The sequence below is a fragment of the Treponema sp. Marseille-Q4523 genome (genome assembly GCF_016901105.1).
Classification (GTDB): domain Bacteria; phylum Spirochaetota; class Spirochaetia; order Treponematales; family Treponemataceae; genus Treponema_D.
Window position 1 is genome coordinate 1 of sequence record NZ_JAFEVM010000020.1, and the last position, 57,370, is coordinate 57,370.

The following is a 57,370-nucleotide window of genomic DNA, read 5'->3' on the forward strand; positions in this document are numbered from 1 at the left end:
ATCTCGTTGCCGAGGTTCCTCTGTATTCAAGATTTCCTCACGTTCTAGGGCAACCTGCTGTCTGCTCCCTTATCCCGTCGGATAAGACTACCACTTCTGCCGGTAATTAAAAACATAGCATCTCGTTGTCAGCGTGACGAATATCAATTATAATAAAGACAATGAAATCTTACATACGTGTAAACCGCTGAAAGAGTACACGCTGTTCATAGACGCCGTACGGAGACATACGAAACTTGACAGTGAAAACGGCTTCCAGAATGCGATCAAAGAGTGTATACAAAACGACGTCTTACGGGAATACTTACAGCGGAAAAGTCGGGAGGTGATGAATATGTTAATTGCCGAATACGATTACGATGTGGACATCGCCGTGCAGCGAGAAGAAGAAAGAGAAATCGCATTGCAGGAAGGTATTGTGCAGGATGAAGCGAAAGGTTTTTCGCTGGGCATCGCACAGGGAAAGCTCGAGGGCATTTCCGAAGGCTCATACAAAGCAAAGCTCGAAACGGCGAAGATATTAAAACAATTCGGCGATTCCGTACAAAAGATAGTGCAAGCTACCGGCCTCACCGAAGCGGAAGTGGAACGGCTGTAAGGCAAGACGGCAATCGCTGCCCCGCCTTTCCGAAGCGAAAGTCGAACGGTCATAGCATCCCCCGCCGAAACGGTTTCAGATCCTGCCTTTCTTTTTCATCACCGAATCTTTGTCTTTTTCACGGATTTCGACGCGGCGGATTTTACCGCTGATCGTCTTCGGCAATTCTTTAACGAATTCGACGATGCGCGGGTGCTTGTAGCTCGCCGTCTGATGCTTTACATAATCCTGCAGTTCAAGTTCAAGCGCTTTGCACGGCTCGAAGCCGGCATTGAGTACGATCGTCGCTTTGACGAGCTGCCCCCGCCGCTTGTCTTCGACACCCGTCACCGCGCATTCGAGCACGGACGGGTGCTTCATCAACACGCTTTCGACTTCGAACGGACTGATGCGGTAGCCTGAACTTTTAATAATATCGTCGTTGCGTCCGATAAACCACAGATAGCCGTCGCTGTCGTAATAGGCGGTATCGCCGGTATGATAGAGCCCGCTGTCGAAGGCCGCCGCCGTCAGAGAAAAATCGCGGTAATAGCCGGAAAACAAACCGAAGGGGCGCTCTTTGTCGACGTGAATGACGATTTCTCCCGCTTCTCCCGCTTCGCACTTCGTACCGTTCGGCGCGATGATATCGACATCGTAGCCCGGCGCAGGCTTTCCCATAGAACCGGGCTTCGGTTCCATGCCGGGAAAATTGCCGATGATGACGGTCGCTTCCGTCTGCCCGTACGCTTCGAACATTTTAATGCCCGTCTGCTCGTAGAATTTATTATATACTTCCGCGTTGAGCGCTTCACCCGCAGTCACGCAATATCGCAGATTCGACAGATCGTATTTTTTCAAATCCTGCCGGATAAGATAGCGGTACACGGTCGGCGGCGCACAAAAGGTCGTCACTTTATAGTGTGAAATCTTTTGCAGCATCCTGTCCGGTTTAAAGCTCGTCATATCGTACGAAAAGACCGCCGAGCCTGCAAGCCACTGACCGTAAAGTTTTCCCCACACCGCTTTCGCCCAGCCTGTTTCGGCTATCGTCAAATGCAAACCGTTGTCGACGACATTTTGCCAATACTTCGCCGTCACGATATGGCCGAGGGGATATACGAAATTATGCTGCACCATCTTCGGATAGCCGGACGTACCCGACGTAAAATACAGCAGCATGATATCTTCGTTGCACGTCGCTTTGTCGCCCGTCGGCCGATCAAAATGCGCATCGTATTTTTCGATCTCTTTGTGAAAGTTCACCCAGACGCCGCGCTCCTTTCCGACCGTCACGAGCGTCTTTACCGACGGAGAAGCGGCGAGCGATTTTTCGATCTCTTCCTGCACTTTCGGCTCGTCGAATGAAATGATCATCTTCACTTCGGCGGCTTTGTTGCGGTATTCGATATCTTTTTCGAGCAGCTGATCCGTCGCCGGGATGCCGATCGCACCGATCCGGTGCAGCGCGATGATAAACCACCAAAACTCATACCGGCGGCGCAAAATGAGCATGACGGAATCGCCCTTTCCGATTCCGTGCGCCGTGAGAAAATTTGCCGTGCGTTTCGACATCTCCGAAATATCGGCAAACGTAAATATATGCTCTTCGTCGCAATCGTCGCACCACACAAGCGCCCTCTTTTCCGGATCGTCCGCCGCATAGCGGTCTACGACGTCGTATGCAAAATTAAAATTGTCGGGAATTTTAATTTTAAAATTCTTTTTCAAATCTTCATAGGACAGATAGTCCCTGTCGTTTTCAACAAATTCTTTATACAACACCATGTAACAATTCCTCTTCAACTCAACCCGCACAGTATAATCGATACCCGTAAATAATACTAGGTTTAATTTCGAGTTTTCTAAAACTCGAAATTTTCCAACTGTTTCGTTCACCAACTGAACGGCGAGTTTCGAAAGTGAATAAAATCATGCGGAGGCGAGGTTCCGGCTGCGTGCCGTTTCGAGCGTTAGGCTTGCGGAAGCCTACCCTAAAAGCTCGACCGCGGCTAAGCGGACGGGTTCTCGCCGAAAGCATAGCTTTATTTAGAAATACTTTCGAAACTCGACTTTCGACCTACTAGTCGATATATTGTCCGATATTCGACAGTGCAAGAATTTTTTCGGCGTTTTTTTGCAAAATCGATTCCGCCTCCGCATCTTCGATCCCCTTTACTTTCGCGATATCGTGTACGACGCGCTTTATCAAAAGCGGCGACGAATCCTCGCCTCCGAGCCACACTTCTCCTGTCGGATTATCCGTTTCGGAAAGCAAAAACTCAAGAGGCGTCCGATCGAGCAGCGCTTTGATACGATCGGAATAACGTACTTCGCAGCCGAATGTCTGCATATACCCGCGCGATAAAAAAACATCGTACGGCGAGTCATGTCCGTCGTACCAATGGATGACGGGCTTTGCGTGCGGAAAGTCCGCGAGAATGTCTGCGATACGCGATTCGGCACCCTTCGTATGCACGACGCAATATTTTTCCGTACGTTCGCAATGATCGAGTATGCAGCGAAACACGCGCTCCTGCGTTTCGTGCGGTATCTTTTTTTCCCAATAAAAATCGAGCCCGATTTCTCCGACGACCGGCGATGCACACAGGTACGGTTCAAGCAGTGCGGCAAGTTCGCCCTCGCTTTCCGGCAAACCCGCGCAATACGACGGATGAATGCCGAAGGTAGGAATTATTAAATTTTCCCCGTGCAAAGCGAAGGAACGAGCTTCCGAAAGCGTTTCGTCCCACGTCGCCCTGTCCACGGAGGATGCGACCGTGAGGATTGCGTTTTCTCGAATGCACTTGAGCGCCGCATCGCGCTCATCTCCGCGCCGGTACGCATGCAAATGCGTGTGAAAATCGACAAGCATAGGCCCGGCTTATACACCGCCGCGTTCGAGCAAATGCTGAACGCATATCTTTATCCCGATTCCGATCAGTATGCAGCCGCCGGCAAGCCGAGCTTTATCGTTGAGCGCATCTCCCGTTTTTTTGCCGATGTATACTGCAGGAAAACAGATGAGCGCCGTCGTTACGCCGATCGTCACCGCAGAGAGCGTGATGTTCGCATTCACGGCGGCAAGACTTATACCGACGGCAAGCGCGTCGATGCTTGTCGCGATCCCCTGCACCAAAAGCAGGGACGGCGATAAACGCCGGCGGCACGAAGCGTTCCGTCGAATATCTTTTTTGTCCGCCGCGTTCGTAAAATTATTAATTTTTTGTACGGCTTTCTGCAGCACCGTATCGCCTTGTTCGGCCGCATCAGGCGAAGCGGCGAAAGCCGCTTCGCAGTCCGTGTTTTTACGTTCTGCTGCACGCAGTTCCCGCAGCGCTTCGAAAATCATTTTGCCGCCGAGAGCGCAAAGTAGTACAAGTACGACCCAGTGATCGATCGCTTCGATGTATGTGTAAAAAAAACTGCCGCCGAAAAATCCTATCAGCGGCATAAGCGCTTGAAATGTACCGAAAGTCAGCGATACGGCGAGCGCATAGCGCACGGGCACGCTTCCGAGCGTCATGCCGTTTGTCACACTTACGGCGAACGCGTCCATCGAAAGTGCGACGCCGCGCAGCAACAATTCGACAAAGCTCATGAAATGGAAAAGAACAACGACGCGTACAAGTTCAGCGTTCCCAAGAGCATAAGGACGTTGCCGGCGGCATGCATATATTTGATCTTGCGTAAGAGAAAAAAGGCGCAGCCCGAACTGTACAAAAGCCCCGAAACGATGAGATACGCGAAACTTCGCAGGGCATGTTCGAGGTAGAAGCGCCGCATGAGGAAGAGTCCCGCCCAGCCGATGACAAAATAGAATACGGTGTTGACGATTTTCAATTCGCTGCCCCACACCGCATAGAGCACGATGCCGACGACTGCGGTTGTCCACACGAGGCCGAAGAGCACCCAGCCTCCGACGCCGCGCGCGAAAATCAGTATGAACGACGTATATGCGCTTCCGAGTACGAGAAAGACGAAACAATGAGCGAGCCGATCGAACACTTCTTTTGCGCTTTCCGGCACGAGTGCGTGATGCAGCGTCGACATGATATACATGACGATCATCAGTCCCGTACTGCATACGAATGTGGAAACATACAACACACGGAGCGCGTCGTTCGCATGGGTTATCGCGCGGTCGGCAAGGACGGCGGTCGCCGCGACCGACACGAGAACACCGAGTCCCTGTACGATCGCGCTGAAAATCTCTTCGCCGAGCGAAAGCTGCCGTTCCTTTCCACGAAGTTCGATGCGGCGCTCTTCCTTCGCTATCCTGCGTTCGGCTCGACGCTTCGCGCGTTCGCTTTTCGCGTAATCGTCGGCAGCGTATTTTGCACGCAAGCGTTCGGGATCCTTTGCGTATTTGATATTTATTTCGCGGATATCCGAATCGTAATTCGCTTTTATCTGTCTGATACGCTCTTTCTTTTTTGCGTTGATCGATTTTAGCGTCGAACGGCGTACGGCGCGCAACGCAGCATTGTCTTCCCGTGTCATGGCGCCATTATAGCAGAGGACGCAGCGGTACGCAATGACGATGAACCGACGGTCACGCCGAAACGAAAGCGTACCCGATCCCTGCGTCAGCGGCCGGAAGGACGCCGAAGGCGTTTGGCGGCGGGCTTTGCCCGCCGCCAAATGAAGCGAAAGCGGAATCCTGGAGGACGCGACCTGCCGGACGGCAGGGGACGACCAAATTAATAATTATTAAAACAAGTCACGCCCGTTACGGCAATACACGACGGTGATATATCGGCGAACGGCGCGGTCCAGTTTCGTTTGTATTTGTTCTCATTTGCGTTGCGCGATATACCCTTTCGGTATATAATATACTGTTATGCAAAACGATAAGCCGCTCATCGTTCAAAGCGATAAAACTCTCCTGCTCGACGTTCACGCGCCGAAAGCCGACGAATGCCGGAACGATTTGATTCCGTTCGCGGAGCTTGAGCGTTCGCCCGAATATTTGCATACGTATCGTTTGACGCCGCTGTCGCTGTGGAATGCGGCGAGTGCGGGTTTTACGGCGGACGATATCGCAGCGGTTTTGAAAAGGTACAGCCGCTTCGACGTACCGCAGGCGGTCATCGCGTGGATGCGCGAAACGGCGGAGCGTTTCGGAAAGTTGAGGCTCGTCGCTTGTCCTTCTTCGAACGCGGAAGAATATCTCAAGCTCGAAACGGATTCAGAGCGCATCTACCGCGAACTGTGCGCGAACCGCGGGCTGGCAAAATATTTATTAATCGATGAAGACGGCAGCCGATGCTTCCGTGTCCGCCTCACCGACCGAGGCACGGTAAAGCAGGAATTGATAAAGACGGGCTGGCCGGTAAAAGACGAAGTGCCGCTTGCAGACGGAGAAGCGCTCGACATCCGCCTGCAGAAAACGACGGCAAACGGCTCTCCGCTTGTCGTCCGCGAATACCAGCTTGAAGCGGCGAAAGCACTCGTCGGGGACAAAGGCCCCGGCACGGGATTCGGCACGATCGTGCTTCCGTGCGGCGCCGGCAAAACGATCGTCGGTATGCAGATCATGGACATGCTCAAAACGAGCACGCTCATCGTTACGACGAATATCACGGCCGTCCATCAGTGGATCGCGGAACTCGTCGATAAAACGAATCTCACTGCGGACGATATCGCCGAATACACGGGCGAAGAAAAATCGATCAAGCCGGTGACCGTCGCGACGTATCAGATATTGACGTGGCGGCCTGAAAAAGACGGACCGTATCCGCATTTTTCGCTCTTTCGAAAACGAGCGTGGGGATTGATACTCTACGACGAAGTGCACATGCTGCCCGCTCCCGTTTTTCGCGTCGTTGCGGAATTGCAGGCGGTGCGCCGCGTGGGGCTGACGGCGACGCTCGTGCGGGAAGACGGCTGCGAAAGCTACGTGTTCAGCCTCGTCGGACCGAAGCGTTACGACGTTCCGTGGAAAGAACTCGAACAGTCCGGCTGGATCGCCTCTGCGGAGTGCATCGAAGTGCGTCTCGATTTGGATGCCGATGAAGAGATCCGATACGCCGTCGCAAACGCGCGCACGAAGCATCGAATCGCAAGCGAAAATCCGATAAAGGATCGGGTCGTACGGGAAATCGTCGATCGTTTTTCGAAGGATAAAATCCTCGTCATAGGCCAATACATCGACCAGCTCGAAAAGCTCGCACGTATGCTGCGCGCTCCTATCATCACCGGAAAGACGCCCGTATCCGAACGCGATGCGATCTACGGCGAGTTCCGCAGCGGCAAACTGCACGTACTCGTCGTCTCGAAAGTCGCAAACTTCGCGATCGATCTGCCGGACGCATCGCTCGCGATCCAAGTGTCGGGTACTTTCGGAAGCCGTCAGGAAGAAGCACAGCGGCTCGGGCGCATACTCAGACCGAAAGAGCGCACGGCGCGTTTTTTTACGCTCATCACGCGGAACACGGTCGAAGAGGACTTCGGCGCGAACCGGCAGAAATTTCTCGCGGAGCAGGGATATTCCTACCGCATCGTCAGGTATCGCAACGAAAGCGATTTCGATGAAATCACGGAAGACGATCTATGCTGAACGAATCCGATAAAAAACGGCGCACGGCTTTATGGCAAGCATCTCTCGCGATGCTCCCCGACAGCCGCTTTTTCGATATGCTGCGCGCCTATCTCGGAAAAATAAAAACGCCGTACAACAAACAAAATCTCATCGAACAATTGTCTTCTTTTTTTTGCAGGGAGCAAAACAGAAAAAATCTCCTCACTCTGCTCGATGACTTCGACGAAAAAATCATCACCGCCATCGTCCTCGTTCCCGAAGCGACGGAGGAAAAACTTATATGCTTTTTTTTAGGAGAATATACTTCTTCGGAAATTGCCGCGCGGCTTTCGAACCTTACCGACAGATTAATAATTTATAAAAATGAATCGAACAAAGACGATCCTCAGCGCCTGTACGTAAATCCGCTGCTTGAAGATTTGCTTGCTCCCCGTATCGATATCGCACGCATCATCCCCGAAGCGCAGTACGCATCCCGCACGGAAGGCGGAAGTTTTTCGATCTCGCCCGAATTTATCGCCGCCGTCATTTCTTATATCGCCGAAAGGCCGGATCTTTGCAAAGCGGACGGTTCTTTAAAAAAGATCGACGCGGCGCGCTTGGAAACCGTGTTCGCCTGCGGAACCGCCCCCGTTCAAACACTCATCACCGCATTATTAAATTTGTCGCTCGTCAAACGGAACGAAAGCGGCATCACCGTCGATTATGCACGATCGCTTTCCTTCGCGGAACTTTCTCCGAAAAAGCAATACGCTTACCTTGCGGCTGCATCAAGCGCTTCGCTCGATCGGGAGGGACTGCGCTCGTACGCCGAACTCGTCCTCGACATTGCGGCTTCCGTTCCCGATTCAGGTCTTACGAAACGCGTCCTTCTCAGATGTATGTCGCTGCTCGGAAGTTCCGTTCGGGAACAGCGCCGTTTTCGTGCGCTCATCGACCGTTCGCACGGCAAAGGCGCCGACGAAAGCGATGTGCGTCCGCCCTTGGAGCGCATCGTCGATGCGGCGGAAACGTTCGGCCTCTTTACCGTCGCCGGCAAGACGAAAGAAGGCGATGCTATTTACCGCGTCGAAAAAACGCTTTGGGACGAAGAGAAAGCGGATACGAGCGCACGCTTCGTTTCGATCAATTCGGGCTTTACGGTTACGCTTTTACCGGGACTCCCGCTCAAAGCGCTTTTGCCGCTGTCGATTTTTTTACGCGTCGTCAATTTCGATACGACGGTCGAATTCGAAATCGATAAAGCGTCGGCGATCCGAGCCTTCGATTTCGGCTACACTGCCGAAACGATCCGCTCGCTCCTCGAAAAATATGCCGTGCACGGCATTCCGCAAAATCTCCGCGTCAGTATCGAAGACTGGCAGCAGCTCTATTCGTCGGCGGTTTTGTATAAGGGCTACGTTTTAAAACTCGATGAAAAAAATTCGAAACTCATCGAAAAAAATCCGAAAGCGGCGCGCTTTATTCAAACAAAATTGGCGGAGGGGGTATACCTCTTGAATATTCGCAGCGACGAAGATGCCGCGGCTTTCGGCAAAGAAGCGGGTTTCGATTGCATCGGAAAAATAAAAACCGATGTCGCCGACCGCACGCCGCCGTCGTTTCCGCCGATCGGAAGCGGTGAAGACCGATTCAAAGACGTACGGAAAAAGAATGCCTGCCGCCCCGAAAAAAAACAGCGCGACAAACTGCTTACCGATCTGCACCGCGCGCTCGCATCGCTCGATCTTTCCAAAGCGCAAAAAGAAAATCTTTCAGCCCGAATAAACAATAAAATCATTTTGTCGACGGAACAGCTCGGCAAAGATACCGTGCGTACCGAAAGTGCCGAAGCCGGCGGCATGGATTTTCTCGGCAAAGTACGTCTCGTCGAAAGCGCGATCGCATCCGGCGACATGATCGAAGTGCGTATGCCGAAAGCTGACGGTTCGGCAAAACTCGAAACGATTTTGTGTACGCCGCTTTCGCTTGCAAAAGCGAGCGGAGATGCGGAAGTAACCGTGCATATCGAAGCGACGAAAAAAACGGCGACGCTTTCCGTCGGCAGAGCCGCCAATATAAAACTTATTAAGACTTCGATATTTTGATAATGCGAGGTATTTGCCGTGTTTGATCGATCTCGATTGCATACTCTATTGCAAGCATACAAAAAGAATTTTGTCGCCGAACACTGGAACGGCGAAAAGTACAAGTGGGAAGCCGTAAAACGGTTTCAGGATAAGTGGGATATAAATGCTCAAGACTTTCCTGAAATGCTGAATCGTTCTTTAAGTAAGACGTCCAATTTGCTTGCTTCTGCAAACAACTTTCCGAGAAATATGATTGTCGGTTTCGCGAAATCCGTACCGGAAAAAGTCAGATCGATGTTTATCGACCTGTTCGATGAAAACAAAGACACATTTGAGAGAATGACTGCATTTAAAATGCAGTCGGAAAATTTGCTTGAGGAATACGGAAACGGAGCCAAGCACCATTATCAATATGAAAATGCGATCAGTACCTATTTGTGGCTCCGCTATCCGAACAAGTACTATATCTACAAATCCAACGAAGTGAAGACAGTTGCCCGGGAACTTGAAGCCGATCATCTATTTAAAAACGGTGCCCATGCCGATAATATCCGCAATTTTCTGCACTTGTATGATGAGATCAATGCGGTGCTGAAAGAGGATACCGAACTTGTGAATCTGTTCCGTTCGCAACTGACGGATACGTGCTATCCCGATCCGGAATTGAAAACGCTGACAGTAGATGTCGGCTTCTATATCGCCAGAAACTGTTCACAAAAAGATCTTGCCGCCAGAGTTGAGCCCGACAAGGAAGACTGCAGATATTGGTGGCTGAATGCCAATCCGAGAATATGGAGTTTCGCCGATATGGCTGTCGGTGAAGTTCAATTCTATACTCTCTACAATGAAAACGGCAACAAGCGCCGTATTTTCCAGAATTTTCTTGATGCAAAAGCCGGCGATATGATCATCGGCTATGAATCAAATCCTGTAAAGCAGATTGTAGCCATCGGTCGTGTCTGTACCGCACAGGACGGTAAAAAGATCTACTTTGAAAAAATCGAAAACCTGATTTCGCCGATCGATTATACCACGTTGAAAGGATGTCCGGAACTCGAGGATATGGAATATTTCCAGAATCCGCAAGGCAGCTTATTTAAACTAACCGAAGCTGAGTATGACTTCATTATCGATATGATTCGTGAAGAAAATCCCGTAGAAGCGACGGTCGTTGCCGACACATATACAAAGAATGATTTTCTCGATGAAGTGTATCTGCCGGAAAAACGTTATAAAAACCTCATCGGCGTTCTGCAGCAGAAGAAGAACATCATCCTGCAGGGTGCTCCCGGAGTGGGAAAAACCTTTACCGCGAGACGCTTGGCTTGGTCTATGATGGGGAAAAAAGACGACAACAGAATCGAATTCGTGCAGTTCCATCAAAACTATTCTTACGAAGATTTTATGATGGGCTATAAACCGGTTCAGGACGGCTTCGAAATGAAGTACGGTATATTCTATCGTTTTTGCCAAAAAGCCGCAAACCGACCGAACGAGGATTATTTTTTCATCATCGATGAAATCAACCGTGGCAATATGAGTAAAATCTTCGGTGAATTGCTGATGCTCATTGAAAAGGATTACAGAGGAACTAAGGCAACGCTGGCCTATAACGGGCTTTCGTTCTCCGTTCCGAAAAACCTGTATATGATCGGCATGATGAACACCGCCGATCGCAGTCTTGCCATGATCGACTATGCGCTCCGCCGCCGTTTCAGCTTTTTCGAAATGGATCCGTGCTTCGATTCAGCCGGCTTTATTCAATATCAACATAAGCTGAACAATGAAACGTTTGATACACTGGTATCCCATGTTAAGAATTTGAACCGTGAAATATCCCTTGATAAGTCGCTGGGCAAAGGCTTCTGCATCGGTCACAGCTATTTCTGCGGTATAGACGTATGTACGGAAGAACGGCTTCGTTCCATCGTCGACTACGATATCCTGCCGACACTGAGCGAATATTGGTTTGACGATGCCGACAAGTTCAGTCGCTGGGAGAATATTTTGCAGGATGTATTCAATGACAAAGGATAAAAGTATCTTCATAAAAAACATATATTATATGCTTTCATACGCGTTCACCGTGCTGAATCAAGGCGGTTATGAAGATGTCGCTGCCGAAAAATTCGAAAACATACATAACCTTTTTGCCGCGATCCTTGCCAAAGGGATCGGTCGGCAGCTGAAGCAGGGGCTGTATCGGGAATACATCAATTGCAAAGAAGACTTAACCGCAGTTCGGGGCAAAATCGATATGTCGGCTACGATTCGGAATCGACCGTGCAGAAAACGCGTGTTGACTTGTGAATACGATGAACTGTCGGAAAACAATCTCCTGAATCAAATCTTGAAAACAACGGTAATACTTTTGCTCCGGCATGCAAATGTAGATCAAGAGTACAAAAGCGATTTGAAAAAGCAGATGCTGTTCTTCTCAAAGGTGAATACGACGGATCCGTTTTCTATCCGTTGGTCGACCATTCGTTTTCAGAGAAACAACGGTACATACCATATGCTCATCGGCATTTGTCAACTTATTGTCGAAGGAATGCTTTTATCTACAGACGATGGAGACTACCGGCTGGCGACCTTTATCGACGAGCAGCGCATGAATCGCTTATACGAAAAATTCATACTTGCATACTATGCGAAAGAATGCCCGCAGATATCGGCAACGGCTTCTCAAATCCCGTGGTGCTTGGATGACGGAGCGGGTACGATGCTTCCGCTTATGCAAAGCGATGTTACACTGACGAAGGGCAACGATGTCCTTATCATCGACGCAAAGTATTATACGCATACGACACAGATGCAATACGATGTTCATACGCTGCACTCCGGCAATCTATACCAGATTTTCACCTATGTAAAAAACAAAGATGCGAACTTCGGAAATGCGCCTCATAAGGTATCGGGTATGCTGCTGTACGCAGCTACCGTTGAGGACATCCGGCCGGACAAAGTCTATCAGATGAGCGGAAACAGGATCAGCGTTAAAACGTTGGACTTGAACTGTGAGTTTTCACAGATCGCTTTGCGGTTGAATGCCATAGTCGATACACATTTCGGAAATTAACAAACGCTACGACAGATTTGATCAGCATACTTCGATGTACAGCATCGAGGTATTAAGCTTCCGCACGAATGAAATGCGACCGCCTCATTCCCTCTCTGCGGCGCGGTAATCCCAATTGTGTTTCGGATAGCGGCCTTTCATCTCTTTGCAGATTTCGGGCCACGCGCCGCTCCAAAAACCTGCAAGGTCGTCGGTGATTTGGAGCGGGCGTCTCGCGGGAGAAAGCAATTTGAAAAGCACCGGCACGCCCATAACGCAGGGCGTTTCAAAGCAGCCGAAAATCCGCTGAACGATTATTTCGATCGTCGGCCGAACGGTGCCGTCTGCAGCTGCGACGTATAAAAGCGTACAGGATTTTCCGTTCGGAAGAGCGATCGTCCGCGGCACATTTTTATCGACTTTCGCTCCGTCAAGATAATAATAAAGCGCATCGTATACCGCGTTTTCGCGGAGCACAGTACCGGTCAAAAAAGGCGGGAGCCATTCGCGTACGGTTTTTATTAAATTTTCTTCGGACGACTTTGCGATCGTATGCATACCGTCAGCGCTCGCCGCATCTCCGCCTTCGGCCGTGCGGAAGGCTCTCGTATGCGCTTCATAAAAGCGGGCACGCTCTAAAAACGCTTTCGCTCTTTCACCGAGCGGAAGCCGTACGATGCCGTTCTTTTCGACTGCGCGGCACACGGCACAGGCAAAATCTTCATCCTGCGCAGCGATACGCCTCTCCGACAATACGATTTTTCCGAAACAGGTGTACTCGGTTTTACGAAGCGAATGAGTTCCTTCCGTAAACTCCGTTTCCGTGTACGTTTCGCTCCGCCCCGAAAGCCACGCTTCCGCTTCTTCCGCAGAAAGCGCTTCCCATCGATAGATGCGCCCCTCCTTTTCTCCCGCGTCCACGACGGGCGCAACGATCCACTCGGGAAATACGCGAAAAGCGTCGCGCTCCTTTTTGGGAAGAGAAGCGACACGGCCGGACGGGAATCGATACGTACCGTCCCCTTCGAGGCGGGCGATACGGTCGGGAAATCCCGCAAGCAGCAAAACGGCAGCGGCGCGAACGCAATCGACGGTCGCGCCGGAGTTCCCGCACAGATCGGGAAAACGGGATGCGCATTTTGCAAGCCGTTTTATAAGATCGGAAGAAAATCGTTTTTGCAAGGCGGACGGAGAATCGGCATAAGGAGAATACGCGAGCACGCATTGGAGCGCCGATTCGGCACAGGACGAAAGACCGCCGCGCTCTTTTTTTGACAAACCGTTTTCTTTCTCTGTGCTTTCGCCGGCGTTTTCGACGCGGAGTGCCGAAAGCGCGACACAGGCAAGACGCGGATGCAGACCGAGTGTGAGAGCGGCTTTACCGCGCGAAGTGATGCGCACGGAATTTTCCGCATCCGCCCGATTTTCCTCTCTCAGACAGCCGAGCGTAATTAATAATTTTTGTGCGCTCTTCCAAGCGCCGGCACTCGGAGGTGTGAGCCATGAAAGCGCATCTCGCCTGTAAACGCCGCGTTCGGCACATTCAAGCACGAGCTCGGTTAAATCGGTACGGGCTATTTCGGGCGCCGTTTCCGCGGCGCGCACCTCGTTTTCGCGCCACAAACGCACGCATCGGCCGCGCCGCATACGCCCCGCTCTACCCTTCCGCTGCTCCGCCGAAAAAACGCTTTCGATTTCGGTGACGAGCATCTCCATACCGGCAGAAGCATTCATGCGATTGATTCTTGCCAACCCCGAATCGATGACGACGCTCACGCCGGGAACGGAAAGAGACGTCTCCGCGATCGAAGACGATAAAATGACGCGGCGCCGAGAAAAGTCGTCCGGAGGAGAAAGTACTTTTTTTTGTTCGTCGAAATCGATCGAACTGTGTAAAATCAAAATGTCCGCATCGGCGCTTTCACGCTCCAGTTCCGCCGCGGTTTTTCGAATGTCGGCTATGCCCGGAAGGAATACGAGGATGCTTCCCCTATCCCGTCTTCGCAATTCCCGCATCACCGCATCCGACGGAAGTACGACGCCTGCGTATTCGACGTCGACCGGAAATTGACGACCGGGTACGGCAAACACCGGAGAGGTTTCACCTCCGGCTGCGAGATACGACGACAGCGATGCCGTATCGATCGTCGCCGACATGACGACGACGTATAAATCGTCACGAAGCGGCATCGTCTCTTTTAAAAACGCAAGCGCCAGATCGGCCTGTACGGATCGCTCGTGAAATTCATCGAGGACGACGACGGAGACGCCGTCCAAAAGCAAATCGTCCTGCAGCATACGCGTCAAAACGGCTTCGGTCATAACGGTAAAGCGCGCAGCTTTCGACACGCGCGATTCGAGACGCATCACATAGCCTGCGGTTTTCCCGACCTCTTCTCCGAGCAGCGTCGAAACACGGGATGCAACGGAAAGGGCAGCGATCCTCCGCGGTTCGAGCATAACAATTTTTCCCGAAAAGTGATTGAGAAGCGCGAGCGGAAGCGCAGTCGATTTTCCCGCACCCGTTTCCGCCGTAAGTATGAGAGAATGAGAGGGGGAAGATTTGAGAGAGACACAGATATCGTCCAGATACGGAGCGATCGGCAACTGCTTAACAAGATCGGGGTACAAGAACACGCCGCATTATACTCGTTTCAAATGCGGCGAAGCAAGGGCTGTCTCAAAAGTCGCTTACTTTCTCGACAGCCTGTCGAATCGATTATTATTAATAATTTGTTATTTTTATTTTCCGTATTGATTTATTTTTCGCGTTGCTGTATATTTATTAATATGAAAGCAACAACAAAGACAGCCGTCAAAAAAACGGTCGAAAAAACACCACGCAAAGCAAAGAACCCTGCCGAAGCGTCAAAGTCGCACTCTATTTCATGCGATGATGTAAAATGGGAGAAAATTCAAAAGCTTGCCGAAAAAGCCGGTATGAACGTTTCCAAATACATCATTTCGAAAGTATTGAAATAGTATACACTGTTTTAACAACAAAAAAAACCGCAGGGCTTGCCTTGCGGTTTTTTTGTTAATATTATTCGTCGAGCGCCGCTCTCATTCGTTTACTTGAGCAATGCGGTAAATTGCAATAGTATACGTATGCAAGGAGTTGTATGATGGGGATCAAGCTGTATTCGCTCGGAGCGGCCGAAGAAGTAACCGGTTCGAAACACATATTTGAAATCGACGGGCGTACGTTTATGGTGGACTGCGGTGCGTTTCAAGGTAAGCGGAAAACGGCCGACGAAAAAAACCGCAATTTTACGATCGCAGCGGATAAAGTCGAAGCGGTGATTTTGACGCACGGACACCTCGACCACTGCGGACAGCTTCCCGTACTCGTGCGAAAGGGATTTACCGGCAATATCTATGCAACGCCCGCAACGCGCGACATAGCGAACATCGTCATGATGGACAGTGCGCGCATCCAGGCGAAAGACGCCGAATTTTTAAAAAAGAAAGCCGACCGGCGCAGCGAAAAATTTACGTGGCAGCCGCTGTTTTCGGAACGCGACTGCATCACGACGGCAAATCAAATCGTCTCTCTTTCGTACAACCGAAAAATGTACATCGCGCCCGACGTCGAACTCGAATTTTTCGACGCGGGGCATATCCTCGGCTCGGCGTTTGCAAGCGTTACGATAAAAGGTCTGCACGGAAGAATCAACGCACCGCATCCGGGACACGCGGGCGAAAACGAAACGCGCATTTTGTATACCGGCGATTTGGGAAGGCGCAACCAGCCGATCATCCGCGATCCGGAAACGAAAGTACCCGCGCCCGACTACATCTACATCGAAAGCACATACGGCAACCGCAAGCACGCCGAAAAAGAGTTCGCTATGCACGAACTCGAACGCGTCGTCAATGAAGCCGTTCGCCGCGGCGGAAAAATCATCATCCCATCGTTTGCGATCGAACGCGCGCAGGAATTGGTGTTTTACCTGCACTTGCTCGTCGATGCAAAAAAAATACCGAACATCCCGATCTACGTCGATTCTCCGATGGCGACGAACGCAACGAGCGTGTTCAAAGTGCACCCCGAATGTTACGACGAAGAGACGAACGAAGCGTTTTTAAAACATCACAAAAATCCCTTCGGCTTCAGCTCGCTCAACTTTACGGCAAGCGTCGACGAATCCAAAGCGCTCAACAAAAAAGCCGGTCCCATGATCATCATCAGCGCGGACGGTATGTGCGAAGCAGGGCGCGTGCTCCATCACCTGGCAAACAATATAGGCGACGAACGCAATATCATTCTCGCAGTCGGTTATATGGCGGAAAACACGCTCGGCCGCAGAATTCTCGACGGCGACAAAGAAGTGAAGATAATGAACGACTTTTATGCGGTGCGCGCGTCGGTCGAGCAGATAGACGCGTTCAGCGCTCATGCCGATTATACGGAAATCACGACCTGGCTCGACTCTATCGACACGAGCCGCCTCAAGCAGATCTTTATGGTGCACGGCGAAAAAGACGCTCAGGCATTTTTCAAAGGCTACCTCGCCGAACACGGCTACCCGAATGTGACGATCGTAAAATACGGCGAAACATACGAAATCGAATAACGCGGATATGCCGGACTCGGCCGATCAAGCGTTTTTATTGACGATGCGCGTTTCGCATTCGCCGGTCGCAAGTTTTATAAAACGCGTAAAGAGCGACACTTTATTGTCCTCATTGAGGCTTTCCCATATTCGATTCGTAAAGACATCGATATCGCCGCGGATGACGACGGGCACGGGTTCTCCTTCAAAGCTCGGAAGCGGATTTCCGTTCCCGCGGTACGTGTGTATAAAGCGTCCGACGCCGTCCTGCGGATTGTCGTATGCGAATGTAAAGCGGCACGCGCTTTCAGGATTTCCGTTGTCGCTTTTGAGGATCGAAAGCGCGTAGTCGCAGGATCCGTTTTCGACGTGCAGCAAACCGGAAATGCGCGGCGTGTAGTTCGGCTCGTCCGGTTCGAATGTGCGGGATCGGAGCGCCTGTTCGAATGTCATCCCTTTCGATAAGCCTTCGTACAGAGTATCGGTTTGGTCTCCGTTCGTAACGATCGTATTTTGACCGAGCACGCGCACCGGAGCGTAAATTATTAAAGCAGGATCTTTCATTTTAGAAGCGTCGAAAGCTTCGGTACGGATCCCCTCACCGTCGGAAATGAAAATGCGGTTCCTGCTGTTTTCGCTTCTGCCCATAATAAAATACGCGGCCACTGCGGCAGATCCGTCTTCGGATTTCCCGAGTACGATGCCGCGGCCGGGATATTCGTTTTGTTTCAACGTTTCGGAGAGGGAAAGAGGTTTCATGTTATTTTTCGCTCGGTTTTTTTCTGCTGTCGCAGGCGGCCTTTGCCGTGCGCTCGCGGGCGGATTCCATATTGTTTACCATGAGGATCGGCTGATCGGTCGCTTCGAGCGCATCGCGCCACAGCGCGCCTTCGGTGTCGACGACGTTGCGATGGCGCGTCACTTCGCTTATGGGAATGTGGACGAATTTATCGTGCACGAGACCGACGACCATCTTCGTTTTGCCGGCCATCGCCGCGTGGACGGCGTTGTTGCCGAGGCGCTCGCAGTAGATGGAATCGTTCGCCGTCGTAACGGCCGCTCGGATTTGATAACCCGGATCGATGTATTTTAGATTGATATGAAAGTGCTTGTTTTTAAAATACTTCGTGATTTCGTCGCGAAGGTATACGCCGATATCCGCAAGTTTGATATTGCCTGAAGCGTCCGTTTCATTCGTCTTCGTGAGCAGTTCCTGTCCCGCACCTTCTGCAACGATAACGACGGCGTGATGACGCTCTTTTAAGCGCTGTTCGAGGTACGAAAGAAATCCGTTCGGTCCGTCCATATCGAACGGAACTTCGGGGATGAGACAGAAATTCGCTTCGTGGCACGCGAGCGCCGTTTCGGCAGCGATAAATCCGGATTCGCGCCCCATGAGTTTTACCAAGCCGATGCCGTTGATCTGCGAATGCGCTTCCATGTGGATCGACGCGACGGCTTCCTTCGCCTGCTGCACCGCCGTTTCAAAACCGAACGACCGGTCGATGAACAAAAGATCGTTGTCGACCGTTTTCGGAATACCGATAACGGCAACTTTCAATCCGCGCCGCTCTATTTCGTTTGCGATATCGAGTGCGCCGCGCTGCGTTCCGTCGCCGCCGATGATAAACATCATGCTGATGCCGAGCTTTTCGATACAGTCGACCACGTCCGAAACACGGTCGCCGCCGCCTCTGCTCGTACCGAGTACGGAACCGCCGATCTTATGAATCTCGTCGACTTTGTCGGGTGTCAGCTCGATCGTTTCGAATCCCTGATCGGGGAAAAAACCTTTGAAGCCGTATTGAAAACCGAGTATGCGGCGCACGCCGTAACGGTAGTACAAGCTGCGCACGATCGCTCTGATAACATCGTTGAGACCGGGGCAGAGTCCGCCGCACGTACAAATGCCCGCCTTTACGTGATTCGGATCGAAATAGATATATTGACGAGGGCCTGCTTTTTGCATGAGGTTTGCCGGCGTCTGATCGTCTTCTTCGCCGCCGTGAAATACGTTTACACGGTAACGCACGAACGAATCGTCTTTGACATAGTTCGCGCGGAAATCTCCGATGACATTGGAAAGCTGGATCGGAGAAGGGATTTTACACTGTCCGAGCGTTTCGATCGTAAAATCATATTTTTCATCTGTCATATTTTACGCCTCTTATAAAAACTTTTGCAGGTACTTGCAGCGAAGCTTCAAGCAAAATTGCAACTTTCGAAAAAGTTTTTAGCCGTGCGCGTGACTCGCAACGAGCGCGTATGCGCGAAGTTTCGAGCGGCGCACACGTCGAATAGTCGAGTTTGCAAAATACAGCGCATCGTATTCATACGATTTTTATCGAAACGGTACGTATACACGTTTTCTGCAAACATCCACGCAAACTCGAGATAAGAACGCTGCGATTTCGAGCAATGCACAGAAATCGCGAGTGTCTCCGATAAAAGAAAAACGCTTCAGCGTTTTTCGGCCCTAGACTCCAACGACGGCGATATTTCAGACGTCGCTTTTTATCGCGCCTCTTATTGTTTTATATTATAGATAATAGCTTTTTTTTTCAATATGGCGTATAGATTTCTGCAGCGAAAAAGCGGTATAGTATAAACGCATATACATTATTTTACAGAGGAATGATCATGGCAAAATTATCAAAGGGACTGACGGCGCTCATCGCAGCCGCGGCAATCGTTGTTTTATTCGCATCGCGCGGATGCGGGGTTTACAACAACATGGTGTCGATGGACGAGAGCGTCACGAGCCGATGGGCTGAAGTGCAAAACCAATATCAGCGCAGGTATGATTTGATTCCGAATCTCGTTTCGACCGTCAAAGGATACGCGAGCCACGAAAGCGACGTACTCACGCAGGTTGCGGAAGCGAGGTCGCGTGCAGGCGGTGTCGTCAATGTCGACGAATCGATTTTGACGGATCCCCAAGCCTTTGCGCGCTACCAGCAAATTCAAAGCGGCCTTTCCGGAAGTTTGCAGCGGCTTTTGGCCGTCGCGGAAAATTATCCCGAACTCAAAGCGAACACCAATTTTCTCGCACTGCAGGATCAGCTCGAAGGAACCGAAAACCGCATCACCGTTGCACGACAGCGCTATAACGAAGCGGCACAAGAGTTCAACTCGTATATCAGAAGGCTTCCGAACAATTTTATCGCGTCCTTCGGCAGATTTGCCGCAAAGCAATATTTCAGCGCGGACGGTGAAGCGCAGTCGGCCCCCAAGGTGCAGTTTTAATAATCAAGTCGAATATCGAGATGATATGTTTTTACTTCGGAAAAAGAAGTACTCGCATTTTCAAAGTTACCTCTAAAAACTGCAGTTTTTAGAGGTAACCGAATCTTCCAAAAATAAGAAAATATCGTTTTACATTTATTTTTTTTAACACAGATACAAAATGAAAAAAACAAATATTTTGCTTTTGATATTTTTTATATTACATATTTTTTCAGGTCAGGATCCGGCATTGGACTTAATTTAAATTATTACCCGTTAATGTTTGTATATCATTCCGGCAAAGAAAATAATATGTCAAAAAAATTTGAAAAAACCGAAACCGGTTTTTCAATCGGAATAACTATCGGTTATACCAATCGGTTTAAATAATAATTCACAAAAAATCAGGTCAAGCCCGTTTTCTTTACTCGAGGGCACTCGAGAGGCGCTCCGTTGCCATTCGGCGAAATTATATTTATAATTATCGAAACGAAAATTATCTTGATTCATAAAGAGGTTTGGAAATGCCGGTAAAAGCGGTTCGCATACACGGAGCAAATGATTTACGTCTCGATACTTTTGAACTTCCTCCCATTAAAGACGATGAAATCCTCGTAAAAGTGGTTTCCGACAGTATATGTATGTCCAGCTATAAGTGCGCCATACTCGGAACGAAACACAAACGCGTTCATCCCGATGTCGCAGAACATCCGGCGATAGTCGGGCATGAGTTTGCGGGCGATATCGTAGAAGTCGGGTCAAAGTATACATCCCGCTTTAAGCCCGGTATGAAGTTTACGATCCAGCCGGCGCTCAACTATAAGGGTGAAATGTGGTCTCCGGGATATTCCTATGAATTTTGCGGGGGCGATGCGACGTACTGCATTTTGCCGCACGAAGTCATGGAGCTTGACTGTCTGCTCGAATATAAAGGCGATGCATATTTCGAAGCGTCTCTTGCGGAACCGATGTCGTGCTGTATAGGCGCTTTTCACGCGTGCTTTCATACGCAGATGGGAGTATACGCCCACGAAATGGGGATCAAAAAAGGCGGTAAGCTCGCGCTGCTCGCCGCGGCAGGCCCCATGGGACTCGGTGCATTGATGTATGCCGTTCACTGCGACAGACGGCCGGCGCTCATCGTGCTTACCGATATCGATGAAAAACGCATAGCGCGCGCAAAGAAAATTTTCCCCGAAGCCGAAATGAAAAAACTCGGCGTGCAGGTCGAAATAATAAACACAAACGACAGCCCGGATCCTGTAGGCCGGCTTAAACGCTACGCGCCGGAAGGTTTCGACGATGTATTTTGTTTTGCACCGGTTGCTTCGGTTCTGACACTGAGCTCCGCCGTTTTGGGGCGCGACGGTTGTTTGAATTTTTTTGCAGGCCCGACAGATAAACAATTTTCTGCCGATATAAATTTTTACGACATCCACTATAATGCAACACACGTTATCGGGACGACCGGCGGCAATGTAAGCGATATGACGGAATCGCTCCGCATGACGGAAGAAGGAAAGCTCGAACCTGCAGTGATGGTTACGCATATAGGCGGTCTTGCAAGCGCTGTACAGACGACGCTTGAGCTTCCGAAAATACCGGGCGGTAAAAAACTGATCTATACGCATCTCGATCTCCCCTTGACCGCGATCGAGGATTTCCGCTCTCTCGGAGAGGGCGACTCCCGTTTCGGACAACTTGCCGATATCGTAGACGCTCATAAAGGACTGTGGAATGCGGAGGCGGAAAAATATCTGCTTGCCAATTGGAACAATAAACGCTAAGCGATTACAGTACTTGTCGTACGAAACGATTCCGACGCTAAGTACAAAGATTTTACCGTCTTCTCTTTGATTGCACATCTCTTTGAGTGCATAATTTACAAAATTCGCTATTCGGGTTATGATGCCGATATGCGCACTGGTTTTCACAGAAGCGGACTGTTGCTTTCGGATGACCGTACTGCAGTTATTTCCTTCGCTTCAAACGAGGGCATCGAATCCGTCGATATTCCCGATTCCGTTACCGCCATACCCTCCTCTCTTTTTTCCGGCTGCGCTTCGCTCAAACGGATAAAGCTTTCGTCTTCTCTGCGCTATCTTCCCGAGCGGCTCTTTGAGGGCTGTTCTTCTCTTGAAAAAATTATTATGCCGCCCGAAGTCGATTCGATCGGGAGGGCTGCGTTTTCCGGCTGCGCCTCGTTAAAATCGATCCCGTTCCGCGCCGGTCTCACCGAGCTTTCGGAAGACGTCTTTTCGTATTGTACCTCGCTCGTATCGCTCGTTATTCCCGACTCGGTGGAACGGATCAAAAGCGGGGCAGCTGCGGACTGTACGAAACTCGCCGCAGTCGTATTGCCTTCTTCGCTCAAAACACTCGATGCGGGCGCGTTTGCCGGCTGCTCGTCGCTTCGTCATATTCGAATCTCGGAAGATAACGATGTCTTTTATGTCGATGAAAAGGACGGCTGTCTGTACCGTCGCGAAAAAGACGGCGACGTCATCGTTCTCCGCCCCTGCGATTTTGAAAAGACGGCGGCGAAATTGATTAAAACGGACGAAGATGAAGAGCCTTCCGGCAAGCTTGAAAAGGAAGACCTTTCCGAAATCGACCGGTACGAAGCGGAGTCGCGTAAAGACGAAGCGGACGACGAAATCGATAATCGGAACGTCGGTAAGGAAAGCGGCGGTTCTGATGTCGGCGACGGACACGCAGACAAAGCGGAGTTACGTAAAGATGAAGCGTGCGGCGGCGAAAAAATCGGCGATGCAACCTATGCGGTTTCTTCCACCGTCGAAACAATCCGCGATATAACCGATGACTCTTCCATCGTTGAAAATGACGACGATACAACAGATAACGCCGCCGCGGAAAAATCGGACGATCACGGATGGGCGGAAAACTCCGTTCCCGATCTTGCCGAAGACCAAGCTGACGAAACGACCGTCGAAAATGCCGTCCTGAATCCGGCTGCAAGCGATGCGGCTTTTTCCGCCGAAACGATCGGCGAATCCGAAGCAAAAGAACCTGTTGCAACATTATCGAAAAAAAACGATAATTCCGACATTACTGAAAAAGGGCGAAATGAAACGGATGAGAACGCCGCGGGAGTTTCGGTCGATGAAGCCGGAGCGGAGGTCGCCTCGGAAAGCCCGCAGAACGAAGCATCCCAAGAAGCCGAGTCGGATACGGATGACGCGGAAGTACATGATGCTCCGGCACCGATGATGGAAAGCGGCACCGGTGAAAATGGTGAAGAGGAAATTATTAATTTTGACGGCGATGCACTGCCGGATGAAATCGAGATTTGTAAATTTAATAATAAAGAATCAAGTGATGTGATGGAGAAAAAAACGATGCCGAGTATCAATCAATCAAGTGTCGATGAAATTTTCAAAAAAGCTTCCGAAGTCAAATCGGAAAGCGTACAGGCGGCGGATGACGGATTTAAGCCTATTTCGCAGGACGAACTCAATATGCTCGTTGCGGAAAGCGATATCCTACGGCAGAATACGCCGGCAGACATAACGGTTTCGGCGAGCGCGCAGGAACACGAATACGCTCATTCGGGCGATTCGCTTTTGAAACGTATCGGTGATGCGGCAAAAAAATACGAATGCATAAGCCTTTCGAATGCAGGCGGCAAAAGCGATTGGAACGACAGCCTCTACGTGTTTGCCGAAGGACTCGTGCTCGACGCTTCCGGAAACGGGCATTTTTCGAAAGCGCTTGAAAGCTGCTCGCGTCGGATCGCGGCGATCCACAAATATTCGAAGATTTTTATGTATTACGGACTTCCCTTCGGCGACGATGAGTTCGCACACATGTTTACCGGCTTTATCGCCGAGCGCAACACGGTGTACGCGTGCAGCGCTTCGAAGATGTCGCTGCTTTCCGAAGATGCGCGCCGTTTCGCATCGTTTGCGGGGATCAGCCTTGCCCCGGATCAGATCGTACGCTCAAACGAGCGCGCGGGAAATCCCGAAACGAAGATAATCAAATTGATGCTGCAGGACGATTATTCGGCATAAATTCGGAACACCGTTTTTCCGCAAATTAATTATAACTGCAAAACTGAAATATTTATTCAAAAATCGCTTGACGAACATCGCCTCGATGGATTAGGATAGACCGATATTTTATTCGTACGTCGGGGTATCTTGATTTTGACCGACAGAGGTTCACAATGGCACAGATGAAAAGCGATAATGCAAAAAAAGGTATAGAACGTGCGCCGCACCGTTCACTGTTTTATGCGATGGGATATACGGACGAAGAGCTCGGCCGCCCGCTCGTCGGCGTGTGTTGCGCGAAAAACGAAATCATTCCGGGGCATTTCGAACTCGACCGCATCGCCGAAGCTGCAAAAGCGGGCATCCGCATGGCAGGCGGTACGCCTATAGAATTCCCGGCGATCGGCGTATGCGACGGTATCGCGATGGGGCATGAGGGAATGAAATACTCCCTCGTAACGCGCGAGCTTATCGCCGATTCGATCGAATGCGTTGCGAAAGCGCACCAATTCGACGCGCTCGTGCTCGTCCCGAACTGCGATAAAATCGTTCCCGGCATGCTTATGGCTGCCGCCCGCCTCAATCTTCCGACGGTCGTCGTTTCAGGCGGCCCGATGATGCCCGGCCACGTAACCGATTCTTCGAACCCCTACGCGGCAAAGGGTTTGAGTTTAAGCGATATGTTTGAAGCCGTCGGCGCCGTCGCTGCAGGAAAAATCGACGAGGCTCAGCTCAAAGAGCTCGAAGAGCGTGCGTGTCCCGGCTGCGGCGCGTGCTCGGGTATGTTTACGGCGAACAGCATGAACTGCCTCACCGAAGTGCTCGGTCTCGGGCTTCCCGGAAACGGGACGATCCCCGCGGTGACCGGGCGGCGTATAGCCCTGGCAAAACGAGCGGGTATGCAGGTTATGGAAATGTTTGACAAGGGGATCACCGCGCGTTCCATGATGACGCCCGATTCGTTTCGAAACGCGCTTACGGCGGATATGGCGCTCGGCTGTTCGAGCAATACGGTGCTCCATGTTCCGGCGATCGCGCACGAAGCGGGCGTCGCAATCGATCTGCACATGATAAACGATATCAGCGAAGTAACTCCGAACCTCTGTCACCTCGCTCCGGCCGGTCACACGTTTATGAACGAACTCGACGACGCCGGCGGCGTTGAAGCGGTCCTCGCCGAGCTTGCAAAAAAACAATTGATAAAAACCGATTTGATCACGGTTACCGGAAAGACGATCGCCGAAAATATTAAAAACGCCGTCAACGGAAATCCTTCGGTTATTCGACCGATCGAAAATCCTTTTTCACCCAACGGCGGCATTGCGGTTTTGTTCGGCAATCTCGCGCCCGACGGTACGGTCGTAAAGCGGAGCGCCTGTGCAAAAGAATTGATGAAGCACACGGGGCCTGCCCGCGTATTCGACGACGAAAAGGATGCGATGGCGGCGGTGCAAAAGCGAGAGATCAAACCGGGCGACGTCGTCGTCATCCGCTACGAAGGGCCGAAAGGCGGGCCGGGCATGCGCGAAATGCTCGCCGTTACGGCAGCTCTTGCGGGACAGGATCTCGACAAAGACGTCGCGCTCATCACCGACGGGCGCTTCAGCGGTGCAACGCGCGGCGCATCCCTCGGACACTGCTCTCCCGAAGCGGCCGTCGGCGGACCGATAGCGCTCGTACACGAAGGCGATAAAATCACGCTCGACATAAACGCGTACACGATCACGCTCGAAGTAAGCGACGAAGAGCTTCAAAAGCGAAAGACCGCATGGAAGGCACCGCCTCCGAAAGCGACGGAGGGATATCTCGTCCGCTACGCAAAGCTCGTGTCGTCTGCGGACAAAGGCGCGATTTTACAGTAACGCGGAGGATGGTCAATGAAATATACCGGTGCGCAAATCGTTGTAGAATGTCTTATCGAACAGGGAGTCGATACCGTTTTCGGCTACCCCGGAGGAGCGATCCTCAATATCTACGACGAACTGTATAAAAACGCAAAACGCCTCCGCCACATCCTCACCGCTCACGAACAGGGCGCCTCGCACGCAGCCGACGGCTATGCGCGTTCGAGCGGTAAAGTCGGCGTCGTCATGGCGACAAGCGGGCCGGGCGCGACGAACCTCGTTACGGGTATCGCGACGGCATATATGGACTCCGTTCCCATGGTCGCAATCACGTGCAACGTCATAGCGCCCCTGCTCGGCAAAGACAGTTTTCAGGAAATCGATATCACGGGCGTGACGATGCCGATCACGAAGCATAATTTTATCGTGCGCGATGTCGGACAGCTTGCCGACACGATACGCGAAGCGTTTTTTATCGCAAAGACGGGGCGCCCGGGTCCCGTACTCATCGATATTCCGAAAGACGTCACGGCAGCTTCCTGCGATTACGTTCCGGCTCCGCTCGACGCGCACTTCACGAAGGGCAAAGCGAGTCTGCACCGCATTATGAAAGTATGCGACATCCCCGACGAAAAAATCAATAAACTCGCCTCGCTCATCAATGCGTCGGAGCGGCCCTTTATCTACGCGGGCGGAGGCGTGATCATATCGAACGCGTGCGAAGAGCTCAAAGCGCTCGCCGAAAAAGCGCAGATCCCCGTTTCGATGAGTCTTATGGGAAAGTCCGCTTTTCCGAACACGCACGCGCTTTCGACGGGGATGATCGGTATGCACGGGACGAAGGCATCGAATACGGCTGTCGATACATGCGATCTCCTGCTTGCGATAGGCACGCGTTTCAGCGATCGCGTCATAGGCGATCCCAAGAGATTTGCAGGAAAGGCGAAGATCGTGCAGATCGACGTGGATCCCGCCGAAGTGAACAAAAACATCTCGGTCGACGATTCCCTTGTCGGCAGCATCAAAGATGCGCTTTCGCGTCTTTTACCCCTCGTCGAAAAAAGAAAAGCATCCGACTGGAATGCGAAGATAGACGAATGGAAAGCCGAAGTTCCGCCGAGTTGGAAGCAAAGCGGTAAGCTTTCTCCGAAAGCGATTTTCGAATATGTCAACGGCAGGGTTCCTTCCGATACGATCGTCACGACGGAAGTCGGGCAGCATCAAATGTGGACGGCGCTCTTTTATCATTTCGAAAAACCGCGCACCTTTCTTACGTCGGGTGGATTGGGGACGATGGGCTTCGGCACGGGAGCGGCGATCGGCGCGCAATTTGCGAACCCCGATAAAACCGTCGTACATTTTGCCGGCGACGGTTCGTTCCGCATGAACTGCAACGAACTTGCGACGATAAGCCGGTACGGTCTTCCGATCATCATTATCATTTTCAATAACGGCGCACTCGGAAACGTCCGTCAGTGGCAGACGCTCTTTTACGAAAAGCGTTACAGCGCGACAACGCTCGATTTTGCACCCGATTTCGTAAAGCTCGCCGATGCCTACGGAGTGACAGGCGTCCGCGTTACCGATGAAGCGGAATTCAAAAAAGCTTTTGATACGGCGCTCGCGTCCGGAAAGCCTGCGGTGATCGACGCTGCGATCGACAAAGACGAAATGGTACTTCCGATGATCCCGCCCGGAAAATCCGTCGACCGCATTATGATGGATATCGACCTGTAAGAGCCGCATTTTAAAGCCGCATTTTAAAGGTGGCAATTAATCGATACATGCGGTATACTGGATATGTCGTATAGGGAACCTCTAAAGACTGCAGTTTTTAGAGGTAACTTTAAAAATGCGACGGAAACGGAGGCCTCTATGTACGAGTCCGGCGAAGATTACCTTGAAGCGATCCTCAGAGTAAAAAATGTAAAAGGTACGGTTCATTCGGTCGATATCGCGAAAAAGCTCGGCGTTTCCAAACCGAGCGTGAGCAGGGCTGTCGGCATATTGAAGCGTGACGGCTATCTCGAAGACGGCGAAAGTACGGAACTCGAATTTACGAAAAAGGGGCTTGAAAAAGCGACGAACGTGTATTCCCGCCATCGCCTGCTTACCGATTTTTTTGTAAAGATCACCGGCGTTTCCAAAGAGCAGGCTGAAGAAAACGCATGCCGTGTCGAACACGATATCGATGCCGACATCGTTGCGGGTATCGAAAAGTGGATGAAAAAAAATAAAAAATAATTTACAGGGTAACTGCAACGGAAACTATATTCGGCTGTACTCCCTGCTGCTTGACCTGCCATTCGCCGCGGTCTTCCGAAGCGGTGTACCCTCCCCTCTTTCGATCTTCCGATCGCGGAACAAGCGGCGTCTTTCGCCTACGCCCGCCCGGCGCGGGGCTGCAGGCAGCGACCGCAGCGGAGCGAGGACGCCGAGCGTGAGCGAGCCGCAAAGGGCGGGTTGGCCGATCCGTTTCGTCCGTAGTTCCTGTATCGATTTTAATTTTTTTTACTGAAACGGTTTTCCGCCTTTTATGTGATTTCTTCGTTTTTCATAATCTTTCAATTTTTATTTTACAAATTGCAAAAACGGGTGTATAATGTTTACAATAAGCTGTATTTATTACACTTGTGGTTTATATGGCGGTCGTATGGACGATAAAGATCGGCGACAAGTGTCGACTTTATCTCGATTTTGCGTAAAGTGCATATCACGGCCTGTGCGTAAAATCGTATGAATTATTTATTATTTAACGTGTGCGCCCGCCGGAAGCGTCGGGGTAAGGGTCTTCCGAGCGGACTACGCACACGGCTAAAAACTTTTAGGAACTTGCGCCTTGCATGAAGCGCCGCTGCAAGTTTCCCCCAAAATTTTTAGGGAGGATGTATGGTTTCTTTCTTTCTGTGTATCGGTCTGCTTATAGCAGGGTATTTCGTGTACGGAACGATCGTCGAAAAAGTGTTCCAGCCCGATGCGAATCGGGTGACGCCCGCTATGGCAAATCCTGACGGTATCGACTACGTTCCGATTTCGACGCCGCGCGCTTTCCTCGTTCAGCTTTTGAATATCGCCGGTCTCGGACCGATTTTCGGTGCGATTTCGGGTGCATTGTGGGGACCGAGCGTCTACCTCTGGATCGTCGGCGGTACGATTTTTGCCGGTGCGGTGCACGATTATCTTTCGGGTATGCTGTCCGTTCGGAACGACGGTGCGAGTATTTCGGAAATCACGGGGAAATATTTGGGACCCGTTATGATGAGCGTCATGCGCGTATTCAGCGTCGTTTTGCTCGTCATGGTCGGCGTCGTCTTTATGGTAGGGCCGGCGGGATTGCTCGCGCTTTTGACGCCCGAGTGGCTCAACGTAAAAGTGTGGACGGTAATCATCCTCGTCTACTATTTCCTTGCGACGCTGCTTCCGGTCGATAAAGTCATCGCACGCTTTTATCCGATTTTCGGCATCTTCCTCATCCTCATGGCGGTCGGCGTTTCGGTTGCGACGATGATAAACAACGGCGTCCGCCCGATGATGGAAATTACGCTTGAAAACCTCTATCCTGCGGCAACGCAAAAACCGATTTGGCCGCTTATGTTCATCACTGTTGCCTGCGGCGCCATATCAGGCTTTCACGCAACGCAGTCGCCGATCGTTTCGCGCACGCTACGGAACGAAAAAGAGGGTCGCAGAGTATTTTACGGTGCGATGGTCGCGGAAGGCATCATCGCGATGATTTGGGCATCTGCCGCAATCGCATTTTTCTGGAACAAAGACGGTGCCGGTACCGGTCTTAAAGCGATGCTTGAAATGGGCGGCGGAAACCCGAAATCGGTATATGCGATCTGTACGGGTCTTCTCGGAAAAGTCGGAGGGGCGATCGCGCTTATCGGCGTTATCGCTTGTCCGATCACGTCCGGCGATACTGCATTCCGCAGCGCGCGTATGGTCATCTTCGATTGGTTCAAGCTCAACGAAAAAGATCTCAAGATTCGCCTTTCGATTGCAACTCCGCTGCTTTTGATCGGCTACGGTATTTCGTGGATCAAGTACGGCGTCGTCTGGCGGTATTTTTCGTGGTCGAACCAAACGCTCGCAATGATCGTATTGTGGGCGGGTGCGGCCTATCTTGCGACGAATTATCCGAACAGAAACCGCTGCTGGCTTGCCGCGATCCCCGCGACCTTTATGTCCGCCGTATCGATCACCTATCTCTGCTATGCGCCCGAGTGTTTCAACCTCGTGCGGCTCGGACAGACGGGCATTACGATTTCCTATGCGGTAGGTATCGTCTTTGCGGTCGTTTTCCTCTGCATGTTTATGTTCAGAATTTATTTGAATCCGAAGCGCAGCCTCGAACTGCAAAATAAAACGATCATCGGCCGCAAATAAATCATACGGCGCATGATGCGTAAAAGCCGCCCGAACGTCAGCGATGGCGTCGGGCGGCTTTTTTATGTACGGGTTTTACGATGTCCTGTGTACGAAGTGAGAGTATTTGCGTTAAAACTTTTCGATTTCTTCTTTTGTGAGGCCGGTCAGTTTTTTACCATATCGATGACGACCCGCACGAGCAGCACGATGAGCAAAAGAGCCGCAAGGCACAAAGCGCCGAAAAGGATTTTATAATTTGCCGGCACGGTTTTAAATTGCAGCGCTTCTTTTTGCAGCGTGCTTCGCATTGCATCCGCCGCGTTTTTATCCGCGCCGGTCTGCATCGCTCCCGCGCTCCCGCCGTCTTTTTTATTTTGCGCCGCATCTTTTTCGGTATCGGGCATCCCGTTTTTTTTCACGACTTTATTTTTCGCATCGCTTTTTGCGCTTTGTTTTTCGCCCTCTTTTGCAGCCGCCTGTATATCCCGCATTTTTTCGGGCGCAAAGGGGATGACGATGCGCGCGTGTCCCGCCCAGTTTTTATACGAGTCGGCAAGACCTATGACCGCCGTTTCATCTGAAAACGATTCGAGTATGAGCGCGTTGAAATGCTTTGTAAAATAATTGCGATCGTCGTAGTGATTCGTATTCCACCAGCACACTTTTTGCGCGAGCTCATCCGCTTCGCTTACGGGTAAGCCGTACGCCGCTTCCATGTAGCCGGAGACGACAAAGGCGAGCGCTTTGATCGTTCCGACTTTCGCGTTCGGCGCAATGTAGATGATGTCGGCTCCGGGAAGCGAGTCCGACGAAGGGATGCGGCGCGCGCGGTATTTTTTTGAGGGAGCGCCGGATGCATAGGGTTCGCCGTTTTTATGCTGTGCATCCTGCCGTTTAATGCTTCCGCCGAGTCTGCGCCCCATATCGCGTATCTGCTTTGCGGTATTGAATTCGTTTTTCGGCACGGGGGACGTATCTTCGATATAATCGACGCGCTTTGCCGTATCGAGGAGCGCCGTATCGATGTGGACGGCAAAGAGAGCGCTTGCCGAAAGCAGCGCCGAAACGATGACGGATAATTTTTTTACCATAACGCACTCCCGTAAAAGTCGACGAACAAAGTCGGCTTTGCCTGTGAATTTGCCATTCGTACCTATACAGTATACAAATCATTGTAAAAATAAACAATGTAGTGTATACTGGCGAAACTATGGATACGCACGGTACGATGACCGGGGACAATCACGCCGCTCTGTGGCACGGCCGTTTTTCCGAAGGGCCGGACGCAGAGGCAGTCGCGTTTGAAACTTCAATTCACGCCGACCGGCGCATGGCTCGCGATGATATTTTCGGAAGCAAGGCGCACGCGGAAATGCTCGCGCGTACGGATATAATCTCGCGCAAAGAAGCCGATGAAATTATCGCCGCGCTCGACTCGATCGATGCCGATATGGCGTCGGGCAAGCTTCCCGTCGATGCTTCCGCCGAAGACATTCACTCGTTTATAGAAGCCGCGCTCACCGACAGGATCGGAGAAGCGGGCAAAAAAGTGCATACGGGCAGGAGCCGAAACGATCAAATCGCCCTCGACGAAAGGCTGTATCTCAGGCGGACGATCCCCGAACTGCAAAAAAAGATTGCGCACCTCATCGAAACGCTCGCCGGTATCGCCGAACGCCACACGCAATCGATTATGCCGGGCTTTACGCACATGCAGCACGCACAGCCGGTGACGCTCGCTCATCATCTGTGCGCGTGGGCGTGGAGCTTTGCGCGCGATTGGGAACGGCTTTCCGATGCGCTTAAACGCATTTCGCGCTCACCGATAGGGGCCGGAGCCCTTGCCGGAACGACACTTCCGCTCGACAGAAAACTCGAAGCGGAACTGCTCGGCTTTGACGGAGTTACGCCCAATTCGCTCGACACCGTTTCCGACCGCGACTACTGCATCGAATTCGCATCGTGCTTTGCGCTTTTGCAGATGCACCTTTCGCGAGCCGCCGAAGAGGTCGTGCTGTGGTCTACGTCGGAATTTTCGTTTATCGAATTGAGTGAAACGTGGTCGACCGGCAGTTCGATCATGCCGCAGAAAAAAAATCCCGACTTTGCCGAACTCATCCGTGGGCGGACGGGCAGAGTATACGGCGATCTCGTAGCGCTTTTGACGATGATGAAAGCGCTGCCGCTCGCATATAACCGCGACATGCAGGAAGACAAAGAAAGCCTTTTCGACGCATTCGACACGGTGAGCGCCTGCGTGTCGGTTTTTACTGATATGATCGCCTCTGCATCGTGGAATGTGCCGCGCATGGAAAGCTCCTGCGAAGACGGTTATCTCAATGCGACCGATGTCGCCGAATACCTCGTGCGCAAGGGTGTCCCGTTCCGCACGGCACACGGCATTGCGGCTCAAGCGGTGCGCACCGCGATCGAAAAAAAGTGCAGACTCGAAGAACTTCCGATCAAGGATTTTAAAGCTTGTTCGGATCGCATCGAAGACGATATCTACCCGCTCATCGATTCGAAGTCATGCGTCGCTTCGCGAAAAACCGAAGGTGGGCCGGCTGCCGAGCGCGTTGCGGAGCAGATACAAACGCTGAAAGATTTTGTAAAAAAACGGCTCTGACGCGGATCGGCAAACGCTTCTTTGCGGGGCATAAAAACTGTCGGATGTACTATGTAAAACGCGCGGATGCTGCGCGTAAAGAGAAAATGCATCGCCTGATATATATATTATTAATTTATTTGCGGAATGCGCGGTAAAAAACAAGTGAAATATCGTTTTGCCGCAAGGTTCTGCAAAAATCTTTATTGGAGATAAAAATGAAAAAAACGGTAACGGTATTTTTAGCTTCGCTTTTCGCTTTCTCTATCGTATTGGGAAGCACAGGCTGCAAAAAACAAAACGCGTCTTCCGCCCGCGATACATCGCTTGACGATCTCATCTCGCGCGGCGTATTTGTGCTCGGACTCGACGATTCGTTTCCTCCGCTCGGCTTTCGCAATGCTGACGGCGAAATCGTCGGCTATGATATCGATTTGGCAAAAGAAGCGGCCAAGCGGCTCGGCGTGGAGTTTAAAGCGCAACCCATCGATTGGGGTGCGAAAGAGATGGAGCTGAACACCGGCAAAATCGACTGCATTTGGAACGGCTTTACGATGACGAAAGAACGTGAACAAGCGCTTTCGTTTACGAAGCCGTATCTGAAAAATGCGCAAGTGCTCGTCGTGCGAAACGACAGCGGTATCGCATCTCTGAAAGATATGGCGGGAAAGACGATCGCTCTGCAAAGCGGTTCGAGCGCACAGGAAGCCGTCGACGGAAACGTCGAGTTTTTGCGCTCGCTCAAAGGACAGGTGCTTTTGAAAGACAACGTTACCGCGCTCAACGACCTTGAAATCCGCGGCGTCGACGGCGTCGTCATGGACAGCGTCGTTGCAAACTACAGCATCGCCGCAACGGGGAAACCCTTTACCGTTATCGATGAAGCGCTCTCTTATGAAAATTACGGGATCGCGTTCCGCAAAGGGAACGCCGCCTTGCGCAACAAAGTACAGAGCGTATTGGAAGATATGCAAAAAGACGGAACGGTTACCGCCGTCTCGGTAAAGTGGTTCGGCCGCGATATTTCGGTGATCGGTAACTAGATGACCAAGATACTGCAGGCGATGCTGCACGGGAGTACAACGTCGATCGAAGTGTTTTTTTTAACGCTGATCTTCGCGCTCCCGCTCGCCCTTCCGTTCTGTGCGGGTCGTATGGCGAAAAACCGGATACTCTCGGGGGCAACAAAAGCGTTTTTGCTCGTCATACGCGGAACGCCTCTCATGTTGCAGCTGCTCGTCGTGTACTTCGGTCCGAGCCTTTTGTGTCTTTGGTTCAACAACAATTTCGGTACCGATTTTCGCGTCTCGTGGCCGCGTTTTCTCGCAGCGCTTGTCGCACTCATCGTGAACTACGCTGCCTACTTTGCCGAGATTTACCGCGGCGGTATCGAATCGATCCCCGTAGGACAATACGAAGCGGCGAAAGTGCTCGGCTATACGAAGCGCCAAACCTTTTTGTATATCATCCTGCCGCAAGTCGTCAAGCGCATCATGCCCGCAATGGGCAACGAAACGATAACGCTCGTGAAAGATACCGCTCTTGTCCAAGTTATCGGGGTGTCCGAACTTTTGCGCGTCGCACAGGAAACGCAAAGCCGCCTCTTTTCGTTTATGCCGCTCTTCGTCGCGGGCGTTTTTTACCTTTTGATGAATTGGGGCGTTGAAATCGCGTTTGCGCGCATCGAAGCGAAACTCGCTTATTATCGTTAGCGGACAATGCCGCTTGCATAAAAATCAAAAATAAAAAATTCTGCCGCTTGTTACGTCGCTCGCTTTTCACTATAGTGTATGAACCGATCGTAAAAGCTGCGGTCTATGGATGATTGAACGATGATAAAAAAGCGATTAATAAAATCAATAAAAACCATATTGTTGTTGAGCATCACGGCGTGCGCTTTTTTTTCGGTTTCCTGCGCTTCGACGAAGACGGAAAAAAAGCTTTTTTTGACCGATGAAAATTTTACGAGCCGGATCGGTACGGCTGAGAGCGACGCCGACGAGTCGTACATCTTTTTGCGTTTTTACGATCCTGAGCTCACTTCTCCGTTTTACGTAGCGAATATCCTTAAAAACGGCATCTCAAAGATAGACGTAAATCCGCTTCCGGTAAGTCACGTGAGCATCGGTTTCGATTTGCGTGACGATTTTTTCGGACTCACGTTGATGTCTCGTCCGCAGCTCGACAGAGAACGCTGCACCGATACGAAAACGAATAACTATACGAAGCAGTGCGATGCTGCATCGTCGAAACAGGTGCTGTACGCGATCAAAGCGACGGGTAAAGAACGCAAAAAAGCGATCCGTATGCTCATGGAAAATAAAAACGTGCGCTACGATGTCGATAAAAATTTCAAGATCGCCAATCGCGCGCTGAAGCGAAAATTGTTTACGGCGGAAAACGACAGATCGCTGGAAAAGTTTTATGCGTCGAAAAAAGATATAGAAGCGATAAACGATGCGGAAAATAAAAAAGCGCAAAAGAAATTCGTGTGCTCGACCTTTGTCGCTTACGTCCTGTACAATTCCGTGCAAAGCGTCCGGGATTTTTTTAATAAAAATCACATCGATTATCACTATCTTATGGTGAGCGATATCGCATGCATTCCGGGTGTGGAAGAGCTGTTCGAATCGACGTGGGAGGATTACGGAACTGCGGCGCGAACCTTCGTCGCAGAGCATAAAGAATTTCAGCGATACTTGCCGAAAGAGGAGCGCTTACACTAGGCGTAGGATGGTCGCCGATTATTCGCGCGCGGGAAGTTTAATACCCCGACGCTCCGTTCGGACTTGTTGATCGATTTTCGTTCGTGCCGTATAAAAGCTTCTGCTATGTAAAATCTTTTACGCCTGCCAAATCGAGCGTTGCAAAATAGTCCGCGATCGTTTCGCGCCGTCTGATTTCTTTGAAGGAACCGTCGTTCCTCATGAGCACTTCGCCCGCTCTGAGCTTTCCGTTGTAGTTGAATCCCATCGCCCTGCCGTGTGCGCCGGCATCGTGAATTATTAAAATATCGCCGATATCGATTTTCGGCAAACTCCTCTGTACTGCGAATTTATCACAGTTTTCACATAGAGATCCTACGACGTCATATACGCGGTCTTTTGTCGCGTTTTCTTTTCCGCTGACGGTCACTTCGTGATAGGCGCCGTACATGCCCGGCCGCATCAAGTCCGCCATGCACGCGTCGACTCCGATATAATCGCGGTAGATGTGTTTTTCGTGGATCGCCGTTGTGATAAGCCAGCCGTAGGGGCCGGTGACGGGTCTGCCGCATTCCCAATAGATGCCCATAGGATCGAGATCATTTTTAATAATTTTTTCGTCGTAAAGTTTTTTGATGCCGCGCGCTACATAACCGAGGTCGACCGCTTTTTGCTCCGGCCTGTACGGAATGCCGACCCCGCCGCCCAAATCGACGAATTCGATTTTTATGCCGAGCCTTTGTTTTATTTCGACGCAGAGATCGAAGAGGATATCCGCCGTGTCGATAAAAAAATCGGGATCGAGTTCGTTCGAAGCGACCATCGTATGGAGTCCGAATCGTTCGACGCCTTCTTCTTTGCAGCGCGCATAGGCTTCGAAAAGCTGTTCGCGCGAGAGGCCGTATTTCGCTTCTTCGGGTTTTCCGATGATCGCGTTGCCGCCTTGCTTGAGCGGGCCGGGATTGTAGCGGAAACAGAGCAGCTTCGGTAATTTGCCGCCGAGCGCATTTTTTAAAAAATCGATGTGCGTGATGTCGTCCAAGTTGATGAGGTTACCGTGTTCGTACGCGTATTGAAATTCGGGAGCAGGCGTTTCGTTCGACGTAAATATGACGCTCTCCCCTTCGATGCCCGCCAATTCGGCGAGTATGAGTTCGGGTAAGCTCGAGCAGTCGGCGCCGCATCCTTCTTCTGCGAGGATTTTAAGCATATAGGGATTCGGCATCGCTTTTACGGCGAAGTGTTCGCGGAACTTCGGAAAGGCGGAAAACGCCTCTGTAAAGCGGCACATGTTTTCGCGGATCGCCCTTTCATCGTAGAGGTAAAAGGGCGTCGGAAATTTTTTTATTAAATTTAAAAGCTCATCGTGCGTGAGCGGAAAATCGAAACTCATATATCATCCATGTCATCAGAAATCGATCCACTATAGCATATTCGAAACGAGGGAATCAACGGCGAGGACACGGAATTCGTCCCGTACGCTTTTCGACAAAATGACGATCATTTCGCCGAAAAGCGAATTTTCTGCCACAGCTCGTCATACTTTTCGAGGTTTTCGCCGATGTCGAGTTTCAGTTCGCAGTGCGCCATCTCTTCGGTCGTGTACATCGGCGTCGTCGTCATATATTTCGCAGCTTCCGTGTTGACCGAGGGAGGGAAACGGAACCAATCGAGGAATTGCGCATAGATTTCCGGCCGATGGATAAAATCGATAAACTGCATAGCAAGGTCGTAATGCTTTGCGCCTTTTAAGATGACCATCGAATCGATATACATGGGGCCGCCTTCTTTCGGTATAAAAAAGTCGATCGTGTCGGCTTGTTTATCTTCAGGGACTTCGCCGTATACGACTTCGGCGTAGCCTTGGCACACCCAAAAATCTCCTGCCGCAAAGGATTTGCCGAATCCTTCCGCATCGAATTTAACAAGATTCGGTTTCCAATCGTTTATTATTAAATTCGCGGCGCTTTTGAGTTCGGCATCGCCCGTCGAATTGACCGAATATCCCCGATACGCGAGCGCATCTCCGATAACTTCGCGCATATCGTCCATCATGGACGCATGACCCCGTATGCGCGCGTCGGAAAAGATATTCCAGCTTCGCTCGTAATTTGAAAAGTACAGTTTGTTTACGGCGATGCCCGCCGCTCCCATATAGTACGGAACGCAGAACTTCATCGTCGGGTCGTATACGGCTTTTTCGAGAACGAGCGGATTGATGTATTTTTTATTTTCAAATCGATTCAAATCGATCTCTTTCAGCATACCCTGTTTGAGCATGATCGACGCGTAGTCCTGCGACGGAAAGGCGATATCGTAGCCGGACGCACCGGCCATGAACTTTGCATACATCACTTCGTTTGAGTCGTAGGTATCGACTTTTACCCGGCAGTCGTATTCGCTTTCGAATCGGCGGAGTGCGGCTTCGGGCACGTAGTACGTCCATGTAAAAAGATAGAGTACGTTCGATCGTTTGTGTCCGCCGCTTTCTTTCGAGCAGGATGCAAAACCGAGAACGCAGCATACAAGCGCTGCAATCAAAATGCCGTCGATGATTTTTTTCATAGTTTCCTCAAAATAATAAAATAGCGCCGCGAAAGGTGCGCCGTCTTTGCATCATGCACCGTACCGTTTGTCATTATGATACGAAATGCCGGCTGCAGCAAAGAAAATATTTAATGAGAAGCCGCTACCGTTTTGAGTCCCTTTCGAAGCGCGAAGGCGATAAGGCAGGTTGCAAGGATCATCACGCACGAAAGCGAATTGATGACGGGAGAGACGCCGAAGCGTATCATCGAATAGACGTACAGCGGCAGCGTCGTCGAACCCGGTCCCGACACGAAAAAGGTGATGACGAAGTCTTCGAGCGACATCGTGATCGCGATGAGAAAGCCCGACAGGATGCCCGGCAAAAGAGAAGGCACGACGACTTTGACGAGCGTCTGAAATTCCGTCGCGCCCAAATCGTGCGCCGCTTCGATGATCGAAAAATCGAATTCGTCGAGCCGTGCCTTTACCATGAGATAGACGAAGGGCAGACAAAATGTCGTATGCGCCGCAAATATCGTAAAAAGTCCGAGCGGTATGTGCACGCGGCTGAAAAATATGAGCGTTGAAACTCCGACAATCACTTCGGGTAAGATCATCGGAAGGTATGTAACGCTTTCGATGAGCTTCCGCCCGCGAAACTTATACCAGCTGCAGCCGATCGCCGCAAGAGAAGCGAGCAGCGTCGAAACGGCGGCCGATGTAAGGGCGACGATGAGACTGTTTAAAAGCGCTTCCCACAGAGGGCGGGAATCGAAGATGAGCGCTTTGTACCACATAAGCGAAAAATTCGTAAACTCGGCGCCCTTGCTGCCGTTGAACGAATAGGCGATGATAACGACGAGCGGCAAAAACAAAAAGACGAGCGTGAGCGCAAGCATTACATTTGAGAAGGAAAATATTGCGGCGCGATGCTTCCACGATTTTTTTGCATGCCGCGCGGGTTCGGACTGCCGCCGTTTTTTTACCGCAGGAAATAAAAAGAAAAATATATTCGTCATTTCAGTATCCCTCCGGTAAAGCCGGATGCATTTCCGTTTGTCGAATAGACCTCATCTTTTACATTCGAGGATTTGAGTTTGGCGTCGCGCCGGTTCGAAAAACTCATCCAAAAGATGCCCGCGATGCTGATAAGCGTTATGATCATGGAAAAAGCGGCGGACAGCGGCCAGTTGCGCATTTTTTGCACTTGATCGACGATGACGTTTCCGAGCATATACGAATCTTTGCCGCCGACCAAAAGAGGCACTGCATAGGCGCCGAAAATCGGGATGAACGTAAAGATGACAGCCGTGACGATGCCGCTTCTGATTCCGGGAATGAGCACTTTTATCATTGCCTGCATTTTATTCGCGCCCAAATCGCGCGCCGCTTCGAGCAGTGAAAAATCGAAGCGGTCGACTGCGGTGAAAATCGGCAATATGGCGAACGGCAAATACATGTACACGGAAACGAGGATGACCGCATTTTGATTGTACAAAAATTGTATGTAATCTTTTATGATGCCGAGCGATATGAGAATTTGATTTAAGATGCCGTCGTTGTTGAGGATCGACATCCACGCGAAAACGCGGATGAGCGAATTCGTCCAAAACGGAATGATTATTAAAAAAAGCAAAAGCGTTTGATGCCGGCTTCTCGCCATCGCGTATCCGCACGGGAGCGAAACAAGCACGGTGAGCGCAGTCGAAACGATCGTGATCTTGAGCGTCCGCAGCACGAGTATGCCGTAATTCGGGTTGAACATCTGACGGTATGCGTTGAGCGAAAACCGCCCTTCGACGCCGCCGTATAATCCCTTTTTCAAAAAACTGTAGATGAAGATAATGACCAGCGGCGCGATAAAAAATATAAAAAGCCAAACGCCCATCGGCCATGCGTATGCCGTACCCTGATTGATCGTATCGTCTTTTGCCGCGGGAGGTTTCGTATCCGTCGTTTTCATTTTTGTATGTCCTCGACGATATAGCCGTCTTCCGCCGCCCACGAAATATAGACGTCGTCTTTCCATTGGATGGCCGGTCCGTCATCGAAATAAATCGTATGCTGTTTGAAAACTTTGACGAGCGCGCCGTTTTCGAGCCGCACGTAAAACTTCGATTGAAATCCCGAATACACCGGTTCTTCGACGATGCCTTTGAACACGTTGATATCGGTGCGGCCGTGCGTTTCAGGCGGCTCTTTCGTAATGCGGATTTTTTCCGGGCGGATCGTAAAAGCGACCTTTTGTCCCTTTTGCGTCGGACCGTAGTCGGTTACCTGCATATAACGGTCGAGGCTTGCCGTCGCTTCGGTGTCGCTCGCAAGCGGCGCTTGATGACCGAGCGCGGGGACGGAACAGGTTACCATATAGTCGGGATCTTTTCCCTGCGTTTGATGCGGCACGCAATCGACGACCTGCGCTTCGAAGAGATTCGTTTCGCCGATAAACTGCGCGACGAATTGCGTCGCAGGGCTTTCGTAAATTTCGAAGGGCGTTCCGACTTGCAGTACGTGCCCCGCATTCATAACGGCGATGTGATCCGACACGGAAAGCGCTTCGCTTTGATCGTGCGTCACGTAGATGAACGTTATGCCGATTTTATCGTGCAGATTGTCGAGATCGATGAGGAGATTTGCGCGGAGCTTCGCGTCGAGTGCGGAAAGCGGTTCGTCGAGCAAAAGCACTTTCGGCTCGTTTATCAGCGCGCGTGCGATCGCGACCCGCTGCTTTTGTCCGCCCGACAGCTGATTCGGTTTTTTATGGATGTGCTGATCGAGCTGTACGAGGTGGATATAATGCTTTACTTTTTCGTCGATCGTTTCTTTCGGCACTTTTCTCAAGCGCAGCGGAAACGCGACGTTTTCGTATACCGAAAGATGAGGAAAAAGCGCATAGGTTTGAAAAACCGTATTCGAATGGCGCTTATCCGGCGGAAGCGGGGCGACGTTCGTTTCATCGAACAGCACCGCACCTTCGTCGGGATATTCGAACCCCGCGATGATGCGCAAAAGCGTCGTCTTGCCGCAGCCTGAAGGACCGAGCAGAGAAAAGAATTCTCCCGGCTCGATTGTAATGCTGATGTCGTCGAGAGCGATAAAATCGTTATCGAACCTCTTCGAGACATGCTCGATGGTAACCCGGCTCCCTTTCACTTCAAGCAACCTCGGTATAGTGTGATGGAAGAGCCGCGCTCAAAACGGCTCAAATGTAGGCACATTATATACAAAGGGAATGGGGTATGCAAGAGCGCATAATTCCGAGCAGTGCGGAGGAATTATGCGCGTCTCCTATAAAAGAAAAACGGCTTGTCCGTTTTTCCTCTCTCGACTTATAGAGTAATTCCGAGCAGTGCGGAGAAATTGCGAGCGTCTCCTATCACACGGAGCGACGCACACGTCACTCCGTGTGTCCTCATAAGGAATTGCAGTCGGCTTTCATACCTTTTATTACATCCGAAAGGATGAGGCATGAAAGCCTCCGCACGGATAAGAGAAAAACGGCTTGGCCGTTTTTCGACTCCCGACTTATTCAAGTAAATGGCAAATGAGCCGACACGCTCAGATGCTGCAATGACGCCTACGCCCGGCCGGAGCGGTGCCGCAGGCAGCCACCGGAGCGAGCGTAAGCGAGCGAGGAGGCCGAGCGCGAGTGAGCCGCGGAGGGCGGGATCGCACATAGGTGCCGTCCGTAATCATATATAATTCGTTTTATCGCCTTTCTTTCGGCCGAAAATCGAATTTCGTTTCGGCGAGGATGACGGCAAAAAAGATGAGAGTGCAGCCTGCGGTCATGCGCGAAGTCAAACATTCGTGCAAAAGGACGGTACTGAACAGCACGCCGAACACCGACTCGAACGAAAGGAGGAGAGCTGCAAAAGACGAGCGCACGTATTTTAAGCCTACGTTCTGCAGCGCAAAGGAAATCATCGTGCTGAAAAGACCGAGGTAGAGCATCGAAACGATAACGCGCGTATTTTTTACGGCCGCGACAGGAAAAGCGCCGTCAAAAAGAAAGGCTGCAATCCATGAAAAGACGGCGGCAAAAAAGAACTGCAAAACGGTAAGCACGATCGGATCGTAACGGATATTGCATTTAGCCGTATAGAGAATGTGCAGCGCGTAAAAAACGCCGCAGCCGAGCGTAAGGGCGTCGCCGAAATTGATCGAAAGGAGCGATGATTCGCTTTTTGAAAGCGCGAGCAAACCGATGCCCAAAAGCGAAATCGCGGCTGCGGCAAAGACGTGTCCGCCCGGAAATTTTTTATAAAGCGGCCAGCCGAAAAGCGGCACGAGCATTACGTACACCGTCGTGAGAAATGCGTTTTTTCCGGCGGTCGTATAATCGCAGCCGACCGTTTGCAGCGCGTAGGCAAAAAACAACAGAGCGCCGAGTATCGCCCCGCGCTTCCAATACGAAGCATTGAGCAATTTGAGAGAGCGCACAAAGATAAGGGCAAGAGCCGCCGCCGCAATCGAAAAACGGAAAGCGAGCATATAGATCGCGCCGATATAGTCGAGGCTGTCTTTTACAACGACGAACGCAAATCCCCAAATACACGCTGCAAGGAGCAGCCCTGCTCCCGCAAAAAACGATACGCTCTTTTCTCTCATACGTCGGCAAGCGGCGTCACTTTTTTAAGGTGCCAAATATCGCGCACGTAGTCTTCGATCGTGCGGTCGGAAGAAAATTTGCCGCTGTTCGCAATATTGATAAGCGCTTTTCGCGCCCACTCTTTCGTATTTTGATAAGATACTTCGACTTCTTCGTGAGCCCTGCAGTACGCGTCGAAATCCGCAAGCACGTAGAACACGTCGGGGCGCTGACCTTCGACGCCGTAGACGAGCGAATCGTAGAGCTCTTTGAATTCCTGATGCGTCGGATCGTAGGTACCGTCGACGAGCTGTTGCACGACGCGGGAAAGCTCGGGGTTCCGTCCCAAGTATTCCTGGGGATTATAGCTGTGCTCGTTTTCCATTTTAATAATTTCATCGGCGGAAAGTCCGAACACGAAAGCGTTTTCTTTTCCGGTTTCATTGATAATTTCGATATTCGCGCCGTCCATCGTACCGAGCGTGAGCGCACCGTTTACCATAAACTTCATATTGCTCGTACCCGACGCTTCAAAGCCCGCAGTCGATATCTGCTCGGAAACGTCGGCAGCCGGAAAGATTTTTTCCGCAACGCTGACGCGGTAGTTTTCGACGAACACGACGCGGATTTTCCCGTGCACGCGCCGGTCGTTGTTCACGCGGTCGGCGACGGTATTGATCAGTTTGATGATCGTTTTCGCTCTGCGGTAGCCCGACGCGGCTTTCGCACCGAAGATAAAAGTCTGCGGCGGCGGATTGAAATCGGGATCGTCGATGATGCGGTTATACAGATACATGATGTGCAAAACATTTAAAAGCTGGCGCTTGTATTCGTGCAGGCGTTTTACCTGCACGTCGAAAATGCTGTCGGGGTCGAGGAATTCGTTTTGCGTATGCTTGAGATATTCGGCCAAGCGCTGTTTGTTCGATTTTTTGATCGCCGTAAGCTCCGCGAGAGAAGCTTCATCGCTTGAAAAACGCTCGAGGGCTTTGAGCTTCGTCAAATCCTTTTCCCAGCCTCCTCCGATACGCGCCGTGATAAATTCCGCAAGAGAGGGATTCGCATTTAAAAGCCAGCGCCGCTGCGTGATGCCGTTCGTTTTATTGTTGAATTTTTCGGGATAGAGTTCGTACCACTCTTTCAGCTCCCGAGTTTTTAATAATTCCGTGTGGAGCTCGGCAACGCCGTTTACGCTGAAACACGAATGGATCGCAAGCCACGCCATAAAGACGTGTCCGTTGTTGATGATCGACAGTTTTTGATGCCGTTCAAAATCGTTCGGATATTTTTCGCGCAGCGAAATGAGCAGCCGCCGGTTGATTTCTTCGACGATTTGATACACGCGCGGAAGCAGACCTTGAAAGATTTCGATCGGCCACTTTTCGAGCGCTTCGGCGAGGATCGTGTGATTCGTATACGCAAACGTGTGCGTCACGACTTTCCACGCATCGTCCCAACCGACGTTATATTCGTCCATGAGGATGCGCATCAGTTCGGGAATCGCTACGACAGGATGCGTGTCGTTCAGTTGGATGACGTGCAGTTCGGCGAATTTGCCGAAATCGGTTCCGAAGCGCGAAACGTAGGCGCGAACCAGATCCTGCAGGCTCGCCGACGAAAAAAAGTATTGCTGTTTGAGACGGAGCGCTTTTCCGCTCGGACCGCTGTCGTTCGGATAGAGCACGCGGCTGATATTTTCGGCGCTGTTTTGTTTTTCGACCGCACGGTTGTACTGCATGTCGTTGAACAGCTGGAGGTCGAAGCCGTTCGGAGAAGTCGCTTCCCACAATCTCAGCGTGTTCACCGTATTCGTATCGTAGCCGACGATCGGCGTGTCGTAAGGAGTGGCCGTCACTTCTTCCGCGTTTTGCAAAGAAAAGTGCATGCGGCCGTCGGGCGTTCTGTCGTACACTATCGTACCGCCGAAGCGGACAGTTACCGCCAAATCGCTTCGCTTTACTTCCCACGGATCGCGGTGCTTAAGCCAGCGGTCGGGGTATTCGACTTGCCAGCCGTTTTCGATCCGCTGTTCGAACATACCGTATTCGTAGCGGATGCCGTAACCGTGACCGGGATAATCGAGGGTTGCGAGGCTGTCGAGAAAACACGCGGCGAGCCGTCCGAGACCTCCGTTTCCGAGACCCGCGTCGGGCTCTTTGTCTTCGATCATATCGTAATCGATGCTCATGTCTTTGAGCACTTCTTTTACCTGCTTTTCGATCCCCGCGTTGATGAGATTGTTGCCGAACGCGCGTCCCATCAAAAACTCTGCGGAAAAATAGTAAAGCTTTCGCACCGGATGCGCTTCATACGCTTCCCTCGTCGCCATCCAATTTTTAATAATCGGATCGAGCACGGATGCGGCGACCGCATCGAACAGATCGTGTTTCGTCGCCCGTGAAATATTTTTTCCGTAACGGTCGTGAAGCCGTTTTTCAAGATTACGTTTAAACTCTTCTGCGCTGAATTGCATACGCTCTGTCTCCTTGACAATATTTATCCGCGTTCGGGTACCGTTGAAAAACCCGACCGATTTTCAGAGGTTCCGTTTGCTTATCAACAGTACAAGACTGTCGGAAGGCAAAACATAGCGGTGCTGTTCGTTTAACAATTCTTCATCTCCCCGCATACGAACGGCGTCCTCTCCGTCGATCGACGTGTCGGCGATGCGGTACCACACATTTCCGCCCGCGGGAGAAGGCAGCGTGATCGTCAAATCGTAGATGTCGGTGTTTATCGCAAAGTAGATTTCGTTGACACCGATACCGTCGGCTAATTCATCGACTTTGAATGCGAGAAAGCGGTTGAGCTTCGCCCAATCGGGATTTTTCCCGTTCGCATCGTACCAGGTGATCTCCGACGAATCCGCAAAAAAGGTATTGCGCCGAAACAGAGAATACGCTTTGCGCAATTCAATCAGCGTTTTCGTATACAGCAATATGTCACGATTTTTATCACAGCCGTGCCAGTCGATCCATGACGTTTCGTTGTCCTGACAATACGCGTTGTTGTTGCCCCGCTGCGTTCTCATCATCTCGTCGCCTGAAAGCAGCATCGGCGTTCCCTGCGAGAGAAACAGACAGGTAAGAAAATTTTTTATTTTGCGGCGGCGCACCGACACGATTTTCGGATTTGTCGAATCGCCTTCGAAACCGTTATTGTAGCTGAAATTGTCGTCGCTGCCGTCGCGGTTTCCCTCTCCGTTTTCTTCGTTATGCTTTACGTTATAGCTCACCAAATCGTACATCGTAAAACCGTCGTGCGACGTGATATAATTGATGGAATTCGTCGGAGAACGTCCGTTCGCTTTATACAAATCCGAACTGCCGGTCATCCTCGTCGCAGCTTCCGTCGCCGCACGGTCATCCCCTCGGATAAAGCGCCGCATATCGTCGCGGAATTTTCCGTTCCACTCGCACCACCTGCCGACGCCGAAAGAGCCGAGCTGATAGCCGCCGCCGGCATCCCACGGTTCGGCGATGATCTTCGTTTCGGCAAGCAGCGGATCTTGTGCTATCGCATAGGGCAACTGCCCCGAAGAGATGAGATGACCGAGTTCGGAACGGCTCAATATCGTCGCAAGGTCGAAACGGAATCCGTCGACGTGCATATCGACGACCCAATGCCTCAAACTCGCAAGGATGAATTCGCTCACCGTCGGATGGTTCGCGTTGACCGTATTGCCGCAGCCCGAATAATCGGCATAGTATTGTTTTTGGTCCTGCGGCAGCATATAGTACACGCCGTTTTCGATCCCGCGAAACGAAAAAGTCGGACCGTTTTCATTGCCTTCAGCCGTGTGATTGTATACGACGTCGAGGATCACTTCGATCCCCGCGCGGTGCAATTCACGCACGAGCTCTTTGAACTCCCGCACCGCCCCACCCGGAGAGGTGTCTGCGGCATACGAGGTTTTCGGCGCAAAAAAACCGACCGTATTGTAGCCCCAGTAATTTGTCAATGATTGTCCCGTGCGCGGGTTTACGCGTTCGTTTTCCGCTTCGTCGAATTCGAATATCGGCATGAGTTCGACGGCCGTAACGCCGAGGTACGTGAGATACGGAATCTTTTCGATAAAGCCGCGGTACGTACCGGGTTTTTGCACTCCGGATGTCGGAGAGTACGTAAATCCTTTGACGTGCGCTTCGTAGATGATCGTTTCGGAAAGCGCCCTCGCAAGCGGCTTGTCTCCCTGCCAATCGAAATCGGCATCATCGACAACGACGCATTTCGGAAAATCGGATAAATCGGCAAGAAGTCCGTTTTCGATGCCGGCTCTCCCGTGTTCGCGCTGCGTGCGGTAGGAGCGGAACACGGAACCCTTCGTAAACGCTTTTGCACACGGATCGAAAAGGTATTTATTAAAATTGAATCGATCGCCTGCAGGAGGATCATACGGCCCGTCAAGGCGATACAGATAGAGCGCTCCCGCTTTCAAATCTTTGATAAAAACGTGCCACACGTCGCCGGTTTTATTTATTTTCGGATCGAGTTCGATCGTATCGCAAAAGGTTTTTGCATCAGGAGAATCGAAAAGATAGAGCACGACGCGCGTCGCATTTCTGCTGAACAGCGAAAAATTCACGCCTCCGTCCGCGACGACGGCTCCGCATTGCATAGGCCTGCCTGCAAGCACACGAGAAGCATCCATGGGCGGTATTTTATCATAAGACAATAATAAAAAGCAACATTGCGCATCGGCACCGCGCGTACATTGCCGCGTTGCACCTATGCATATCGGCTGCGTACATTACCGGCGTGCAAGCACCGAGTAGCCGCGCATACGTCATATCGCTATACTGTGATGCATACATGAACACGGAACACACGGCACAAAGCGGCGGACGGAAAGCGGGCATCGTCGCGATCATCGGACGACCTTCCGCCGGCAAATCGACTTTTCTCAATACGGCGTGCGGAGAACTCGTATCCATCGTATCGGAAATACCGCAGACGACGCGCGATGCGATCCGCGGCATCATCAATACGTCGCTCGGCCAGCTCGTATGCATAGACACGCCCGGCTACCACGCGAGCGAAAAAAAACTCAATCTCAAATTGAAATCGATTGCAGCCGAGCAGCTGAAAACCGCCGACGCTCTGCTCTACATCATCGACAGTACGAGAGCTGCGGGAGAAGAAGAATCGCTCGTCGCCGAACTCGTCAAACCCTTTGCCGACCGCACCGTCGTCGCAGTCAACAAGCGCGATGCGCCGAATGCAAAAACCGCCGATGCGATCGCCTTTATTAAAAACGCACTTCCTGAAATTCCTGAAAAGAGAGTCATCGCCGTATCGGCAAAAAACGATGAAAACATCGACGACGTGCTGAAAGCGCTGTACGAACTCGCGCCCGTCGCACCCGAATTGTATCCGAGGGAATACTATACCGACCAGGACGTCGGCTTTCGCATTGCGGAAATCATACGTGGAGAAGCGATCAACCGCCTCGAAGAAGAAGTACCGCACTGCCTCTATGTCGATATCATGGATATGGAAATGAAAGACGGCGGCAAACGGCTGTGGGTGAGAGCGAGCATCTGCGTCGAACGCGAAAGCCAAAAAGGCATCGTCATCGGTAAGGGCGGCGCGATGATAAAAGCGATCCGTACGGCATCGATCAACAGATTCCGCACCGTCTTCGATTACGCGGTCGATCTCGACCTGCAGGTAAAGGTCGATAAAAACTGGCGGCAAAAAGACGCGGTATTGAAAAAATTAATAAAATAACCGTAGTGCCCGCGCGGCAAAACGCAAACGGGCGGCATACAAAGCGAAATCAAGCGTATTGCCACTTATCGATAAGCGGATACCTTTTTGATTAATAATTAATTAAATACACCCATTATTGTTTCCGTATACAAGCACGACAACGAAATCAATAAACCGAAAGCAACACCGCCCTTTAACTGTGATAAACGCATTTTGCTTCCGCCTTATAATACAGAGCGTCTCATACCCGTTCGGACACAGACACTCTTTCGAGTATCATACCCGATTATCAATTAATAATTTTTATCTGCAGATTTTTATCAGAGCATTGATGTATCAATAGCGTATTGCACCAACATATCGTTTTTCCATATAAGCAAAGGTCCCTCCGTCATGTTTTCTCCGTTATTTGTATAAAAAACAGTAGCGATACTGTTATTCCGATCAACAACGGTTATTTTCCATCCTGCAAATTTCTGCGTATGAATTACCCCTGAAAACAAAAGCCGTTCGCCGTTAAATATTTTATTTCCCTGAATATAGCCGATCGGCTCAATTGTCTTATTATTTTTTCTAAACAAAATCGCCTTGGTAAAAAAGCCCTGTTTATTATCCAAAACGTTATATGCAAAATAAAAATCGAAATTTGAAAAATGATGTGATTCTATTTTATATTCCTGATAATCAAAATAATTATCTAAGAATATATCCCGTGAATTATCTTGACTGTACACATATCCAACAATCAATAAAATGGCTGCAAAGAAACAAAACTTTTTCTTCATTTTTCATTCTCCTGTACATGATAAATAATATTAACAGATACGGCATGCATAATTGTTCCGATAAAAATAAAAAATACCGGTATATTTTTCCCATATAAAACCGTCTTCCATAACGACCCGCCATCTAAAATGATCGAGTATACCAATATACCCTGTAAAGCGAGTATCATCAAATGAAAAAGATATTCTAAAGATTTCATTTTGGCATGAGATCTTATAATCTCAATAATAAGCCCGGGAGTAAATAAAAAAACGAAAAAATCTATAACGACATTATTATCCGACACCGAAGACGGATAGGCATTTAAATAATCTAAAAATACTGCTGAGCTCATATCCGATACCAATCCTTTCGTAAATCTAAAACAAAAAGCGGAAAATATGATAATAACGATTGAAATCAAAATTATTGATCGTCGATACATTATCGTTCAAAATCCTTCTGTTTGTTAATTATTCTTTTCCTTTTTCATTTCAATGATAAACGAATTTTTCGTCAGCCTTTTAACAAACACATAATCTTCAGGAAGCTCTTTTTCAAATGGAATCTCAAACCGAATACCGTCATAAAAAGGCTCTCTCTCCAAATCATCAAAATACGTATAAAGAGGATATGCTGCCGCATACCTGTCTTTATCTATAAAGAGTATTAAAACATCATAAATTTCATACCGTTTCTTTATTTTAACAGAATCACAAAAAAAATTGATTTTATCTTTTTTATTTTTACCTCCAATAAAAACGATTTTTTCACATCTGTATCTATAAATGTCTGTAAGCTTTTTTTCTTTTTCGATCCGTATCGTATGCAGTTTCGGATTTGCCGTCCCCAGATAAATAAAAATAAGATAAATCAAAACACAAACGAAAGATAACAAAGTTATTAAAATCAATAAAAGAACGAATTTCTTTTTCATTATCTTTTCCTGTCATGAAAATTCGCATCGATAAAAATATCGATCGATCTCAAATCGCACTCTCAGAACCAAGTTCTCCGATGCGAATCAGAATACCCTAAAGCAAAACCTTTCCGTTTCGATCTTTTCCGAAATTTTATCGAGCAAATAGACAACTTCCGTAGTACCGTAATCCATGTACAGTACATAATACGCTTTTCGTATTTCAGGATTAACGGTATGTTCAAAATCGTCAATTATTTTCATGCATAGTACAGCTTCTCTGTCTGAAACTTTTTTCTTTTCACATTTTCGTTCGGTTTTTATATATTGCTTTATAAATTCGTCTTCGCATGAAACAAACAATCGATAAGTATTTTCTTCCAAAAGAAAAACCGTCGCGCTTTGGAAAGTATTCATCTTTGCAGAATATGTCGTATCGTTTATTTTCTTCCAAATGACAGTACCGTTTTTTTGATTGACAAGAAGATATAAACCGATAATACAGAAAATCACAGAGTAAACAAAAGCAGGTATTTTGTTTGTCTTACGCCTTTTACTCGACATAAATAAAAACAGAAAACCTATGGCCGCGATAAAAAAGCAAAACAGAATCAACAGCAGAGATTTATTAATAAGCAATCGCGCCTCCGGTTAACAGTATTACATATTCGAAGTCAATATCTTTCGTCCAAAAATTTCGTAAATTACGCAAAGCTGTTGATATTGCAAACTTTCCCTTGAATACTTCCGGAACCGTATTGACAGGATACACTTACTTTCCACCGGTCGAGTCATAACTCAAATCTAAAAAGAGGGTGTTGAATCAAGAATTCTTTTATTAAAATACGAAGAACGTTTATTTTTTTTCTTCGCGTTCGCGGGCTTCCCGTTCTTCGCGCGCGGCTTCTTTTTTATCTTTAATATCGGCTACACCGATAAACAGACAGATAAGACCGACGAGAGCCGCAAGGACGGGCAGGCAGCCTCTGAGAAATGCGAGCACATCGGCGCTCCAGTTGAGCGGAAACGACGGCAACAGCGCAAAAACGGTAAACGCGATAAAAATAATTCCTGCAATCAACGATATCATACGAACTCCCATAAAAACTTTTACAAAATCATAATAGCCCGAATGCGGGCTTTTGTAAATCCCGCGCTGCACGAGCACCGCACGAGCCGCACGGATCGCATAAATGCTCGACTTAGTTTTTATAAAACGATATACTGCGAACTGCATATCGAAATCGGAGACAATAACGGCAGGATATAATGGAACGCAGATATTTCGCCGAAGCGGCAAAAATCACTATTCCGGTTTTGTTCGGTTATACGGCGATCGGGATCCCCTTCGGTTTGATGATCGTAAACGCGGGCTATCCGGTGTGGATCGCGCCTGTTATGAGCATAACGATGTACGCGGGTGCAGGACAATACGTCGCCGTCGGCTTGTTTGCGTCGGGTGCGCCGCTCGGTGCGATCGCGTTCACGGAACTCCTCGTCAATATCCGCCACATCGTGTACGGTCTCTCGCTCATCTCGCGCTTTAAAAACGTCGGCGCATGGAAACCGTATCTGATCTTTGCGCTGACCGATGAAACCTATTCGCTGCTTACGAACTGTACCGTACCGGAAGGCGCAAACGCAGGCTCGTTTTACGGCACGATCGCCCTGCTCGACCACCTGTATTGGATTTTGGGCGGCGTCATCGGAGCCGTCGCGGGGCAATTTATTCCGTTTTCGCTCGCGGGCGTGGACTTTGCACTCACCGCCCTCTTTATGGTGCTGCTCATCGAACAGCTTGCCAAATCGCGCGACGCCACGCCTCCGGTCATCGGAGCCCTTGCCGCACTCGCCGCCGTCGTCCTTTCCCGTTGCGGTCTTTTTCCGTCGGGGCATATACTCATCGCTGCGATCGCCTTTGCGCTCGCCGCCCTCGTCGCAGTACGCGGTAAAAAATTCAAAACCGAAACGGAGACATCTCTATGACGCCGCTTACTCTCGCCGCCGCGCTCATCGCGACCGGCATATCCGCGCTCATCGTCTTTGCGACGCGCGCCTTTCCGTTTATACTGTTTTCGTACCGCGATCCGCCGCGCATCATCACCTTTATCGAAAAATATATCCCGCCGATGATCATAGCGATCCTCGTCGTATACTGCTTTAAAGACATCGAGTTTACATCCCGCCCGTGGGGACTTCCGTCCGTCATTGCACTCGGGGCGACGGCGATTTTACACGTATGGAAACGGAACGCGATGGTGAGCATTTTCGGCGGCACACTGTTGTATATGGCGCTGTCTCGGCTGCCGTATTGACGAGAGCCGTATTGACGCCGGAGATGTGATGATTTAAAATAATTATAATATGGACATGGTACTCTTTCGCGAAATATCGACAGACGATCTTTCGTTTAATCCCTTTTCGAAAGTTTTAAAACAATGGATGCTTATCTCCGCCGGAACCGAAAAAGACTGCAATACGATGACGGCGAGCTGGGGTATGTTCGGCGGCTTGTGGCGAAAAAACGTCGTGCAGATTTTTATCCGGCCGCAGCGCTTTACAAAAACTTTTATCGATTCGTACGATTTGGTAACGCTCTCTTTTTTGCCGGAACGATATCGGGAAGCGCTGAAAATCTGCGGTACGATTTCGGGACGCGATACGGATAAGTGGAAAAAGGCGGGCATCAGTCCCTATCCGATAAACGGCACCGTCGCCGTAGCGGAAGCCGAGCTCGTCATCGTCGGGAAAAAATTGTATTCGCAGTTTTTCGACCCGAAACTTTTTGTCGATAAAACCATCGACGCGGACTGCTATCCCGACAAAGATTACCACGAAGCGTACATATACGAAGTGTGCCGCGTTTTTGAAAAAGCGCGGTAGCGGCATATCGTTTGTGTCTTGTCTATAAAAACAACGTTTACTTCGGCAATTGTACGAATAAGCTCGCAAGCGTTGTTTTACCGAGTTCCGCCTCCATCGCACCGAACGCGCTTTCCAATACCGGATCGAGGATGCGGTGAATGTTTTTCCCTATCGGACATTTTTTATTCGGCTGCGGATGAAAAGCGAATACGTTTTGCGCTTCTCCGCTTTCGTTGATCGCTCGGTATACATCGAGCAGCGTGATCGCATTTGCATCTTTTGTAAGACGCGAGCCGCCGACGCCCGCAGCCGTTTCGACAAGCCCCGCCTTTTGCAGCTGCAATAAAATCTTTCGTATAATAACGGGATGCCGTTGCGCTTGTTTGCTCTCGTCGTTTGACAAACAAAACAAGCAATGGTACACTGCAAAATACGTTTTACAAGGAGGATTTCAAACTATGAAAAAAACTGCAAACGGACAGTTATACAGTCGGTATGAACTCCTCTTCCGACCATGCAATTTTTTATCACGGTAAAATTATGGCGCCTTTCCTCCTCATCGTAACCGGCCCGCCGGGATGCGGTAAAACGCATTTTTCCGCGCGTGTCAAAAATTATTTTCCCGCCATCACAGTGCTCTCCTATGACACGATAAAAGAGCGCTACTTCGACGAATACGGTTTTGACAACATGGAAGAAAAGCAGCGCGTCAACGATATGTCGATCGCGGCGTTTTATGAGCTTTTGGAAAACACGATGCGGGCGAAAAAAAATATTCTCATCGAATATCCCTTCAATAAAATACACGAACAAAAGCTTTGCGATATCGTTTCATCGCTCGGATACAAAGCTGTGACGATCCGCCTTACGGGCGACTGGCGCGCGCTGTACGAACGCGCCGTGCACCGCGACGTACATGAACCGCGGAATCCGGGACATCTTTTGCGCGTGTATCACAAAGAACGCCCCGTCAAACCGGAAGACGTCATTCCCGAACCGGATTTTGAAAGTTTCGTCGAAGCCTGTGAGCGGAAAAATTACCGCATCGAAATCGGAGATGTGTTCACCGTCGACGTAACCGACTACGACGCCGTAGACTACGCTTCCCTTTTTGCCGAAGTCGAAAAAAAAGTGACGGCGGAAGCATAATCAACGCGCTATTTCAGCGACTCGGCGTACGGACAACCTTCATTTTTTCCACGGCTGCATGCGGAGATAGGTTTCGTTTCTGTCTTGACCGACGGACACGATCCCGACGGGCGTTTCGGTAAAGGTTTCGATAAATTCCACATAAGCCTTCGCGTTCGCCGGCATCTTTTCATAGGAGCCGCACCGGCGGAGGTCGCTTTTCCAACCCTCGAATTTTTTGAGCACGGGACGCGCCGCATTGAGTGCGGGAATGCTCGCCGGAAAATCCGTGACCGTTTTCCCGCCGATATCGTATGCGACACAGGCTTCGATCGATTCCATTTCGTCGTAGATGTCGAGATGCGTCAACACAAGCGAATCGATCGAATTGACACGGCATGCATAGCGGAGCGCGACCAAATCGAGATAACCGCACCGCCGCGGTCGCCCCGTCGTAACTCCGAATTCGTTTCCGGTCGTGCGCACGTAATTGCAGAGCTCGCTTTCGGTATCGTTATTGAACTCGGTCGGCATGGGGCCGTTTCCGACGCGCGTTTCGTAAGCTTTAAAAACGCCGTACACTCTGTCGAGAGAGCGCGGTCCGATCCCCGATCCCAACGCCGCGCCCGCCGAACAGGATGCACCGGAACTTACGTACGGATACGTTCCGCTGTCCAAATCGAGCATGGCGCCTTGCGCGCCTTCGAATAAAATATTTTCTTTGCGGTATTCCCACAGCTTCGAAGCGATATCGACGCGCATCGCGATGAGGCGGGATGCATACGTATCGATGAATTGCCTGTCTTCGGCGTCAAGATCGGCGATCTTTTCTTTCCAATCCAAATCGGCGAGCCTGATCCCGTCACGTTCGGATTTTTGCGAATACGAAGTTCCGATACCCCTTCCCGTCGTTCCGATGGGACGCTTACGGGCGGCGTCGCGCTCTTTATCCATTCTGCGGTACGCGGGCAAAACAATGTGCGCGCGGTCGGAAATGAACACGCGGCCTTTCCACGAAATGCCGTTGTCGGTGAGCATCTGCAGTTCTGCAAAGAGGGCTTCGGGGTCGATCACCATGCCCGACCCGAGAAATACCGATTTATCGGGATATAAAATACCCGAGGGTACTTGGTGCAGCGCATACTTTTTTCCGTCGACGACGATCGTATGACCGGCATTCGCGCCGCCGGCAAAGCGCACGATGTATTTCGCATCCTGCGCAAGAAAATCGACTATCTTTCCCTTTCCTTCATCGCCCCACTGCGCGCCCATAACAACAATGTTCATCGCTTCCTCCACAGTACATCGCCGGCAGTATATACCGCCGATTGTACCAGTATAGCGCAAGATTCCGATTCTTACAACTTCACGCCCTCATGAATTACAAAATTATGAATCGTAAATTGCGTGATTACGAATTGCACATTGCAAAAAAGAGGCGGGGCGGGTATAATCTGCCTATGCTTGAAAAATTAACAAATACCTTTTCATCGATTATCCAAACGGTGAGCGGAAAATCGACGATCACCGAAAAAAATATTGAAGATACGGTCGAACGCATTAAGACGGCGCTCCTCGAAGCCGACGTCAATCTCCGCGTCGTGCGCCGCTTTGTCAATTCGACGATCGAAGAAGCGAAGGGCGAAAAAGTTCTTCGCGCCGTCGATCCCGGCGAACAATTCGTTAAAATCATTTACGACAAACTCGCCTCTATGCTCGGAGACGCGAAAACCGATCTGCACTTAAAAGGGCCGGACACGCAGTCGGTCATTTTGCTGCTCGGTTTGCAGGGATCGGGTAAAACGACCGCAGCGCATAAACTCGCATACCGCTTGGCAAAAGAAGGACGGAAACCGCTGCTGGCCGCGTGCGATTTGGTCCGCCCTGCCGCCGTCGAACAGCTTTCGCAGCTCGGCGAAAAAATCGGTGTGCCGGTATTTAAAGAAGAAGGCGTATCCGCCGTTCGCGTTGCAAAAGATGCTCTCGACTATGCGCGGAAAAATTCGCTCGATACGCTTATCGTCGATACCGCGGGGCGCCTCCAGATAGACGAAGAGATGATGGCCGAACTCGTCGATATTAAAAAAGCGCTTTCTCCCGATGAAACGATCCTCGTCGCCGACGCGATGACCGGTCAAAACGCGGTCGATATCGCAAAAACGTTCGATGAGCGGCTTTCGCTTTCAGGCGTTATTTTAACAAAATTCGATTCCGATGCGAGAGGAGGAGCTGCGCTTTCGCTTAAAACGATGACCGGTAAACCCATTCTGTTTATCGGTACGGGCGAAAAAACCGAAGACCTCGAAGTTTTTCACCCCGACCGCATCGCAAGCCGCATCCTCGGCATGGGCGATATCGTTTCGCTCGTCGAAAAGGCGCAGGAAACGGTCGACCGCGAAGAAGCGGAAAAGCTGCAGAAGAAAATGGCGCGCAACGAGTTTACGCTCGACGATATGCTCATGCAGTTTCGGCAAGTGCGCAAGATGGGCAGTATGCAGCAGCTTATGGAGATGATGCCGGGCATCGCTCAGCAGATGCAGGGGCGCGATTTCGATACGGACGGCATGAAAAAGCAGGAAGCGATCATCCTGTCGATGACGAAAAAAGAGCGGGCGAACCATTTTATCATCGGACCCGCGCGCCGTAAGCGCATCGCAAAGGGATCGGGGACTTCGGTCGCTGACGTCAACAAATTGATAAAGCAGTTTGAAAAGACGAAGCTCGCGATGAAAAAGCTCAGCAAAAACCGCGGTATGCAGGCGCAGTTTATGAATCAGCTCGGCGGCGCCGCCCTCGACATGGAAGCGCTTGCGAAGAGGTTCGGAAGATAGCGGTATTTGTGAAAATCTGTTAGGTGTACAACACAGGGTATTAGCATAAAAAAATGAAAAGGAAAATTTGTTTTTTATTAATACTTTTATTCTCATTGAAAATTTGTTTTGCAAATGAAAATTCGAAATTTGATTTAATAACATTTTATAAAAATCCTTTTATAAAAAAAGAAATGTATCCGGAAATATTTTATACTTATTTAGATTTTGAAAACTATTTCAAAAATGAAACATTTGAAATATCATCTGAAGTTATACAGAACAAGTATGACAAAACAAAAAATAATATTCGTTATAAATTAAACAAAGATAATATTACATTATATTATTTACATTCGGGTTATAACGGTAAATGTTTTTTAGAATTAATGAGTATTATTCCTAATAAAGAATTACTTGTAAAATATGGATTTTACAAGGGAATGGACGAAAAATCAGTTTTAGAAATTTGCGGTAAAAA

The 57,370-nt window shown here is 50.2% G+C and carries 46 protein-coding genes and 1 pseudogene; 25 read left to right on the forward strand and 22 right to left on the reverse strand.

Annotation, left to right across the window (positions count from 1 at the left end):
* Positions 1 to 121: 121 nt before the first annotated feature.
* Positions 122 to 598, forward strand: a pseudogene (locus JSQ97_RS07530) (hypothetical protein); the annotation flags it as partial.
* 75 nt (positions 599 to 673) lie between these two features.
* On the opposite strand, the gene JSQ97_RS07535 reads toward JSQ97_RS07530, so the two are convergent.
* From JSQ97_RS07535 to trhA, 4 genes are all read right to left on the reverse strand, one after another.
* Complete coding sequence (locus JSQ97_RS07535) at positions 674 to 2,365, reverse strand: AMP-binding protein (protein WP_205075487.1); 1,692 nt, start codon at positions 2,363 to 2,365, stop codon at positions 674 to 676.
* A 295-nt stretch (positions 2,366 to 2,660) separates the two neighbouring features.
* On the reverse strand, positions 2,661 to 3,452 hold the full coding sequence (locus JSQ97_RS07540; RefSeq protein ID WP_205075488.1) for a TatD family hydrolase: 792 nt from the start codon (positions 3,450 to 3,452) through the stop codon (positions 2,661 to 2,663).
* A gap of 9 nt (positions 3,453 to 3,461) precedes the next feature.
* Positions 3,462 to 4,178, reverse strand: coding sequence for a manganese efflux pump MntP (locus JSQ97_RS07545; RefSeq protein WP_205075489.1), 717 nt, complete (start codon positions 4,176 to 4,178; stop codon positions 3,462 to 3,464).
* The gene (trhA, locus tag JSQ97_RS07550) at positions 4,175 to 5,080 is read right to left on the reverse strand and encodes a PAQR family membrane homeostasis protein TrhA (protein WP_205075490.1); all 906 of its coding nucleotides are present in this window, start codon (positions 5,078 to 5,080) and stop codon (positions 4,175 to 4,177) included. The genes JSQ97_RS07545 and trhA overlap by 4 nt, the downstream gene beginning before the upstream one ends.
* A 340-nt stretch (positions 5,081 to 5,420) precedes the next feature.
* Between trhA and JSQ97_RS07555 the strand changes: the two genes are divergently transcribed.
* From JSQ97_RS07555 to mcrC, 4 genes are read left to right on the forward strand one after another with little or no spacing between them, the layout of a single operon-like run.
* Positions 5,421 to 7,139, forward strand: a complete 1,719-nt coding sequence (locus tag JSQ97_RS07555) for a DNA repair helicase XPB (protein WP_205075491.1) — start codon at positions 5,421 to 5,423, stop codon at positions 7,137 to 7,139.
* Positions 7,133 to 9,208 (forward strand): helicase-associated domain-containing protein, encoded by a 2,076-nt coding sequence (locus tag JSQ97_RS07560; protein ID WP_205075492.1) that lies wholly within the window; start codon positions 7,133 to 7,135, stop codon positions 9,206 to 9,208. Before JSQ97_RS07555 ends, JSQ97_RS07560 begins: the two co-directional genes overlap by 7 nt.
* A gap of 18 nt (positions 9,209 to 9,226) precedes the next feature.
* A complete protein-coding gene (locus tag JSQ97_RS12935; protein WP_205075493.1) occupies positions 9,227 to 11,227 on the forward strand; it encodes an AAA family ATPase in 2,001 nt (666 codons plus the stop codon).
* Complete coding sequence (mcrC, locus tag JSQ97_RS07570; protein WP_205075494.1) at positions 11,214 to 12,269, forward strand: 5-methylcytosine-specific restriction endonuclease system specificity protein McrC; 1,056 nt, start codon at positions 11,214 to 11,216, stop codon at positions 12,267 to 12,269. Before JSQ97_RS12935 ends, mcrC begins: the two co-directional genes overlap by 14 nt.
* An 84-nt stretch (positions 12,270 to 12,353) precedes the next feature.
* Here mcrC and hrpB read toward each other — a convergent pair whose 3' ends face one another.
* Entirely contained in the window at positions 12,354 to 14,879 is a 2,526-nt protein-coding gene (gene hrpB, locus JSQ97_RS07575) for an ATP-dependent helicase HrpB (RefSeq protein WP_205075495.1), read from the reverse strand.
* 159 nt (positions 14,880 to 15,038) lie between these two features.
* On the opposite strand from hrpB, the gene JSQ97_RS07580 reads away from it, so the two are divergent.
* Both JSQ97_RS07580 and JSQ97_RS07585 read left to right on the forward strand, forming a co-directional pair.
* Positions 15,039 to 15,230 carry a hypothetical protein gene (locus tag JSQ97_RS07580; RefSeq protein ID WP_205075496.1) on the forward strand — a complete coding sequence of 64 codons (192 nt, stop codon included), beginning with the start codon at positions 15,039 to 15,041 and terminating at the stop codon, positions 15,228 to 15,230.
* A gap of 143 nt (positions 15,231 to 15,373) precedes the next feature.
* The gene (locus JSQ97_RS07585; protein WP_205075528.1) at positions 15,374 to 16,825 is read left to right on the forward strand and encodes an MBL fold metallo-hydrolase RNA specificity domain-containing protein; all 1,452 of its coding nucleotides are present in this window, start codon (positions 15,374 to 15,376) and stop codon (positions 16,823 to 16,825) included.
* Between the two features lie 24 nt (positions 16,826 to 16,849).
* Here the strand turns inward: JSQ97_RS07585 and JSQ97_RS07590 are convergent, their stop codons facing one another.
* Together JSQ97_RS07590 and JSQ97_RS07595 are read right to left on the reverse strand one after the other, a co-directional pair.
* On the reverse strand, positions 16,850 to 17,563 hold the full coding sequence (locus tag JSQ97_RS07590) for an IMP cyclohydrolase (protein WP_205075497.1): 714 nt from the start codon (positions 17,561 to 17,563) through the stop codon (positions 16,850 to 16,852).
* A gap of 1 nt (position 17,564) precedes the next feature.
* On the reverse strand, positions 17,565 to 18,959 hold the full coding sequence (locus JSQ97_RS07595) for an ATP-dependent 6-phosphofructokinase (RefSeq protein ID WP_205075498.1): 1,395 nt from the start codon (positions 18,957 to 18,959) through the stop codon (positions 17,565 to 17,567).
* A 485-nt stretch (positions 18,960 to 19,444) separates the two neighbouring features.
* Here JSQ97_RS07595 and JSQ97_RS07600 point away from each other — a divergent pair, with 485 nt between their 5' ends.
* From JSQ97_RS07600 to JSQ97_RS07630, 7 genes are all read left to right on the forward strand, one after another.
* On the forward strand, positions 19,445 to 20,050 hold the full coding sequence (locus JSQ97_RS07600) for a LemA family protein (protein ID WP_205075499.1): 606 nt from the start codon (positions 19,445 to 19,447) through the stop codon (positions 20,048 to 20,050).
* A 503-nt stretch (positions 20,051 to 20,553) separates the two neighbouring features.
* Positions 20,554 to 21,816 carry an alcohol dehydrogenase catalytic domain-containing protein gene (locus JSQ97_RS07605; protein WP_205075500.1) on the forward strand — a complete coding sequence of 421 codons (1,263 nt, stop codon included), beginning with the start codon at positions 20,554 to 20,556 and terminating at the stop codon, positions 21,814 to 21,816.
* A 129-nt stretch (positions 21,817 to 21,945) separates the two neighbouring features.
* Positions 21,946 to 24,063 carry a leucine-rich repeat domain-containing protein gene (locus JSQ97_RS07610; RefSeq protein ID WP_205075501.1) on the forward strand — a complete coding sequence of 706 codons (2,118 nt, stop codon included), beginning with the start codon at positions 21,946 to 21,948 and terminating at the stop codon, positions 24,061 to 24,063.
* Positions 24,064 to 24,227: 164 nt separating this feature from the next.
* Positions 24,228 to 25,907: a dihydroxy-acid dehydratase gene (gene ilvD, locus JSQ97_RS07615; RefSeq protein WP_205075529.1), complete on the forward strand. Its 1,680-nt coding sequence runs from the start codon at positions 24,228 to 24,230 to the stop codon at positions 25,905 to 25,907.
* A gap of 15 nt (positions 25,908 to 25,922) precedes the next feature.
* Positions 25,923 to 27,626 (forward strand): biosynthetic-type acetolactate synthase large subunit, encoded by a 1,704-nt coding sequence (gene ilvB / locus JSQ97_RS07620; RefSeq protein WP_205075502.1) that lies wholly within the window; start codon positions 25,923 to 25,925, stop codon positions 27,624 to 27,626.
* A gap of 138 nt (positions 27,627 to 27,764) precedes the next feature.
* The gene (locus tag JSQ97_RS07625) at positions 27,765 to 28,133 is read left to right on the forward strand and encodes a metal-dependent transcriptional regulator (RefSeq protein WP_205075503.1); all 369 of its coding nucleotides are present in this window, start codon (positions 27,765 to 27,767) and stop codon (positions 28,131 to 28,133) included.
* 645 nt (positions 28,134 to 28,778) lie between these two features.
* Complete coding sequence (locus tag JSQ97_RS07630) at positions 28,779 to 30,278, forward strand: carbon starvation CstA family protein (protein WP_205075504.1); 1,500 nt, start codon at positions 28,779 to 28,781, stop codon at positions 30,276 to 30,278.
* Positions 30,279 to 30,424: 146 nt separating this feature from the next.
* On the opposite strand, the gene JSQ97_RS07635 is transcribed toward JSQ97_RS07630, so the two are convergent.
* Positions 30,425 to 31,351, reverse strand: coding sequence for a P83/100 family protein (locus JSQ97_RS07635; protein WP_205075505.1), 927 nt, complete (start codon positions 31,349 to 31,351; stop codon positions 30,425 to 30,427).
* 119 nt (positions 31,352 to 31,470) lie between these two features.
* On the opposite strand from JSQ97_RS07635, the gene argH reads away from it, so the two are divergent.
* The 4 genes from argH to JSQ97_RS07655 all read left to right on the forward strand — a co-directional run bounded on the left by argH (position 31,471) and on the right by JSQ97_RS07655 (position 35,591).
* Positions 31,471 to 32,886, forward strand: a complete 1,416-nt coding sequence (gene argH / locus JSQ97_RS07640) for an argininosuccinate lyase (protein WP_205075506.1) — start codon at positions 31,471 to 31,473, stop codon at positions 32,884 to 32,886.
* A 197-nt stretch (positions 32,887 to 33,083) separates the two neighbouring features.
* Positions 33,084 to 33,908 (forward strand): amino acid ABC transporter substrate-binding protein, encoded by an 825-nt coding sequence (locus tag JSQ97_RS07645; protein ID WP_205075507.1) that lies wholly within the window; start codon positions 33,084 to 33,086, stop codon positions 33,906 to 33,908.
* Positions 33,909 to 34,577, forward strand: coding sequence for an amino acid ABC transporter permease (locus JSQ97_RS07650; RefSeq protein ID WP_205075508.1), 669 nt, complete (start codon positions 33,909 to 33,911; stop codon positions 34,575 to 34,577).
* A 120-nt stretch (positions 34,578 to 34,697) separates the two neighbouring features.
* The gene (locus JSQ97_RS07655; protein WP_205075509.1) at positions 34,698 to 35,591 is read left to right on the forward strand and encodes a hypothetical protein; all 894 of its coding nucleotides are present in this window, start codon (positions 34,698 to 34,700) and stop codon (positions 35,589 to 35,591) included.
* A gap of 103 nt (positions 35,592 to 35,694) precedes the next feature.
* On the opposite strand, the gene JSQ97_RS07660 is transcribed toward JSQ97_RS07655, so the two are convergent.
* The 8 genes from JSQ97_RS07660 to glgX form a co-directional block, all read right to left on the reverse strand.
* Entirely contained in the window at positions 35,695 to 36,963 is a 1,269-nt protein-coding gene (locus JSQ97_RS07660) for a diaminopimelate decarboxylase (protein WP_205075510.1), read from the reverse strand.
* Between the two features lie 107 nt (positions 36,964 to 37,070).
* Positions 37,071 to 38,135 carry an extracellular solute-binding protein gene (locus JSQ97_RS07665; protein WP_205075511.1) on the reverse strand — a complete coding sequence of 355 codons (1,065 nt, stop codon included), beginning with the start codon at positions 38,133 to 38,135 and terminating at the stop codon, positions 37,071 to 37,073.
* A gap of 110 nt (positions 38,136 to 38,245) precedes the next feature.
* Positions 38,246 to 39,118 (reverse strand): ABC transporter permease, encoded by an 873-nt coding sequence (locus tag JSQ97_RS07670; protein WP_205075512.1) that lies wholly within the window; start codon positions 39,116 to 39,118, stop codon positions 38,246 to 38,248.
* Positions 39,115 to 40,062 carry an ABC transporter permease gene (locus JSQ97_RS07675; RefSeq protein WP_187383593.1) on the reverse strand — a complete coding sequence of 316 codons (948 nt, stop codon included), beginning with the start codon at positions 40,060 to 40,062 and terminating at the stop codon, positions 39,115 to 39,117. Before JSQ97_RS07675 ends, JSQ97_RS07670 begins: the two co-directional genes overlap by 4 nt.
* On the reverse strand, positions 40,059 to 41,252 hold the full coding sequence (locus tag JSQ97_RS07680; protein WP_205075513.1) for an ABC transporter ATP-binding protein: 1,194 nt from the start codon (positions 41,250 to 41,252) through the stop codon (positions 40,059 to 40,061). Before JSQ97_RS07680 ends, JSQ97_RS07675 begins: the two co-directional genes overlap by 4 nt.
* A 555-nt stretch (positions 41,253 to 41,807) precedes the next feature.
* The gene (locus tag JSQ97_RS07685) at positions 41,808 to 42,710 is read right to left on the reverse strand and encodes a DMT family transporter (RefSeq protein WP_205075514.1); all 903 of its coding nucleotides are present in this window, start codon (positions 42,708 to 42,710) and stop codon (positions 41,808 to 41,810) included.
* Entirely contained in the window at positions 42,707 to 45,163 is a 2,457-nt protein-coding gene (locus tag JSQ97_RS07690; RefSeq protein ID WP_205075515.1) for a glycogen/starch/alpha-glucan phosphorylase, read from the reverse strand. Before JSQ97_RS07690 ends, JSQ97_RS07685 begins: the two co-directional genes overlap by 4 nt.
* Before the next feature lie 63 nt (positions 45,164 to 45,226).
* Positions 45,227 to 47,341, reverse strand: coding sequence for a glycogen debranching protein GlgX (glgX, locus tag JSQ97_RS07695; RefSeq protein WP_205075516.1), 2,115 nt, complete (start codon positions 47,339 to 47,341; stop codon positions 45,227 to 45,229).
* 161 nt (positions 47,342 to 47,502) lie between these two features.
* Between glgX and era the strand changes: the two genes are divergently transcribed.
* Positions 47,503 to 48,420, forward strand: a complete 918-nt coding sequence (gene era / locus JSQ97_RS07700) for a GTPase Era (protein WP_205075517.1) — start codon at positions 47,503 to 47,505, stop codon at positions 48,418 to 48,420.
* Between the two features lie 302 nt (positions 48,421 to 48,722).
* Here era and JSQ97_RS07705 read toward each other — a convergent pair whose 3' ends face one another.
* From JSQ97_RS07705 to JSQ97_RS07720, 4 genes are all read right to left on the reverse strand, one after another.
* A complete protein-coding gene (locus JSQ97_RS07705; protein ID WP_205075518.1) occupies positions 48,723 to 49,187 on the reverse strand; it encodes a hypothetical protein in 465 nt (154 codons plus the stop codon).
* A gap of 449 nt (positions 49,188 to 49,636) precedes the next feature.
* The gene (locus JSQ97_RS07710; RefSeq protein WP_205075519.1) at positions 49,637 to 50,104 is read right to left on the reverse strand and encodes a hypothetical protein; all 468 of its coding nucleotides are present in this window, start codon (positions 50,102 to 50,104) and stop codon (positions 49,637 to 49,639) included.
* Between the two features lie 87 nt (positions 50,105 to 50,191).
* Positions 50,192 to 50,503, reverse strand: a complete 312-nt coding sequence (locus JSQ97_RS07715; protein ID WP_205075520.1) for a hypothetical protein — start codon at positions 50,501 to 50,503, stop codon at positions 50,192 to 50,194.
* A 439-nt stretch (positions 50,504 to 50,942) separates the two neighbouring features.
* Positions 50,943 to 51,176: a hypothetical protein gene (locus JSQ97_RS07720; protein ID WP_187383601.1), complete on the reverse strand. Its 234-nt coding sequence runs from the start codon at positions 51,174 to 51,176 to the stop codon at positions 50,943 to 50,945.
* Positions 51,177 to 51,355: 179 nt separating this feature from the next.
* On the opposite strand from JSQ97_RS07720, the gene JSQ97_RS07725 reads away from it, so the two are divergent.
* The 3 genes from JSQ97_RS07725 to JSQ97_RS07735 are packed head-to-tail and all read left to right on the forward strand — an operon-like array spanning position 51,356 to position 52,969.
* A complete protein-coding gene (locus tag JSQ97_RS07725) occupies positions 51,356 to 52,072 on the forward strand; it encodes an AzlC family ABC transporter permease (RefSeq protein ID WP_205075521.1) in 717 nt (238 codons plus the stop codon).
* Complete coding sequence (locus JSQ97_RS07730; protein WP_021330297.1) at positions 52,069 to 52,401, forward strand: branched-chain amino acid transporter permease; 333 nt, start codon at positions 52,069 to 52,071, stop codon at positions 52,399 to 52,401. The genes JSQ97_RS07725 and JSQ97_RS07730 overlap by 4 nt, the downstream gene beginning before the upstream one ends.
* 55 nt (positions 52,402 to 52,456) lie before the next feature.
* Complete coding sequence (locus tag JSQ97_RS07735; protein WP_239447026.1) at positions 52,457 to 52,969, forward strand: flavin reductase; 513 nt, start codon at positions 52,457 to 52,459, stop codon at positions 52,967 to 52,969.
* Positions 52,970 to 53,006: 37 nt separating this feature from the next.
* Here the strand turns inward: JSQ97_RS07735 and JSQ97_RS07740 are convergent, their stop codons facing one another.
* On the reverse strand, positions 53,007 to 53,354 hold the full coding sequence (locus JSQ97_RS07740) for an Rrf2 family transcriptional regulator (RefSeq protein WP_239447027.1): 348 nt from the start codon (positions 53,352 to 53,354) through the stop codon (positions 53,007 to 53,009).
* Positions 53,355 to 53,446: 92 nt separating this feature from the next.
* Between JSQ97_RS07740 and JSQ97_RS07745 the strand changes: the two genes are divergently transcribed.
* On the forward strand, positions 53,447 to 54,100 hold the full coding sequence (locus JSQ97_RS07745; RefSeq protein WP_205075524.1) for an AAA family ATPase: 654 nt from the start codon (positions 53,447 to 53,449) through the stop codon (positions 54,098 to 54,100).
* 39 nt (positions 54,101 to 54,139) lie between these two features.
* On the opposite strand, the gene purA is transcribed toward JSQ97_RS07745, so the two are convergent.
* Positions 54,140 to 55,366, reverse strand: coding sequence for an adenylosuccinate synthase (purA, locus tag JSQ97_RS07750; RefSeq protein ID WP_205075525.1), 1,227 nt, complete (start codon positions 55,364 to 55,366; stop codon positions 54,140 to 54,142).
* 173 nt (positions 55,367 to 55,539) lie between these two features.
* Between purA and ffh the strand changes: the two genes are divergently transcribed.
* Both ffh and JSQ97_RS07760 read left to right on the forward strand, forming a co-directional pair.
* The gene (gene ffh, locus JSQ97_RS07755) at positions 55,540 to 56,910 is read left to right on the forward strand and encodes a signal recognition particle protein (protein WP_205075526.1); all 1,371 of its coding nucleotides are present in this window, start codon (positions 55,540 to 55,542) and stop codon (positions 56,908 to 56,910) included.
* 53 nt (positions 56,911 to 56,963) lie between these two features.
* On the forward strand, positions 56,964 to 57,370 hold a 407-nt coding region (locus tag JSQ97_RS07760; RefSeq protein ID WP_205075527.1), incomplete at its 3' end, for a hypothetical protein.

What these genes read in the sequence shown, in the direction of transcription:
- JSQ97_RS07535 (WP_205075487.1), bottom strand. Translation starts at nt 2,365, where the DNA reads ATGGTGTTGTATAAAGAATTTGTTGAAAACGACAGGGACTATCTGTCC.
- JSQ97_RS07595 (WP_205075498.1), bottom strand. Translation starts at nt 18,959, where the DNA reads ATGACAGATGAAAAATATGATTTTACGATCGAAACGCTCGGACAGTGT.
- JSQ97_RS07560 (WP_205075492.1), top strand. Translation starts at nt 7,133, where the DNA reads ATGCTGAACGAATCCGATAAAAAACGGCGCACGGCTTTATGGCAAGCA.
- JSQ97_RS07600 (WP_205075499.1), top strand. Translation starts at nt 19,445, where the DNA reads ATGGCAAAATTATCAAAGGGACTGACGGCGCTCATCGCAGCCGCGGCA.
- mcrC (WP_205075494.1), top strand. Translation starts at nt 11,214, where the DNA reads ATGACAAAGGATAAAAGTATCTTCATAAAAAACATATATTATATGCTT.
- ilvB (WP_205075502.1), top strand. Translation starts at nt 25,923, where the DNA reads ATGAAATATACCGGTGCGCAAATCGTTGTAGAATGTCTTATCGAACAG.
- JSQ97_RS07590 (WP_205075497.1), bottom strand. Translation starts at nt 17,563, where the DNA reads ATGAAACCTCTTTCCCTCTCCGAAACGTTGAAACAAAACGAATATCCC.
- JSQ97_RS07555 (WP_205075491.1), top strand. Translation starts at nt 5,421, where the DNA reads ATGCAAAACGATAAGCCGCTCATCGTTCAAAGCGATAAAACTCTCCTG.
- JSQ97_RS07730 (WP_021330297.1), top strand. Translation starts at nt 52,069, where the DNA reads ATGACGCCGCTTACTCTCGCCGCCGCGCTCATCGCGACCGGCATATCC.
- JSQ97_RS07580 (WP_205075496.1), top strand. Translation starts at nt 15,039, where the DNA reads ATGAAAGCAACAACAAAGACAGCCGTCAAAAAAACGGTCGAAAAAACA.
- JSQ97_RS07720 (WP_187383601.1), bottom strand. Translation starts at nt 51,176, where the DNA reads ATGATATCGTTGATTGCAGGAATTATTTTTATCGCGTTTACCGTTTTT.
- JSQ97_RS07635 (WP_205075505.1), bottom strand. Translation starts at nt 31,351, where the DNA reads ATGGTAAAAAAATTATCCGTCATCGTTTCGGCGCTGCTTTCGGCAAGC.
- JSQ97_RS07725 (WP_205075521.1), top strand. Translation starts at nt 51,356, where the DNA reads ATGGAACGCAGATATTTCGCCGAAGCGGCAAAAATCACTATTCCGGTT.
- argH (WP_205075506.1), top strand. Translation starts at nt 31,471, where the DNA reads ATGGATACGCACGGTACGATGACCGGGGACAATCACGCCGCTCTGTGG.
- JSQ97_RS07585 (WP_205075528.1), top strand. Translation starts at nt 15,374, where the DNA reads ATGGGGATCAAGCTGTATTCGCTCGGAGCGGCCGAAGAAGTAACCGGT.
- JSQ97_RS07605 (WP_205075500.1), top strand. Translation starts at nt 20,554, where the DNA reads ATGCCGGTAAAAGCGGTTCGCATACACGGAGCAAATGATTTACGTCTC.
- JSQ97_RS07610 (WP_205075501.1), top strand. Translation starts at nt 21,946, where the DNA reads ATGCGCACTGGTTTTCACAGAAGCGGACTGTTGCTTTCGGATGACCGT.
- JSQ97_RS07735 (WP_239447026.1), top strand. Translation starts at nt 52,457, where the DNA reads ATGGTACTCTTTCGCGAAATATCGACAGACGATCTTTCGTTTAATCCC.
- JSQ97_RS07705 (WP_205075518.1), bottom strand. Translation starts at nt 49,187, where the DNA reads ATGAAGAAAAAGTTTTGTTTCTTTGCAGCCATTTTATTGATTGTTGGA.
- JSQ97_RS07685 (WP_205075514.1), bottom strand. Translation starts at nt 42,710, where the DNA reads ATGAGAGAAAAGAGCGTATCGTTTTTTGCGGGAGCAGGGCTGCTCCTT.
- glgX (WP_205075516.1), bottom strand. Translation starts at nt 47,341, where the DNA reads ATGGATGCTTCTCGTGTGCTTGCAGGCAGGCCTATGCAATGCGGAGCC.
- ilvD (WP_205075529.1), top strand. Translation starts at nt 24,228, where the DNA reads ATGAAAAGCGATAATGCAAAAAAAGGTATAGAACGTGCGCCGCACCGT.
- JSQ97_RS07745 (WP_205075524.1), top strand. Translation starts at nt 53,447, where the DNA reads ATGAACTCCTCTTCCGACCATGCAATTTTTTATCACGGTAAAATTATG.
- JSQ97_RS07540 (WP_205075488.1), bottom strand. Translation starts at nt 3,452, where the DNA reads ATGCTTGTCGATTTTCACACGCATTTGCATGCGTACCGGCGCGGAGAT.
- ffh (WP_205075526.1), top strand. Translation starts at nt 55,540, where the DNA reads ATGCTTGAAAAATTAACAAATACCTTTTCATCGATTATCCAAACGGTG.
- JSQ97_RS07625 (WP_205075503.1), top strand. Translation starts at nt 27,765, where the DNA reads ATGTACGAGTCCGGCGAAGATTACCTTGAAGCGATCCTCAGAGTAAAA.
- era (WP_205075517.1), top strand. Translation starts at nt 47,503, where the DNA reads ATGAACACGGAACACACGGCACAAAGCGGCGGACGGAAAGCGGGCATC.
- purA (WP_205075525.1), bottom strand. Translation starts at nt 55,366, where the DNA reads ATGAACATTGTTGTTATGGGCGCGCAGTGGGGCGATGAAGGAAAGGGA.
- JSQ97_RS07630 (WP_205075504.1), top strand. Translation starts at nt 28,779, where the DNA reads ATGGTTTCTTTCTTTCTGTGTATCGGTCTGCTTATAGCAGGGTATTTC.
- JSQ97_RS07710 (WP_205075519.1), bottom strand. Translation starts at nt 50,104, where the DNA reads ATGAAAAAGAAATTCGTTCTTTTATTGATTTTAATAACTTTGTTATCT.
- JSQ97_RS07665 (WP_205075511.1), bottom strand. Translation starts at nt 38,135, where the DNA reads ATGAAAAAAATCATCGACGGCATTTTGATTGCAGCGCTTGTATGCTGC.
- JSQ97_RS07675 (WP_187383593.1), bottom strand. Translation starts at nt 40,062, where the DNA reads ATGAAAACGACGGATACGAAACCTCCCGCGGCAAAAGACGATACGATC.
- JSQ97_RS07660 (WP_205075510.1), bottom strand. Translation starts at nt 36,963, where the DNA reads ATGAGTTTCGATTTTCCGCTCACGCACGATGAGCTTTTAAATTTAATA.
- JSQ97_RS07715 (WP_205075520.1), bottom strand. Translation starts at nt 50,503, where the DNA reads ATGAATACTTTCCAAAGCGCGACGGTTTTTCTTTTGGAAGAAAATACT.
- JSQ97_RS07690 (WP_205075515.1), bottom strand. Translation starts at nt 45,163, where the DNA reads ATGCAATTCAGCGCAGAAGAGTTTAAACGTAATCTTGAAAAACGGCTT.
- JSQ97_RS07670 (WP_205075512.1), bottom strand. Translation starts at nt 39,118, where the DNA reads ATGACGAATATATTTTTCTTTTTATTTCCTGCGGTAAAAAAACGGCGG.
- JSQ97_RS07650 (WP_205075508.1), top strand. Translation starts at nt 33,909, where the DNA reads ATGACCAAGATACTGCAGGCGATGCTGCACGGGAGTACAACGTCGATC.
- JSQ97_RS07545 (WP_205075489.1), bottom strand. Translation starts at nt 4,178, where the DNA reads ATGAGCTTTGTCGAATTGTTGCTGCGCGGCGTCGCACTTTCGATGGAC.
- JSQ97_RS07645 (WP_205075507.1), top strand. Translation starts at nt 33,084, where the DNA reads ATGAAAAAAACGGTAACGGTATTTTTAGCTTCGCTTTTCGCTTTCTCT.
- JSQ97_RS07655 (WP_205075509.1), top strand. Translation starts at nt 34,698, where the DNA reads ATGATAAAAAAGCGATTAATAAAATCAATAAAAACCATATTGTTGTTG.
- trhA (WP_205075490.1), bottom strand. Translation starts at nt 5,080, where the DNA reads ATGACACGGGAAGACAATGCTGCGTTGCGCGCCGTACGCCGTTCGACG.